The following is a 57671-nucleotide window of genomic DNA, read 5'->3' on the forward strand; positions in this document are numbered from 1 at the left end:
GGAGTTGGGTATTTTAGTAACTTCATTTTCTTTTTGAATTTAAAATAAAAACATAAATAAGCTAATCTATAGTAGATTGCAAAAAAAATAGCAGTACATTTGTTTTATTATTTAAATAAGAACATATGAATATTTTTGTTGGAAGTCTTCCATTCAGTATTGAGGAAGCAGATTTAAGAGAGTCTTTCGAGGCTTATGGAGCAGTTGATTCAGTTAAAATTATTACTGATAAATTCACTGGAAGAAGTAAAGGATTTGGTTTTGTTGAAATGCCAAATGATGAAGAAGCTCAAAAGGCTATTGATGAATTGAATGGTGCTACTGTTCAAGGACGTGCAATCGTTGTAAACAAATCGGAGCCTAAACCAGAAGGTGAAAGAAGAAGTTTTAACAATAACAGTCGTGGTGGAGAATCTCGCGGTGGTTATGGTGGTGGAAACAGCCGTGGTGGAGAAAACCGTGGTGGTGGAAACAGAGGTGGATATTAATATTTTTCTCTACAACTATAAAAAAAGGTGTCAATGTAAATTGACACCTTTTTTGTTTCCTCACCCCAGCCCTCTCCCAGAGGAAAGGGGGTTGGATTTTACAAATTAGCAACTAACCAGTCACCTACTTCGCTAGTTTTGTGTGCCTTAGTCCCTTTAGCAACTAAATCTTCAGTTACAATTCCTTGTTCGAGTGATTTGTTGACTACAGCTCTAATCGCAGCCGCTTCTTCTTTTAAGCCGAAGGCATCTTCAAACATCATTGCAGCAGATAATACGGTCGCTAATGGATTGGCAATATTTAGGCCTGTGGCCTGTGGATAGGATCCGTGAATGGGTTCGTACAATGAAGTATGTTCTCCAACGGATGCAGAAGGCATTAATCCCATTGATCCGGATATCACTGAAGCTTCATCAGTCAAAATATCTCCAAATAAATTTTCTGTAATCAAGACATCATATGAATTTGGCCATTGTACTAAACGCATCGCTACGGCATCCACAAATTCATAACTTACCGTAACTTCGGGATAGTCTTTTTCCATTGCTTGTACGGTTTCTCTCCACAAACGAGAAGTTTCCATTACGTTGGCTTTGTCTACACAACATAGTTTTTTAGTACGAGTCATTGCTAGTTCAAAACCTTTTTTAGCTAAACGTTTTACCTCTGATCTGGTATAGGTACAAGTGTCAAACGCTGTTTCACCACCGTCTTTTCTTCCTTTTTCTCCAAAATAAATTCCGCCGGTAAGTTCCCTTAAAAAGATTAAATCAGTTCCTTCAATACGCTCTCTTTTTAAAGGAGAATTGTCAATCAAAGAGGGGAATGTAAATGTTGGGCGAACATTAGCAAACAGCCCTAGTTTTTTACGCATTAATAACAAACCTTGTTCTGGACGAACTGGAGCGCTTGGATCATTATCGTATTTTGGATGGCCAATGGCTCCAAATAAAACAGCATCAGCTGCCATACAAATTTCGTGAGTCTCATCAGGATAAGGAACTCCTACGGCGTCAATGGCACAAGCTCCTGTAAGTGCAGGAGTCCAGATGATTTCATGGTTGAATTTTTTAGCGATCGCATCCGAAACTTTTACGGCTTCATGGATTACTTCTGGTCCAATTCCGTCTCCGGCTAAAAGGGCTATTTTTAATTTCATATTAATTGTGTTTTCCTCCTCCCAGCTCCCTCCAAAGGAAAGGGAGACTGGGTGTTGAAGGATTGGGTTTGTAGTTTGTGTTGTATTTCTTTAATTTTATTTCAAATTTTCAAGCTCCAATTTCGGCTTGGCTCCCTCACCTTCGTGGAGGGCTGGGGCTGGGATTACGTTCAGCATTTTTTGGGTTGCTATAATTGCGGCAACTGTTTGGTCAGAGTCCAGCCCTCTGGTTTTGAATTCTTTTTCATTATTTGTCCAGGTGATTATGGTTTCGCATAAGGCGTCAGAACTGCTTCCTGGTGGAATTCGTACGGCATAATCAATCAGTTTTGGCAATTCTAAGTTTTTGCTTTTATATATTTTTGCCAATGCATTCATGAAAGCATCAAATTGTCCGTCTCCTTGTGCATGCTCTTCAATGATTTCACCATCTATTTTTAAAGATAAAGTAGTCGATGGACGCATGCCTTTTGCATGAGATAATATATAGGACTCAACAACAATTTTTTCCTGATAGGTTTGGCTGTCCAAAACATCAGAGATAATATAGGGTAAGTCTTCTTTAGTAACGGTTTCTTTTTTATCTCCTAATTCAATGATTCTTTGGGTAACTAACTTTAAATCCTCGGGGTTTAATTGAAGGCCTAATTCTTGAAGATTTTTCTCGATATTGGCTTTTCCAGAGGTTTTACCAAGGGCATACTTTCTTTTTCTGCCAAAACGCTCCGGTAGTAAATCGTTAAAATACAGGTTGTTTTTATTGTCACCATCGGCATGAATACCAGCAGTTTGTGTAAATACATTGTCGCCCACAATAGGTTTGTTTGCAGGGATTCTGTATCCGGTAAACGTTTCTACTAATTTGCTAACAGAATATAACGAAGATTCTTTTACGCCAATTTCTATTTCGGGTAAGAAATCATTGATTACCGCAACAGTGCTTTCAAGGGGTGCATTTCCAGCCCGTTCTCCCATCCCGTTAACAGTTACATGAAGCCCTTGAATACCAGCTTTTACGGCTTCCATTACATTGGCGATACTTAAATCGTAGTCGTTGTGCGCATGAAAATCAAAATGAGTATCAGGGTATTTCGTTATAATTTTTGCAATAAATTCAAAAGTTTCAGAAGGGATTAAAACCCCTAAAGTGTCCGGTAATAAGATTCTTTTGACCGGTTGCTTAGTTAGAAAGTCTAAATATTGAAATACATATTCAGGGGAATTACGCATTCCGTTACTCCAGTCTTCCAGATATACATTGGTTTCAATATTATTTTCCTGAGCTAAGGCTATGGCTTGCGCAATTTCAGAAAAATGTTGTTCGGGTGTTTTTTTTAACTGGTGGGTTAAGTGGTTGAGCGATCCTTTGGTTAGTAAATTCTGAACTTTAGCTCCGGTATTTTTCATCCATTCAATAGAAAGGCCGCCGTCTACAAAGGTTAAAACTTCAATTCGGCTGCTGTATCCTTTTGTTTCGGCCCAAGCCATAATTCCTTTCACTCCTTGAAATTCACCCTCGCTTACACGAGCCGAAGCAACTTCGATTCGGTCAATATGAAGCTCTTCCAGTAATAATTGTGCAATGGTTAATTTTTCTGCAGCAGAAAAGGAGACTCCGGAGGTTTGTTCACCATCACGGAGCGTCGTATCCATTATTTCAATTTTTCTTTTTTTCATTATAAATGGGATTCGATTTCGATTTCATGAATCAGAAATCGGGATATCTTGTTTTTATCAAAAACTAAAAACAGTTGCTTCGGGGAGAACCCAAAGAAAATCTTTAGCCAATACCTTTTCGGATTATGTTTAGTAAGGAAGTTGATTGGCAAATTCCACCACTTCTGATTTTATATTTTGCAAATAATCAATATCGTCAAAACCATTGATCATATTGTCTTTTTTATAACCCGAAATATCAAAAAATTCTTTTTCGCCAGTTGCTTTAATGGTAATGGTTTGTTCTGGAAGATTAATTTCTAGTTCCGTTTTTGGATCTTCTTCGATAGTTTTAAATATTTTTTCTGCAAATCCAGCACTAACCTGAACTGGTAAGACACCAACATTCAGGCAGTTATTTCTAAAAATATCAGCAAAAAAACTAGAAACCACACATCTAAAACCATAATCGTAAACCGCCCAAGCAGCGTGTTCTCTTGAGGAACCCGAACCAAAATTTCTGCCTCCAACAAGAATTTTTCCGCTGTAGATTGGATTATTCAGTACAAAATCAGCTTTCGGAGTTCCGTCATTATTGTATCTCCAGTCACGGAAAAGGTTGTCGCCAAAACCAACACGTTCGGTTGCTTTTAGAAATCGAGCGGGAATAATTTGATCCGTATCTACATTTTCGATAGAAAGCGGAACTGCGCTACTGGTAAGAATATTAAATTTATCGTAAGCCATTTGATTTTTGATTTTTGATTAACGATTTTAGATTTTAGATTTCCTGTTTTGAAAATAAATGTTTAATCGCTACTGTTTTTATTTTTTACTATTTTAATCTTGATTTTAAAAATTCAAATTGGATTTTGACACTAACGAAATCTGCAATCAAAAATCGTTAATCTTCAATCTGAATTCTTTTAAAGAAGTTCTCTAGGATCTGTCAAAACTCCAGTTACAGCGGCAGCAGCAGCCATAAACGGACTTGCTAACAACGTTCTTGAGCCAGGTCCTTGACGTCCTTCAAAGTTTCTGTTGGAAGTACTTACCGCATATTTTCCGGCAGGAACTTTGTCGTCATTCATTGCTAAACAAGCGGAACATCCTGGCTGACGCAAAACAAAACCAGCTTGGGTTAATACCTCAAGAATTCCTTCTTCTTTAATTTGTGCTTCTACGACATGTGATCCTGGAACCAGCCAAGCGGTAACATTATCCGCTTTTTGGCGTCCTTTTACAATGGAGGCAAAAGCTCTGAAATCTTCAATTCGACCATTGGTACAACTTCCTAAAAAAACATAATCAATTTGTTTTCCAATCATGGCTTCTCCTTGATGAAATCCCATGTATCCTAAAGATTTTGCATATGTTTCTTCTCCTTCGGCAACGTCTTTTGAGTTTGGAATGCTTTTAGAAATTCCCAATCCCATTCCTGGGTTTGTTCCGTAGGTAATCATAGGCTCAATATCCGATGCTTCAAAGTTGATTTCTTCATCAAATTTGGCATCAGTATCTGTTTTCAATGTTTTCCAATAGGCTACTGCTTTATTCCAATCATCCCCTTTTGGAGTATACAAACGTCCTTCTAAATAATCAAAAGTAGTTTGGTCTGGAGCGATCATTCCGCCACGAGCACCCATTTCGATACTTAAATTACAAACGGTCATACGGCCTTCCATGGTCATGTGTTCAAAAACTTCACCTGCATATTCCACAAAATAGCCGGTAGCCCCTGAAGTCGATAATTTAGATATAATATAAAGTGCCACATCTTTGGGAGTAACCCCAAATTGAAGATTACCGGCAACATTAATGCGCATTTTTTTAGGTTTAGGTTGCATAATGCATTGGGTAGAAAGTACCATCTCAACCTCAGACGTCCCAATTCCGAAAGCGATGGCGCCAAAAGCTCCGTGAGTTGATGTATGTGAATCACCACAAACAATGGTTGCTCCGGGTAAGGTAATTCCGTTTTCAGGACCCACCACATGAACAATTCCATTTTTTTGATTTCCTAAACCCCAATGGCTAATGCCGTATTCAGCAGCATTTTCTTCTAATGCTTTGAGTTGATTGGCAGACAATGCGTCTTCAACCGGTAAATGTTGATTTATAGTTGGTGTGTTGTGATCTGCAGTAGCAAAAGTGCGCTCTGGGTATAATACTGAAATGCCTCTTTCTTTTAAACCTAAAAAAGCTACAGGACTAGTAACTTCATGGATGAAATGACGGTCAATAAAAAATACGTCTGGTCCGTCTTTAATTTTGCGCACCACGTGCGAATCCCATACTTTGTCAAATAATGTAGTACTCATTTTAATATGTTTTAATGTGTTTTGTTTATAGCCCAAAAGGCTACGATGATAACAATAAAGACAAAGCTAAAAAAACAATCAAGGCTTTACGTATCAATATTCCATTATATACGATACCCAAAATCCCATTCGGATATTTCTTTGTTGATTTTTGTCTTTTTACTTTTTTTTTGTACGGTACTTTTTTATTTAGATCTAATAAAAAATCAATTTGTTGAGTTTTTTGATGTTTATTGAATCGTTAAATTAGGCTTCTTAAATGCAGTTATATTTACGAATATTTAATTAAATGGTATGAAAAGTAACTTTTTTTTAATTTTAAATTCACTAATTCACTTTTGTGACAGTTGTTTTTCAAAATGGTTTTCGTAGTAAACAACATTTTTTTTAGCGGTATTTCATTGTTTTTTTTTGATGAAATACTACGACATTCAAAAAAGCAATATGTCGTCTTTTTATCTTTTAATAAGATGCAATCAAACTGATTTGTTGAAAGTGATCGTAGTTTTAATAGGAGAATAGCCTTGGAAAATAATTTTGTTTTTTGTTGATAATTTACTTCTATTCTACTCTAAAAAAACTAAATTTGAAATTCATTTTTCGCGATTTTTTAAAATCACAAACTCTTCAAATCCAGCTATGTACTTAATATTCGATACCGAAACCACAGGATTACCAAAACGTTGGGGCGCACCCATTTCAGATACGGATAACTGGCCACGATGTATTCAAATCGCGTGGCAGTTGCACGACGATATGGGTAAACTGATTGAGCATCAGGATTATTTGATCAAGCCCGAAGGGTTTAATATTCCGTTTGATGCCGAACGAATTCACGGTATTTCTACAGAATTGGCGGAAGCCGATGGGATTTCGTTGGCAGAAGTGCTAGAAAAGTTCAATGCTGTTTTAGGTAAAGCTAAATTTATAGTGGGTCAGAATTTAGGTTTTGATATCAATATTATGGGGTGCGAATTTTACAGAATGGGAGTGGAGAGCCAAATGAGCTCGATGCCAATTCTGGATACTTGTACAGAAGTTACGGCTTCGTTATTAAAATTACCAGGTGGCCGTGGCGGTAAATTTAAACTGCCTACGCTAACGGAATTGCATTCGTATCTTTTTAATAAACCTTTCGGTGAAGCGCACAACGCCACTGCCGATGTGGAGGCAACTACGCGTTGTTTCTTAGAGTTAATTCGTCGTGATGTTTTTACAAAAGAGGAACTAGACGTTCCGGGCAGTTATTTTCAAGATTTTCAAAGCAAGAATCCAAATGAGATTAAACTCATAGGTTTAAAACATATTAATCTAAAGGAAGCGTCCGATAAAATTCGTCAGCAGTTTGGCGAAAAACAAGCGCCGACAGTTTCGAAAGCAGAACTTTCAGAGAATAAAAAAGTACTTATTGATGCGCCTTTCGTGCATTTGCATAATCATACGCAGTTTTCGGTATTGCAATCGACGATCAGTATTGCAGCATTGGTAAAAGCGGCGGCACAACAAAAAATGCCGGCAGTTGCCATGACCGATCATGCGAATTTGATGGGTGCTTTTCATTTTGTCCGCGATATTTTATACCATAATAAAGTGGCTGAAGCCAAGAATAAAGAGGCGATTGAAAATGGGGATGAACCTACTGAAGTTCCGATGAAACCTATTGTAGGTTGTGAATTTTTTGTATGTGAGGACCATAAAAACAAAAAAATTAAAGACAATGGTTACCAGATAGTACTTTTGGCGAAGACCAAAAAAGGGTACCATAATTTGGCTAAAATGTCTTCCATTGCGTATACCGAAGGTTTTTATTATGTGCCAAGAATCGATAGGAAAGTCATCCAGGAATTCAAAGAAGATATTATTGTTTTATCCGGAAATCTTTATGGTGAAATTCCAAATAAGATTTTAAATATTGGTGAAAACCAAGCTGAAGAAGCTTTGCTTTGGTGGAAAAACGAATTCAAGGAAGATTTTTACATTGAGGTGATGCGTCACAATCAGGAAGATGAAAATCGGGTGAATGCGTCTTTGATTTCATTGGCCAGAAAGCATGATGTCAAGATTATAGCGACAAACAATACCTTTTATATAGATAAGGAAAATTCGAATGCGCACGATATTTTGCTTTGTGTGCGTGATGGCGAAAAGCAAACCACGCCTATTGGTCGTGGTCGAGGGTATCGGTACGGATTGCCCAATCAGGAATATTATTTCAAGTCGGGAGACGAAATGAAACAACTTTTTGCAAATTTGCCCGAAGCAATTTCAAATATTTCGGAGATTGTGGATAAAATTGAAATTTTCGATTTGGCACGGGAAGTTTTATTGCCAAAATTTGAAATTCCGGTTGAATTTAATAATCCGGAAGATGCTGTTGATGGTGGGGTGCGAGGAGAAAATGCGTATTTGAGGCACCTTACTTTTGAAGGAGCAACAAGACGATATCCCGTAATGACCGAAGAAATTCAAGAACGACTTGATTTTGAATTGTTGACGATATCTAATTCAGGATATCCAGGATATTTCCTGATTGTGCAGGATTTAATTGCTGAGGCGAGAAGCATGGGCGTTTCTGTAGGGCCGGGAAGGGGTTCTGCGGCGGGATCGGTGGTGGCGTATTGTTTGAAGATTACCAACATTGACCCCTTGATGTACAACCTGCTTTTTGAGCGTTTCCTGAATCCGGATCGGGTGTCTTTGCCCGATATTGATATCGATTTTGATGATGAAGGACGCAGTAGCGTAATGGATTATGTGATCCGTAAATACGGTTCGAAACAGGTGGCGCAAATTATCACGTATGGTAAAATGGCTACCAAATCAGCGATTCGAGATACTGCTCGTGTGTTGGATTTACCTTTGTTTGAAGCCGATAAAATAGCCAAATTGATTCCGGGAATGATGCCTTCTAAGTGGAATTTAGCTCGTTTTTTAAATGAAAAGGACGATGTAATTAAGAAGGCCGTTCGTCCCGAAGAGTATGATAAAATAAAGGAATTAATAGGACTTGCTAATGAAGATGATTTGGGCGGAGAAACCATTCAGCAAGCCAAAGTTTTAGAAGGGAATCTTAGAAATACAGGAATTCACGCCTGTGGTGTCATTATTACGCCAAGTGATATTACTGATTTTGTTCCTGTAGCAACCGCCAAAGATTCGGATTTGTATGTGACCCAGTTTGATAACTCGGTGGTGGAAAGTGCCGGTTTGTTAAAGATGGACTTTTTGGGTTTGAAAACCCTTACTCTGATAAAAGATACGGTTAAATTAGTAAAATACAGAACTGGAATTGACCTGAACCCGGATGAGTTTCCTATTGATGATTTGAAAACCTACGAGCTTTTCCAGCGAGGAGAAACTGTAGGAATTTTTCAATATGAGAGTCCGGGAATGCAAAAATACATGAAGGAATTAAAGCCTACAGTATTTCCCGATTTGATTGCCATGAATGCCTTGTATCGTCCGGGGCCAATTGCCTATATTCCAAGTTTCGTCAAGCGAAAAAACGGTGAAGAGGAAATTATTTATGACCTTGACGCCTGCGAAGAATTACTAAAAGACACCTACGGAATTACCGTTTACCAAGAACAAGTAATGCTTTTGTCCCAGAAACTAGCGGATTTCTCAAAGGGGGATGCGGATGTTTTGCGTAAAGCGATGGGAAAAAAACAAAAGGATGTTTTGGATAAAATGAAACCTAAATTTATCAGTCAGGCTGCGGCCAAAGGGCATTCTGAAGATAAACTGGAGAAAATCTGGAAAGACTGGGAAGCCTTTGCAGAATATGCGTTTAATAAATCACACTCGACTTGTTATGCCTGGATTGCCTACCAAACGGCATTTTTGAAGGCGAATTATCCGGCTGAATATATGGCTGCGGTTTTGTCCAATAACATGAGTGATATCAAGCAAGTTTCTTTCTTTATGGAAGAATGCAAACGCATGGGATTACAGGTTTTAGGACCGGATGTGAATGAATCGTTTTATAAATTTACGGTAAACGATGATTATGCGGTTCGGTTTGGGATGGGAGCTGTAAAAGGTGTAGGTTCTGGCGCTGTGGCTACGATTGTGGAAAATAGAAAAGACGGAAAATACAAATCTATTTTTGATTTGACCAAACGGATTGATTTGCGTGCGGCCAATAAAAAAGCATTGGAGAATCTGGTTTTGGCGGGTGGTTTCGATTCGTTTTTAGGAACTACTAGAGCACAATATTTTCATGATGATGGCGATGGAATTACCTTTTACGAAAAAGCAATTCGGTACGGAGCTAAATTTCAGGAAAATGAAAATTCAGCTCAAGTAAGTTTGTTTGGAGAAAGTAGTGATGTGCAAATTGAAGAACCTGTTGTTCCGCCTTGTGAGGATTGGAGCACAATGGAAAAATTAGCCAAAGAAAAGGAAGTGGTGGGGATTTATATTTCTGGGCATCCGCTGGACGATTACAAATTTGAAATGAAATATTTTTGCAATGCCAAGTTAGAAGCACTCAAGAACATGGAATTGCATGTCAGTAAAAATTTGACTTTTGGGGGGATTATCAATAATGTACAACATCGTGTTGCCAAAAACGGAAAAGGCTGGGGCATATTTACATTAGAAGGGTACGATGAAAGTTATGAGTTTCGGATTTTTGGGGAGGAGTATTTGAAGTTTCGCCATTTTCTGATTCAGAATAATTTTACGTTCATGAAAGTAATGGTCAAGGAAGGCTGGACGGATCGGGATACTGGAAAAAAAGGGGATCCAAGATTACAATTTGTGCTGGTGCAATACCTGCAGGATGTGCTGACTACATTTGCTAAAAAGCTAATTTTACTGTTGAATATTAATGATTTAGAGGCGGAATTTATCCATAAGTTAAATCATATTTTTCAAGAAAACAAAGGCGATAATACTGTAGCTTTTGAAATTATGGAGTTGGAAAAAATAAAGCGATTAGTAGAAAATGTAGTGGTACTTCCGGAAAATGAAGAAGCCGTTTTTGTAGACGAAAATGAGGAAACCGATTCTCTAGAATCAGGAAATCCCGAAATTAGTACGGCAACTGAAGTAGAAGAAATAAAAGTAGTGACTAAACTGACCATGCCAAGCAGAAAATTGAAAGTGAAAATTTCAAATGAATTGTTGGTTGAACTGGAAAAAATGCAAATTAATTTTAAGTTAAACTGATTTTTTAACAGTTAAATTTAATTTTTTTTAGTGTTGTTTTTGTTAAAATTATGCGCGCACAGTAAAAATTTAGCTTGGCGTTTGACAGAACTGTTGTTTGCGCTTTTTACGGCCTAAAAAGCCCGGAATCGTTGGGTAAATTTACATTATGTTTGTGTGAATTAAACAACAATAATCATGAAAAAGAATTTATTTTTATTTGGATTTATGTTTTGTTCTATGATTGTGATAGGGCAAACGGAAAAAAAGGAAAGTTGGTATTTTAAATTAGGAGGATCCTATTTTCTTCAGACAGCCGCAACTGAATTCCCTACTGTTGGAGGCCAGTCTGCACTAAGTACAGTTTATGTAGGAGGCGATTTAGTTTCAGAGGAGAGTGTTACGGGGTCTTTTGGAGAAGGTTTTCGCACATCTGGCAGTGTTGGATACCGTTTTACGGATCGTTTGGGTCTGGAAATGGGAATCAATTATTATAATAGTACGGATAAAACAATGGTCAAAAGAGTCGATGATGGCGCTACAACACTGCGATCCGTTGGGCAAATTAGAGCTTTTGATTTAGCTCCTGCACTTGTGTTTTTTCTGGGAGAAGTAAAAGGATTTGAAACCTACTCTAAAGTTGGGGTAATTGTGCCTGTTCACGGGGATTTGACGATTGAAACAAATGCCGTTGCTGGCGCTGGTGTAAATGTATTTAGCAAGGATGTCATCAAGCCAAATCCTACAGTAGGTTTTCAAGCGGCGTTAGGGACTTCGTATAAATTGGCCAAAAACCTTTCGGCTTTTGCAGAATTGGAATACCGTAACTTTACTGTTCATGGAAAAGATAAAGAAACAACGGAATTTACGGTTAATGGAGTAGATCGATTGAATACGCGTACAATATCTCAGATACATTCGAATTATTCAGACCGTTTAGACAGTAACTCTAATAACGCTCAGTTTAATACCGTGGATACTTCCAGACCTACGGATGAGCTGAGTTCTTATGTTGGAATCAGCGGATTGGGATTAACACTTGGAGTAAAATACAGTTTATAAACACAAAAAGTTAGATTTTTTAAAAAGACTATCTGAAATGACGGTCTTTTTTTAGGAATAAATATTTTGGTTTTCAGGAAACCCCTAGCCCTGATGGGAGCGGCATCTCCCGATTTAGAAAAACAAGGCTTTTTTAGCCGTAGTTTTTGTTAATTGGGAATACAGCGTACAGCAGGAAATAGCTCCAAATAAGTAATAAATGGAGGTACACTGAATGTGTTGAATAAGAATTGGCAATGTATTAATAGGTAAAACTAATTCAGGAATAGTGTTTGATTAGTTTTTAATTTCTAAATTTGTATTCTAGTTTTGAATTTTAAAAATTCAAACGATAAACTTTAAATAAAATAGTATGGCATTAGCAATAACAGACGCGAATTTTGAAGAATTAGTTTTGAAATCTGACAAACCGGTAATGGTGGACTTTTGGGCTGCTTGGTGTGGACCGTGTAGAATGGTAGGACCAATCATTGATGAATTGAGTACGGAATACGAAGGAAAAGTAGTGATAGGAAAAGTAGATGTGGATGCAAATCAAGAATTTGCTGCCAAATACGGAGTAAGAAATATACCAACTGTTTTGGTTTTTCACAACGGAGAAGTAGTAGGAAAGCAAGTAGGAGTTGCTCCAAAGCAAACCTACGCGGATAGTTTAGACGCATTGTTGTAATCAGTAGATTATGATTTATATAGGATCTGTACTGGATTCAGAGAAAAGGTTTGGCGAGAGTCAAGCCTTTTTTTTGTTTAAGCTGAATTTATTTCAGTTCCTAAATTGAGTTTCTGTAATAGTTTAATTTTTAAATCGTTCAATCTTTTAATATATTTGGGATATGAAGATCGAATCGCAAATAGAGAAAATTTCTAGTTTCCAGCATCTGGAATTGCTGGCGCATCAAGTGGTGGAAGGATTTATTTCTGGAATGCATAAAAGTCCGTTTCATGGATTTTCGGCTGAATTTGCGGAGCATAAAGTGTATAACGCAGGCGAAAGTACCAAACATATTGATTGGAAGTTGTTTGCCAAAACGGAACGCTTGTACGTCAAGCGATTTGAAGAAGAGACAAATATGCGGTGTCATATTATCATTGATAATTCCTCATCGATGCATTATCCGAAATTGAAAGAGAATCAGAATTTTTTTGAGAATAAGATTGGTTTTTCAGTTTTGGCTTCGGCAGTATTAATGAATCTCTTGAAGAAGCAACGTGATGCTGTGGGACTAAGTGTGTTTTCGGACAGTTACGAGTACTACGCGCCTGAAAAAGGCAGTGATCGCCACCATCGAATGATTTTGAATGCGCTTGAAGGACTTTTAGAGAAATCTGCGACTACTAAAAGTACGGATGCAATTACTTTCTTGCATCAAATAGCCGAGAAAATCCACCGCCGTTCGATGATTATTGTATTTACCGATATGTTTCAATCCGGTAATGAAAAAGCGCTGTTTGATGCCTTACAACATTTGAAACACAACAAGCATAAAGTGGTTTTGTTTCATGTTGTTGACAATAAAACAGAGCTTAATTTTGACTTTGATAACGCCCCGCGAAAGTTTATTGATATAGAAACAGGAGAGGAAGTAGCAGTTTTTGCCGATAATGTGAAGGAGGAATATGAAAAACAAGTAGAAATGTACTTCAAGAAGTTGGCTTTAACGTGCTCTCAAAACCGAATAAAGTACATTCCGGTGAGTGTGAATGAAAGTTTTGAAAAAATAGTACTGACGTACTTGGTTGAAAAACAAAACTTTGGGTGATAGTACGGTTTTTTATCAATTATTTTTTCAAAAAACACTTGCGTAAACGGAAATCTATTGTATCTTTGCCACCGCAATAACGCAGAGGTTTGGTAGTTCAGTTGGTTAGAATACATGCCTGTCACGCATGGGGTCGCGGGTTCGAGTCCCGTCCAGACCGCAATATTGGGGAAAGCCTTTCGTAACAGAAAGGCTTTTTTGCCCCTAAAAGGTTTTTAACGTTAGTTGTGTTGTTTGCTGCGAATTTGTAACTCGTAGCGGGTTTAGTAGTTAGACCAATGAAAAGCTTTCCACTTTGTGGATAGCTTTTTTGATTTAAATGTAGCAGGTTTGGGAGTTCAGTGGGTTAGCATACATGCCTTTCATTTCGTATTTCCCTTAAAATAACTCGGATTTATAATTCCATACAATCCACACAAACAATCCTAAATACATCACGCAAACCACAAATTTCATAAAGCTGGAGGCCAGAAACCCTATAAAGGAACCTGTAGCCGCTCTCAAAGCTCGATTATGGCCTTTAAAATCGTAAATAAGTTCACCTATCAAAGCACCAACAAAAGGGCCGATAATGAATCCAAAAGGGACAGGAGCAAGAATCCCCACGATCAATCCGATGTTAGTGCCCCAAATACCATAGGAGCTTCCGCCAAATCGCTTAGTTCCCTTTGCCGGAATCACGTAATCTAAAACCGACAAGATCACGGTGATCAATAAAGTAATTCCTAAAATCCAATAATTTACCGGAACAGCATTTGTGAAATACAGTAATGCCAATCCAACCCAACTGATGCCAGGTCCGGGCAGAACCGGTAAAAAACTACCAAAAACGCCTAAAATCATACACATAAAACCAAGAACCAAAAGCAGTACATCCATAAATTTATTTTTACTAATTTTGAACACTCAAAAGTAACACGTAACCAGCTTGGAAAGGGATTAAATTAATTGCTTCATTTTCGATTATGTTCTTTTTTACTTTTTCTTTTTGGACCGTAAATGCCCAAGAAAAAATTGTAAACAACAATGACATATTTTTAAAGTAGGCTATTAACAACAAAAGTAAAAGTATTGAATTTTTATTTGAAAGAGTTTGATGTGCTTTTTTTGATTTTTTCGATAAAAAATCAGACCCAAACTCGGTATTGAATTAGGAGGAATTTTATAAATATACAATCCAAACTGCTGTTCTTCCAGATCGATTGGTGGCTTCGTATTCCGATCAAAAAGAAATTGCCGCTGCGATCAAAAAGAAATGGTTTGCTGAAAACTACGAAGATTATTTGCTTTCGAAAGCATCTCAAAAAAAATAATTGTATTTTTATAGAATATTAGTCCAATTCAAACACAAAACCTTGAAGCAGAATTACCTTTTTTTAGTATTTATATTTTTTAATTCCTGTCAATACTTAGACAAGCAAATTCCCTCGGAAAAAGAATTGTTGCAAAAGGAACTGAAATCCATCAACTGGAAAGAAGTCGATGAATACCCATCAGTAGTAGATTGTGAAAAAATAGAAGATAAAAAGCAACGCCAACAGTGTTTTTTTGATGTTTTAACCCAGCTGATTCAGGAGAAATTGAGTGTGGATACCCTTGCAATTCTTTATCCGGAACTGGATACGATTGAAGTTAAGGTCACGGTTTTTCCAAATGCAACGATGCAATTTGAGCCGCAGTTTCCCAAAGATTCCGTGGCTTATGACAAAATCAAAATTGACAGTATTCTTAAAGTTCGTTTAGTTGATTTTCCAAAAATTAACCCAGCTATAAAGCGCGGTATTCCCGTAAAAATACAATTTATTCTTCCGGTGATTCTCAAAGTAGAGTAGTTCTTAAAAGGATTTTCGAATGAAGAGTAGCTATTTTTGATTTCAGATTCCGTTAGTATTTACTTTTTGGCTCGGATCAGGATTCTAAAATCTTCTGCCTTTCCATTCGTATTTTCCAAACACAGAATACAAAGCCACGCTTGTACTAAAAAAAGGATAGAACAAACTGCTCAAAATCAAATAACGTATTTTGGTTTTGGTTAAAAAAGAGTTGGTTTCGTATATCAAAACAGCATCAACAAGAAATTTTAAAAGGAATAGTAAAACTATATTTAGAAACGGAATAATGACCAACACCCAACACCCAGCGCCTATCACCAAACACAAATTCCCCGCAAATACTAACAGTCCCAATCCTTTCCCGAAAGTACTTTGATACGAACTTGTTTTAGAGGCCCAGCGAACGCGCTGATGGAATAATGATTTCCAATTGTTCAATGGCCTTGTGGTGACAATAGTATTTCGAGATTTTAGATAATGCACCTTTTCAGGGGATTTTGCAATCGCTTTTTGCAACAGGAACACATCGTCGCCACTGGCAATGCTGTCATTTCCTTCGAAGCCATTCAGTTTTTGGAAAAAGGATTTCGTGTACGCAAAGTTGGCGCCATTGCACATAAATCCTTTGTTAATACCAAAACTCCCAATGGTTGCGCCTTGTAAACTCGCCAAATCCAATTGCTGAAAATGATGCAAAAATGAATTGCCACAATCATACGTTACTGCCCCGGCAATCATCGCCACATCATGGAGCTGAATGTAATTGTCCAAGGTCAATAACCAGTTTTTATCAACTACACAATCGGCATCGGTGGTGATAATCCAGTCTGCATTTACAATTTGCATCGCATTTACAATTGCATCTTTCTTGGGTGAGTTTGAAATCCGAATGTTCTTTATTATCCGAACACGAAACACTGAGCACTCAACACGGAACAATTCTTCAGAATCATCGTCGACCAAAATCACTTCGAACAATTCCATCGGATAATTCAGCTTCGACAAACTGTCTAATAGAATGGGTAAATTTTCAGCTTCATTCCGAAAAGGAACGATAATTGAGAATTTTGTTTTTGGCTGTAAGCCAATATAATCAATTGTACTCACTTTAATGAGACCATAAATCAAAAGTCCAATAAAAACGGCATAAATCAAAAGTACCAAAAATAAAATATTTGTAATCATAATTATTTTAATAAGTTTTATCTCTCTCACCTTTAGGGAGTCCCGAAGCTCCGGGAGGAGAGAGGATTTTAAAGTTCAACACATAATAAGTGCCAATTATTACGGGTAAAACCACATTCAAAAACCACATTAAAGTCGAAATGAAAATAACAATCCATTCATTTACACCTAAAATCCCAAAGAAATAAACCGCAACACTTCCTTTTACGGCAAAGTCTAAAAATTGAAAAGTAGGCAAGGAAGAAGCTAAGAAATAAACAGAGGAAATGGTGGCAATTAGGGTAAAATAAGGCAAATCAACATCAAAAGCCAGAAACAAAAAGTAGTATTGGTGCGAGAAAACAAGATAGCGACAAATACCCAAAAAGATATTTTTTTGATGAATGGGTTTTGGAATTTCATTAATCTTATGGATCAGTTTTTCGATCGAATACCCTTTGATAGTAATTTTTTTGGCCGAAAATAAAACAATGAAGAGAAGTATCAGAAATCCAAAAAGTAACGCTACTGTTTTTGTGGTAATCACATGGTACTGCGCATTAAAAAATAGCAATCCGAAAACTCCAAAAATAACGGTCAATATCATTTGGATTCCGTTGCAGATCAGATTTAAGAATATGACTTTTTTAGTGTTTAATTTATCAAAAAAAAACGCTTTCCCGGCATATTCTCCAACTCCATTGGGTGTAAAAAGTCCAGCGGTTAATGCGCCAAGAACTTGTTTGGTTGCTGTTCCTACTGAGATTTCATGAATGAATTCAACTAAGTTTTGCCATTTCAAAATTTCAAAAAACCGATTTAAAACACTCAGTAGTAAAATAAAGGCGATTCCGCCAATAGACTGATTTTTCTGGAATAAAACGATGAATTTCTGCCAATCCAGTTTGTCATTATTAGCCAATTGATTGTAAATAAAATAAAACGCACCGCCCACAATCAAAACTTTGATTAGAAGTACGAGGAATTGCTTAGTTTTGTGTGGAATTGTAATCATACCGCAAAGAAAAGAAAAAGTATTTTGAAAAAGCTATTTCACAAAGATTCACAAAGAAATTACTAAGCAGTGCAAAGTTTTTTGTTTGGTCGATTGTAAAATTAATCTTTGTGTACCTCTGTGTTCCCTTTGAGTATCTTTGTGTAATAAAAAACTAAAACTTTTGGCAAACGAGCGCATCATATTAGGAATTGACCCCGGAACGACGATTATGGGTTTTGGATTGATAAAAATTGTCAATAAAAAAATGGAGTTTTTGCAACTGAACGAATTGCAATTGTCCAAATACGACAATCATTATCAAAAACTCAAAATCATTTTTGAACGCACCATTGAGTTAATCGATACCCACAATCCAGACGAAATTGCGATTGAAGCGCCTTTCTTTGGTAAAAACGTACAATCGATGCTAAAGTTAGGACGCGCGCAAGGCGTGGCTATGGCAGCGGGACTTTCGAGAGACATTCCCATTACGGAGTACGAACCTAAGAAAATAAAAATGGCGATTACCGGAAATGGAAACGCCAGCAAAGAACAAGTTGCCAAAATGCTACAGCAACTTTTAGGATTAAAAGAATTGCCTAAAAATCTTGACAGTACAGATGGATTAGCAGCTGCGGTTTGTCATTTTTTCAATTCTGGGAAAGTGGTGGGAGAGAAAAGTTATACCGGTTGGGATGCTTTTGTGAAACAAAACGAAGAACGAATAAAAAAGTGATCAGTGTTCAGTACTTTAGTGTTCAGTTGTGTTGGACTGGGATGAGTAGTCAGTTTTCAGCAGTTTTAATTAAGTAAGAGTATTCCGTTTTTTAAATTGTATCATATGAGATTCCAAGATTTATTAGCCTATAAAAAATCATTTCCAAAGGAAGAAACCTATTCATTAACGGATCAAATTCGGCGTTCTTCAAGGAGTGTTCCTGCAACTATTGCCGAAGCCTATAGAAAGAGGATTTACCCTAAACATTTTTATAGTAAGTTGACCGATTCTGATGGAGAAAATTCAGAAACACAAGTGTGGTTAGAGTTTTCTGTGTCTTGTAAATATATTTCTGAAGCTATTTATCAGGAATTTATCTCTGAAAGTTTAGAAATTGGAAAACTTGTTAATTATATGATATTGAACCCTGAAAAGTTTGGAGTTAAAAAGGAGTGATTAGTGTTCAGTTTTTTAGTATTCAGTACATATATGATTACTAAATAACTGCTCACTGAACACTTTCTTAAGACTGAATACTAAAAATCTGACCACTGACCACTTTCTTAAAACTGACCACTACTAAATGAGCGGAATCTACATCCATATCCCTTTTTGCAAGCAGGCGTGTCATTACTGCGATTTTCATTTTTCAACATCGATGAAGAAGAAAGAAGAAATGGTTTTGGCTATTGCCAAAGAAATTCAAATGCGCAAAAGCGAATTTAAAAACGAAATTGTCGAAACCATTTATTTTGGCGGAGGAACGCCAAGTGTTTTAACTTCAGCAGAAATTAATTTCCTGATTGCGGAAGTGTACAAATACTATTCTGTTTCAGATAATCCTGAAATTACACTGGAAGCCAATCCAGATGATTTGTCAAGTGAACGAATAATCGAATTATCTAAAAGCAAAATTAATCGGCTAAGTATTGGGATTCAGTCGTTCTTTGAAGACGATTTACAATTGATGAACCGAGCTCATAATTCGGCGGAAGCCAGAAAATGTTTAGAAGTTGCTACTCAGTATTTTGACAACATTTCTCTCGATCTAATATACGGAATTCCGGACTCGAGCCAAAATGGCGAACAGGCGCAGCAAATGAGCAATGAGAAATGGAAACAAAATATTGAAACAGCATTGAGTTTTGGTATTCCGCATATCTCGAGTTATGCTTTGACGGTAGAGCCTAAAACAGCGTTGAATAAACTGATACAAACAGGAAAAATTGCCGCTCCTAAAGATGATGTCGCGCAAGAGCACTTTGCTATTTTAATCGAAATGCTCGAAGCCAATGATTTTATTCACTACGAATTGTCAAATTTTGGGAAGGAAAACTATTTTTCGAAGAATAATTCAGCGTATTGGTTGGGGAAAAAATACATTGGTATCGGTCCTTCGGCGCACAGTTATGATGGAGTTTCGAGAAGTTGGAATATTTCTAATAATGCGCTGTATTTAAAATCCATACAAGAGGACAAGTTGCCCAACGAAATAGAAATTCTTTCAATTACGGACCGATATAATGAATATGTTATGACGGGCTTGCGAACGATTTGGGGTGTTTCTTTGGATAAAATTGAAAGCGAATTCGGAAGTGGATATTTGGAATATTTGAACAATCAATCTCGAAAATTTCTTGATGATGATTTGCTTTTTATTGAAAATGGGATTTTAAAGCCAACCAAAAAAGGAAAGTTTTTGACGGATGGAATTGCTTCAGATTTATTTATCGTGAACTAGTTTCAGGATCTATTTAATTTTAATTGATTTTGTATGGAAAAAGGATTTACATATATTTTGACGAATAAAAACAGTACTGTTTCGTAGGTGGGTGCCACAAAAAATTTAAAAAACAGAATTGATTATCATAGAAATGGTACAGGGGGCAGTTTTTACAAAAAATATAATTCTACAATTTTAATCTATTTGGAAGATTTTGAGGATTTAAATGATGACTAAAATTTAATGTCGTATTTTAATAATTGCGACAATATATCTTTCTTGCTACTTAAGTGCTATCTTTAAAAGAGAAAAACAACTTAAAAATTGGCATAAAGACTGGAAATAGAATGTTGCAAAATTTTTAAATCCTGAATTAAAAGATTTATATTTGAACTTATAAAGCATCTCCAGATGAGATGCTGAAATAAATTCAGCGTAAATGTTAGCAACAATCCAACATAACAACCAAGCCATTGAAGTCGATTTATCAAAACCTATTGATATTTCGATTCCATTAACAAATACAGACGAGAATCCAATTGCTTGGTATATCGAGAAACCAGTCATTGAACCCGTTATTTTTGGGGATTGGATAGGGAAAGTTTCGGAAGGAAAGTCGTCTACTAATTTCAATAATATTTTCTTCAATCCACACGGACACGGAACGCATACGGAATGTTTGGGACATATTACACGTGAATTTTACAGTGTTAATCAATCTTTAAAACAGTTTATTTTTTTAGCTGAGTTGATTTCGGTTGTCCCGGAAATGCAAGGAGGAGATTTAGTGATTACACTGGATAACATCTCGACTGCGCTCGATGTGATACTGAAATTAGGTATTCCAAAAGAAGCCTTAATTATCAGAACACTTCCTAATTTTAAAATAAAAAAATCTTTAAAATATTCGAATACGAATCCGCCTTATCTAAATGAAGATGCTGCGTTATTCATTCGCGAAAGCGGAATTCAGCATTTATTAATTGATTTGCCAAGTGTCGATAAAGAAAAAGATGAAGGGAAATTATTGGCACACAAAGCTTTTTGGAATGTGACCGATGTCAACAATCTGAATGCAGAAGCCAGATTGAATTGTACGATTACGGAGATGATTTTTGTGGCTGATGAAGTGAAAGATGGCGGTTATTTGTTGAATTTACAAATTGCCTCTTTTGAAAATGATGCGAGTCCGAGTAAGCCGGTTTTGTACGCTATTTTAAATGATTGAATGAAAAATAATTTCAAGAGATGAACCTGGAAACGTACTACGAATATTGCTTGTCTAAAAAAGGAGTAACGGAACACTTTCCTTTTGACGAAGATACATTGGTGTTTAAAGTGGGTGGAAAAATGTTTGCATTGTCTTCTTTAAGTCAGTGGGAGAAAGGACAGCCATCAGTTAATTTAAAATGTGATCCAGAGCGTGCTCAGGAATTGCGGGCTGAATACGTTGACATTCAACCGGGTTTTCACATGAGTAAAACCCATTGGAATACAGTTGCTGTAAATGAATCAGTTGCGGATGCATTACTCAAAGCGTTAATTGATCATTCCTATGATTTGGTTTTCAAAAGTTTAACAAAGAAATTGCAGAGTGAAATTCAAGAATTAGAAGATTAGGTGTTACTTTTGCCAAGAAAAGTCGAATAAAATTATAAATGCGTAAGGAATAAATTCAGCATATCACATGAAAGAACAATTTAAAAAGTTTTTAAACGAAGAACAAGACCCAAAAGCCATTGAAAAAATCGCTTCAAAACTGAGTGACTTATTGATGAAAAATGAAGAAATCGGATATATTGCTGTTCAAAAAAAACCAGCGATTACTGTTTTGCCGGATAGTATTGTGATGACGAATAAAAGAATTATCATTTGTCAGCCTAAAAATCTGGGACTTTCAATGAATTTTATTGATTACACTTGGGATGAGGTTGAAGGAACTTTTGTAAAAGAAAATATTTTGGGTTCTGAGTTTTCATTTATAACCAAAACAAATATGGAGGTTTCCATTGATTATATTCCTAAAATCCAAGCGCGCAAGATTTTTACGTATGCTAAAGAACAATTGGATATATTGAAAACAGGAGCAGTATTAAATGCAACACTTGTAGATGCAATTCCGTTTTCACCAATGGCAGAAGATGAAATTATTGAAGAAATGGAAACAGAAGAAGTGACTAATTTTGCTGAACTAATGCCTGTTTCACCAACTAATTTCACTGCTGAAAATCAAGATTTTGAAGAGTCTACAGTAATATCAAAAGACAAATCTTTAAGCGATTTATCACAAGACGAACTTTTTGAGAAATTACAGAATTATAAAAAATTACTAGACAACGGATTGATTTTGCAAGGCGAATACGATGCTTTCAAAAAAGAAATTTTAAGTTTTATGTAATTAGCCTTAATGCGGAAATTCATAAAGTCAAAAGATATTTACTTCCTTTTGACTTTAGGACTTTCGACTTTATACTTAAAGTGTTCTTTTCTGCTTTTCTACAAAATTATTTGATTGTAATTCGAGCAAATCGGCAGCGTTTTTTCGTTGTAAATCATACAACTGTTTGTCTTGAGCAATGTCTCCGTACACTTTGTCGTGCATAGTGGCGCTAGTTTTTACCAACAAAGTGCGTTGGTATTTGTCTTGCTCGATTGTTGCTTTCAACGCTATTTCTATATCTTCTAATTTATAGTCGTATTCCCCTTTTGGAGATAAAAGTTTAGCAATAATAGGAGAAGTTTCAATGGCTAAAAACAAGAGTGTGATAAAGAACGAAGGCAGCCACGGTAATTTATCCAAGGCATTGATTCGTGCCATTAGACCGTCAAATCCATCAATAATAGGTTGGGTTTCGGTAACTTTTTTGTCTAAATCGGTTTGCAGCGTTTTGGTATTTTTCTCCATTTCGGCAATTTTAGCCAAGTTGGTTTTTTGTAGGTTGTCCAGTTCTTGTTTTGCCATATCATGTTTGGCAATTTTTTCTTTAAAAACAGGGCCTTTGCCTAATTTTTTGGTTCCTGCGGTTCCTTCGGCTTCGGTGATGTACGTTTCATAAAGCGAGTTAACTTCTTTTTCTTTCTTTGTAATTTCCGATTTCAAACCTGCTATTTCGGTTTTGTTCTTGTCTAAATCCGATTTGAAATAATTGGCCACTTCCTTTTTGTTATTCAAAGCCATCGCATTTTTCTCTTTCAATAAAACGGTGTTGATTTCTTTCTCGAAGATTTTAATTTCTAATGGTTTCGAAATGACGATCGCAATGATTACCGCCAAAATAATTCGGGGAGTTGCCTGCAGAAATTCACTACCTACTTTATCTCTTTTTCGAATAGTGGAAACAATAAAACGATCGAGATTAAAAATAAGCAGACTCCAAACGATACCAAATGCGATTGCGGGATACATACTGTCAAAGACGGTAAACAATGCATACGAACTGGCAAGAAAAGCCATGACCGCAGTAAAGAAAACAGTGGCGCCAATACCTACATATTTGGTTTGTTCGCCCTCGGAACAGCCTACGAGTAGGTCTTTGTCTGAGCCGGAACACAGAATGAAAAATTGTTTTAACATAATTGATTTTTGATTGCTTCACCAGATTGCTATTCCGGCTCGGATGATTGATGAATATAAATTTAACGACAAAAAACGGATTGTGGTATAAATACTTGATAGGTATTTATTTATGGCTTTTTGTTACAGTTTGTCCTAAATAAAATAGAGCCGCTCTTTACGAACGGCTCTATTGGTTTTTGAATTAATAGTACCTTATGTCAATGGTGCTCCTGCCATAATTTCGGCATTGGCAAATTCTTCAAATTTGGTAAAGTTGGCTTTAAATTTTTGAGCTAATTCCACCGCCTTTTTATCGTATAGTTCTGGGTCTTCCCATGTATTTCTGGGATTTAGAATTTCGCTGGGAACATTTGGACAGGTTTGCGGTTTTGCAATTCCAAAAACGTGGTGGTTCTCATACGGCACATCGTCCAATTCTCCGTTTAATGCAGCGGTAATCATGGCACGGGTGTATTTTAATTTCATTCGGCTTCCTACTCCGTAAGGGCCACCAGTCCATCCTGTATTGATAAGCCAGACTTTTACATTGGCATCTTTCATTTTTTTAGTTAACATTTCAGCATATCTTGTTGGGTGTAATGGCATAAATGGCGCTCCAAAACACGTCGAGAAATTGGGTTGAGGTTCTGTGATTCCTGCTTCAGTTCCGGCAACTTTTGCTGTGTATCCTGAGATGAAATAATACGCTGCTTGTCCCGGAGTTAGTAGTGCAATGGGAGGCAGGATACCATACGCATCCGCGGTCAAAAAGAATATATTTTTAGGATTTTCTCCAATGGAACCTTGCTGAATATTATCAATATGAAAAATAGGATAACTTACTCTCGTGTTTTGTGTAATGGAAATATCCTCAAAATCAACGTCATTCGTATCTTTATTGATAATTACATTTTCCAGAATTGCTCCTTTTTTTATAGCGCGAAAAATGTCAGGTTCATTTTCTTCAGAAAGGTTGATGACTTTTGCATAACACCCTCCTTCAAAATTGAAAACGGTATTTTCATTCGTCCAACCATGTTCATCGTCGCCAATTAATTTTCTGTTAGGATCAGCTGATAAAGTTGTTTTTCCGGTTCCTGATAATCCAAAGAAGATAGCTGTATCACCATCTTTACCAACGTTGGCACTGCAATGCATTGGTAAGGTGTTTTTGAAAACTGGCAAAATGAAATTCAAGGCAGAGAAAATCCCTTTTTTTATTTCACCTGTATATCCGGTTCCGCCTATTAAAACTACTTTTCGTGTAAAATCAAGAATTGCGAAATTGCTTTGACGTGTTCCGTCTATAATTGGATCTGCCATAAAGCTAGGCACGCAAAGTAAAGTCCATTCGGGGTCGAAGTCTGCTAATTCCTCCGTTTCAGGTCTTAAAAACATGTTGTAGCAAAATAAGTTGGCCCAAGCGGTTTCTGTCACTACTCTGACATTTAATCTGTAATTTTGGTCTGAACACACATAAGAATCTCTCACAAAAATTTCTTTGCCGGATAAATAAGCGGTAACCTTGTTGTATAATTTTTCAAAAGCTTCTGGCGAGAAAGGGATGTTTACTTTTCCCCACCACACTTCGTTTTCAGTGACGCTGTCTTTCACGATAAAACGATCCAGCGGAGATCTGCCTGTGTATTCTCCTGTGTTGACCGCTAATGATCCACTTGAAACTTCGATTCCTTGACCAGATTTGATGGTGATGTCGTGTAATTCATCAGGAGATAACTGGTAATGAATTTTTGCATTTTCAATTCCTAATTCTTTTAACGAAATCGATTGCGTGAAAAGTGTGTTATTGTCCATAAATATTTTGTTGTGTAGTTTGTTTTTATAGACTGCAAAAGTAGATATTAAATTTCAGATAGAATTTGTTTCGTCTAAATTTGTGACTTTTTATTTAAAATATTTATCAATAAAACGCCCCAGGCCAGTATTAATAGGAGTCCGCCAATAGGAGTTATAAATCCAATGATGCTAAAATCAAACGAAGTAAGGGTGTTTGTTGCCAATAGATAAATGGAGCCAGAAAATAGAATTACACCGAAAAGCACTAAATTATAGAGCGTTTTTTTTGTTTTTTGAGAGAGGTCTTTCAGGAGTCCAAGAAACAATAAAAACAGTGCATGGTACATTTGGTAGCGTACGCCTGTTTCAAAAGTATTTAATTGCTCAATAGACAGTACTTTTTTTAGGGCATGTGCGCCAAAAGCACCAAAAATTATTGCAATCATTCCCAGAATAGTTCCCGTTGTAAGTATCTTTTTGTCCATGATAATGATGTTTGATGCAAAAGTATTTCATATCTCCTAACTTTAAAAGTATTTGGCACGATACTTTCAAATGAACTTAATTTAACGGTACACTAAGCAGACTAATTTTTTTATTTTTAAAACGTAAAAGAAAGAACGAAAAGAATAAAAGCTTTCTCAGTAAATTATTTTGAGTTATTTGTTATAAATACAACATTTTTGTATGTTTGTGTTGTAAATAAATAAAAATGAGAACAATTTTAATCATCGGGGCGGGAAGATCAGCTTCCTCTTTGATACATTATCTTTTAGACAAATCCGAAAAAGAAAACTTGCATCTAATTATTGGTGATTTGTCTTTGGCTTTAGCTCAGCGTAAAACCAATGATCATAAAAACGCAACTGCAATTGCTTTAGATATTTACGATAATGAGCAACGAAAAAAAGCAATTGAAAATGCTGACATTGTCATCTCGATGTTGCCGGCTCATTTGCATATCGAAGTGGCTAAAGATTGTGTAATATATAAAAAGCATTTGGTTACCGCCTCTTATGTGAGCGATGCCATGCAGGAATTAGATGCTGCCGCCAAAGAAAACAATCTCATTTTCATGAATGAAATTGGACTTGATCCAGGTATTGACCACATGAGTGCGATGAAAGTGATTGATGAAATTAAAGAAAAAGGCGGAGAAATGCTTCTTTTTGAATCTTTTTGTGGTGGACTCGTAGCGCCGGAATCCGACACGAATCTTTGGAATTATAAATTTACCTGGGCGCCACGCAATGTGGTTTTGGCAGGACAAGGAGGCGCTGCCAAATTTATTCAGGAAGGAACGTATAAATACATTCCGTATTGTAATTTGTTTCGCAGAACGGAATTTCTAGAAGTGGAAGAGTTTGGCCGATTTGAAGCCTATTCTAATCGGGATTCCTTGAAATACCGCAGTGTGTATGGCTTGGATAATGTACTGACTTTATACCGAGGAACAATCCGTAGAGTTGGTTTTTCTAAAGCTTGGAATATGTTTGTACAATTAGGAATGACAGACGATAGTTACGTAATGGAGGATTCGGAGAACATGAGTTACAGGGAATACGTGAATTCTTTCTTGCCGTATCATCCCACGGATTCAGTGGAAATAAAGACTCGTTTGATTCTTAAGATTGATCAGGACGATATCATGTGGGACAAATTGTTGGAATTGGACTTGTTCAATCGCAATAAAATTGTAGGCTTGAAGAATGCCACTCCGGCACAAATTCTGGAAAAGATCTTGACTGATAGTTGGACGCTTCAGCAAGATGATAAAGATATGATTGTCATGTATCACAAATTTGGATACGAATTAAATGGCAAAAAAGAACAAATAGATTCCAAAATGGTTTGTATTGGGGATGATCAAACCTACACTGCGATGGCAAAAACTGTAGGCTTGCCTGTTGCAATGGCAACCTTATTAATACTGAATGGTAAAATTACGACTCCCGGAGTTCAATTACCGATTCGTAAGGAAGTGTATGTGCCTATTTTGAAAGAATTAGAGGAATACGGTGTTGTTTTCAAAGAACAATCCATGCCATATTTAGGATACAATCCTGATAAAGAGTTTAGTTAGTAGTTTGTTTTTAGATTTTTAGTTTGATAAATCCGCTCCTTTTGAAGCGGATTTGTTTTTTTATACTATTATGATTTTGAGTGTAAAGTTATTGGGAGGCTATACATTACTCTCACAGGGACGCCGTTCATTTTCCCGGGAATCCATTTCGGGCATATTTTCAAAACACGTATGGCTTCTTCACCGGTTCCAAAACCAATATCTCGTATGTTTTTTATGTCGCTTAAACTGCCGTCTTTTTCTACTATAAAGGTGATGTATATTTTTCCTTTTAAGTTAGGTTGTGTTGGAGTTTTAAAATTATTGCCGACAAATTTGTAAAATTCTGATATTCCTCCCGGAAAATCTGGTTTTTCGGTTATTCCAGCAGTATTGTAGACTTCATTTTCCCCTTTTTGGACAAACTGATTTTCAGAATTGAATGTGTCTATTTCAATTACTTCAGGAGCTCCTTTGCTTAAAGTCGCCAGAAGTTCCTCGTTTGTAGGTAATTTTTTTTGTTTTGATAGGATAGAAGGTATAGCTCTCTTTTCGATAGGAGTTAGTTCATTGTATTTTTTTTCGCTGGTAATCTTCCCTTTTTCATCTTTAATTTTAAAGGTGGTTTTGTCGTAATACGTTTTAAATAAATTTCCAGGTTTTACAGGAGTAGTTTCTTTTTTCACATTGGTTTCTTGCGCAACGACTTTCGTACACAATAAAAATAATAAGGCAGTTACTACCGGAATTAACGTTGCTTTTTTTAATAAAGCTTTCGTTTTTGATGTGGTTTTTGTCATCATAAGTAATCGTTTTTTAGTTATTAAATAATTCAAATTACTGGCCAAGTAAAAAGTTTGGTTCTCGTTTGCTTTCGATAGTAATAAAGATTGGTAGAACGGAACGTTATTATAAGAGGTCACTACTTTCTCGTCAGCAAGAAATTCGTGATTGAGTTGTATTGCTTTTTTGTAAAAAATAAAAATTGGGTTGAACCAAAAAACGATTTTCAATAGTTCGATGAATAAAATATCCAAAGTGTGTTTTTGGGTTACATGTGTGAGTTCGTGTGTGTACAATTCAGCTTCAATTTGACGGTTGTTGTATTCCGTTTCGTTAACGAAAATTGCATTCAGGAAGGTATGCGGTAGCGTTTTTTCGGGGACCAAAATTAATTTGGCATTTTTATAATTAATTGGCGAATTCAACTTCATTTTAGATGAAATCTTGATGATATTGCTGATAAAACGTATCGCCAAAACAAGCGTTACTATGGCATATAAACTCCATAATCCTATTGCTAGATAGTTTGTTTCTTCTAGTACTACTGCGCTACCTTGCAGTATCTGGATATTTCCTGGATTGACTGCAGGTTGTGCTATTTCCTGAATAACTTCAATAGTAATAAAGGGAATCACCATTGAGAAAACAAGGCTGAACAACAGGTAAAACCTATTGAAAACGTGTATTTTTTCTTTTTCCAAAAACAAATAATACACTGCCAATAATATGAATAAAGTGATAGTTGATTTGATTAGAAAGTCGCTCATTTTTTCTTTTTTTGAATTTCACTGTCGATTATTTTCTTGAGTTCTTCCAGTTCCGTTTGAGACAAATTCGTTTCGGTGGTAAAGAAAGAAGCAAATTGCGACGCCGAATTATTGAAAAAACTACTTATCAATCCGTTGACGTGTTTGGAGAAATAATCCGTTTTTTTGACCAATGGATAATATTCCCGGGAGTTCCCAAATTCAGTATACGCTACAAATTGCTTGTCAATCATTCTTTTCAATAAAGTAGCCACGGTTGTGGTTGCCGGTTTTGGTTTTGGATAGGCTTCCAGCAAGTCTTTCATAAAGGCTTTCTCGAGTTTCCAAAGGTGTTCCATTAGTTGTTCTTCGGCGTTTGTTAGTTGTTGCATGTTATTTAATTTCTATTTCGGAAACTGATTCTCCGTTTTTGTATTTCTTTATCGTTATTAGTTTTCCATGTTCATTAAAGAACTTCCAGTCACCAAAATAAAACCAATGTGCGTACTTATCGCTCGTTTCCATTTTTGTTTTTCCTTTGGACTGTATTTTTCCATTTTCATGATAAAAAGTAGTGCTGCAGATGTTGTCTTTGTATTTTTCTCTTTTAATGATTTTGCCATTTAAGTAATAACTCCATTTTTTTACGGGATCACCTTTTCTGTATTTTCCAATTGATTTATAATGGGAACTATCCTGTGAGTATTGTTCAATCCAAAGTCCTTCTCTAAGTTTATTTTTCATTTGATTGGTTTTGCAACCAAGAACCAAAAATACCAAGCCGATTACAATAACAGTTTGTCGCATAAAATAATTTTGTTCTACGAAAATAGAGTTAGCTCTACAAATGTAGAATATAAATTGAAATAAACAAATTTTTATGAAAAATATTTTGGTAGTCAGCGGTTTGCGTTAAGGATGGGAGTGGAAATCCTTTTTATTTTTTTGTTTCAAAAAATAAAAAGATTGAGAACGGACAGCCTGACCACGCTGGAACGATAGTGGAAGCGTGGGAACGCCCAAAAAAAATCCGCCCTGTTTAGAGCGGATGTAGGTTCTCGATACTTTTTTGTTCCGTTTCTCTTTACAAAAAAACTCGAACGGACGGTATCGCTAACTATTATTTAGAAAGTTCTACAAAATATTTGTAAAACAACGGAATGGTTTCAATCCCTTTCAGGTAATTGAAGATTCCGAAATGTTCGTTTGGCGAGTGAATGGCATCACTGTCCAGACCAAATCCCATCAAAATAGTTTTGCTTTTCAGCTCTTTTTCGAATAACGCCACGATAGGAATACTTCCTCCGGAGCGCACGGGAATTGCGGGAACGCCAAAGGTTTCTGTATACGCCATATTCGCGGCTTTGTAGCCAATGCTGTCCGTGGGGGTTACATAACCTTGTCCGCCATGATGTGGTTTTACTTTTACGGTAACGCCGGCAGGAGCAATGCTTATGAAATGTTTTGTGAATAATTCCGTGATTTGTTCCCAATCCTGATTAGGAACCAAACGCATCGAGATTTTAGCGAAAGCTTTGCTTGCAATAACGGTTTTGGCACCTTCTCCGGTGTAACCACCCCAGATTCCGTTGACGTCCAGTGTAGGGCGAATGGAGTTTCTTTCGTTTGTGTCATAGCCTTTTTCGCCGTAAATGTCATTTAAGTCTAATGCTTTTTTGTAATTGTCTAAGTTGAAAGGCGCTTTGGCCATTTCGGCTCTTTCTTCCAAGGATAATTCTGCTACATTATCATAAAAACCAGGAATGGTAATGTGGTTGTCTTCATCATGAAGCGAAGCAATCATTTTGGCTAAAATATTGATTGGGTTGGCAACCGCTCCTCCATATAATCCGGAATGTAAATCACGGTTTGGTCCCGTAACTTCGACTTCTACGTAACTCAATCCACGTAATCCTGTTGTAATTGACGGTTGTTGATTAGAAATCATTCCGGTGTCCGAAATTAAAATCACGTCATTTTTTAGTTTTTCCTGATTGCGTTCTACGAACCAACTCAAGCTTTTGGAGCCAATTTCCTCTTCGCCTTCAATCATAAACTTCACATTACACGGCAAAGTATTCGATTGAACCATATATTCCAATGCTTTTACGTGCATGTACATTTGGCCTTTGTCATCGCAAGCGCCACGGGCAAAAATAGCGCCGTCGGGATGAGTTTCGGTTTTCTTAATTACGGGTTCAAATGGCGGCGAAGTCCATAATTCAATAGGATCTGCGGGTTGTACGTCATAATGGCCATACACTAAAATGGTTGGTAAATTTGGGTCGATTATTTTTTCGCCATACACGATTGGGTTGCCTGGGGTATCACAGATTTCAACGAAATCGCAGCCTGCTTTTTCCAAACTTGCTTTTACGGCAGCAGCAGTATTGATGATATCTAGTGAGAAAGCAGGATTTGCGCTCACGGAGGGCATTTTTAATAATTCGATTAACTCGTTGATAAAGCGGTCTTTGTGTTCTTGAATGTATGCTTTAATATTTTCCATTATTTAATTATTTTATAATCTCAAAAGTACAAAAAACTGAGTAAATAATTTTTTAAGAAATTCCTTTGAACTTAAGAAGTAATGCTTATATTTGCACTCAGAATTTCGCGGATATGGTGAAATTGGTAGACATGCCAGACTTAGGATCTGGTGCCGCAAGGCGTGTAGGTTCGAGTCCTATTATCCGCACTTTAAAAACCCAAAGTACTAATCATTAGTGTTTTGGGTTTTTTGTTTTTAAGAGTTGACCTAATAACAACTCCGTTTCGTGTTGTGGGACTAAAATGAATCTATTTTATGTAATATAATTAGATTGATACAATAAGTTAAAAACTGTTAAACAGTATCTTTATAACATTATTTTGTCTGTTTCTATAGTCTTAACTTGAAATAATAAAAGTTTAGCAGTTTGGTTTTTGTCCTTAAATAAATGTCTTTGTTTCGTTTTCTGTGTAAATCACTTTATTATGGTGGTTTCCGTTCTTAAATAAAAGATGGGGAGTACCTAAAAAAAATATTTTACCTCCGTAACTTTTCTTTTTGGTGGTTCTTGTGGGGGGTATGAATTTAATTTTTTTCAAGAAATTGTATTTTTTGAAATCACTACAATATCAAAATAAGTTTTCTAACTTTGTGAATCAATCACATACAATGACAGAAAATTTTACTTTGCAATCCTTACCGCCTAAAGACTTTACAGAATCGATTGCTATATTGAAGCAATTGGCAAAATCACATCGGTATTTAGCTGAACTCAAAGGAACGGCAAAGACTATTCCAAACGAAAGTATTTTGATTAATACGCTTACACTCCAGGAAGCAAAAGACAGTAGTGAGATTGAAAACATCATCACTACTCACGACGATTTATACAAAGAAAATGTATTGATTGACACCAAGAAACACGCCAGTAAAGAAGTGTTTAATTACGCACAAGGTTTGAAACTTGGTTTTGAAATTGTGCGAAAAGAGAAATTACTTTTAAACAAACATATCTTAACCATTCAAAAGGAGCTGTTACAAAACAATGCTGGATTTAGAACGCAAGCGGGAACAAAATTAGTAAACTCGCTAGGACAAACGGTTTATACTCCACCACAAAGGGCCAATGAAGTTTTGGACTTAATGGGCAACCTAGAAAAGTTTATAAACGACAATGATTTTTCGGATATTGACCCACTTATAAAAATGGCAATTATACATTATCAGTTTGAAAGTATCCACCCATTTTATGATGGTAACGGACGGACGGGGCGTATTATCAACATTCTCTATTTGGTTTTATCGGGATTGTTAGATATTCCTATTTTGTATTTAAGCCGTTATATTACCCAAAACAAAGCCAATTACTACAAAGTTTTGCAGGGCGTTAGAGAAACTAACGACTGGGAAGCGATGGTGTTGTATATGTTAAAAGGCGTTGAGGTAACCGCAGAGCAAACTATTGTTCTGATTACTAAAATTCGGGATTTAATGGCAGATTATAAAGGTAAAATGCGAACTGAATTACCTAAAATATACAGTCAAGATTTGATAAATATTTTGTTTATAAATCCTTACACTAAAATTGAGTTTTTGGAAAAAGAATTGAATATTACGCGCCAAACGGCTTCAATTTATTTAGATAAAATTTCAGAAATAGGATTTTTAGAAAAAACCAAAGTCGGAAAATCTAACTATTATATGAATACCGAATTGATAAACGTTTTAATGAATAGTTAAATATGGTAAAAAACCATTGAAAATTTACCGCATAAAAACAACGTGTTAGAAAAATGCTAAAAACTTACCACGTTATGTAAACGTGTTAGAAAAATTGAAAAAATTTAACACGTTAGAAAGTCGTGTTGGGAAAACGACTAAAATGTAACATTACTTTTGAATTTTACACAAATAATTTTATGAAAGACTTTTGGAAAAATCCCAATATAAAAAATTATTTAGTTTAAGATATTTTTGATATGGATGATCATATTAACCGATTTGATTATATCTGCTCTCTACAATAGGGTAAACACCATGCTAACATTTGAAATAATTTCTGCTTGAGTCAGATGGTATTTAAAATTTAGCTACTTGAATCCACCGTAATACTTATTAACTAAAAAACCTGTAAGCATAAAAAAAATAATCGAGCCAAAAACAAAAACAAATATATTTCCTAATACTCTCTGCTTTTCACTTTCATTTATAAACCTTTTTTCAATCTTAAGATATAAACCATCTTTTCTAAAATACCAATAATTGAAATAATAAATTAAAAACGCATAAGACAAACCAATGGCCATAAATAAGTTCCCTGACGAGCATCAAAATGCCGGTGTTCTACAGCAAGTCCATTTTGGCTTGACCAAGTTCTTTTTTTATTACACTTTTTATAGCTAGGCGCGTTGCAAACGCTTCGACTTGTTTTTACAAGGTAATTAGGCACTCGTTTCAAACGAGAGCCTGTTAGAGCGGGGATCTAGTATTGCTTGCTCAACTTTGTGGGCACAGAAAGCAATTCTACGCTATCCGTTGATTAGAAAATTTAGTTCACATCCGCGCGATCGGGTTTTTAATAAATTTAATTGTTAATATCAATCTTTTTCCCACTATCATCTACAAAATTAATAAACCTCTTACGGTCTGAATATTTCACAGACACTTTACAAGTTTTGTCGAATAACTTACTATAAAAACCACTACTGTAATTTATTGATTCATTTGGCATTAAAACAATACAGTCTCCGACTATATTTTCAATAATAAAATCTTTAGAATCAATATATTTAGTGTTTGAACCAAAATTTTTAGTGTAAAGTTTGTTAGCAAATTTGAGTTTTAAATTCTCTAAAAGTCTTTCATATTTGTCTTTTTCTTCAGATTTAAATTGCTTTCTAATCATTGGTTTTATAAATGGTGTTCCGATTGATGGCAATACTTTATCTTGTTTTAAAGCAGACTTTCCCTTAAAAACCGTTATCAAAATATTATTTTCAGATATGTATAAAGTGTCTTTACTTTTATTTGATATCTCAAATTCAAGTGAAGGAAAATTAGGACGGTAAACACTGTAAGAACTACCTAAATAAATTATATTTAGCCCATCATTCATTTGGTTTTTGCTATTTGTATTGCTTAAGAAAGTAATACATAGTAATAATATTAGAAATGCTTTTTTCATAATTTATTAGTATTTAAAATCCCGGTATATTTTGATAATTATAACTTTTTAGTCCTTTTGTGTAACTAAATTGATAACTTTTATATTGTTGAGTCATACTGCTATCAAAATTGTTTTTTATTGAAAAATCAATTGAATGTTGATATGCAGAAAATTCAGAATAAGAAGAATTATAACTACTTCCGAATTTCATATGTTGATAAGAATGTACAAGTTCGTGTCCAATTGTTCCTTCTAAAAAACTAGTGTTGGAATAGCTCCCAAAAGTGTCAGATATATAAATTCTTCCATCTGGAGTCGTTATTCCTCCAACAGCGCCATCTTTGCCATATATCAATTGTTCTTTGGCATTATATTTATAACCTGCTACTTCACCTTTCTTCATTTGGCTGCCCCATTTAAGAGATTTTACACCATACTTAGATTTGTAGTCTGCTCCAAATTTCTCTTTTGCAAAAGCGTCTAAAGTTTGTTTTTCTTGTATTTGATGCGCAAAATGATTCAGTCCACTAACCACTAACCCAGTTACCGCACCTTGCCAAAAATTACCGCCAGTTAATGATGCGCCTGCACCACCAGAAACCATTCCAAAAGCAATCATGCCCGCACCACTTTCTCTTACACTACTTGACCAACCTAAACCTTGTGCACTACCATTTCCATCAATACTAAATGCACTGCTAGCAACACTACTCAGTGCCCCAGCTGCAAAACCAGACCAAAATTTACCTCCTGAAATAGCTGTCACTGTTCCTTGAAAAGTGCCATGAGCAACAGCTTGAAAAGCTGCTTTTGAAAAGAAATTAGTAAACAATGCTGTAGAAGCACTACCTATACCAAAAGTTACTGCTGCACTAGCTGCTCCTATAAAAGTGGCTTTTAGCAAGCCACCAACACTAAAAGGTACATCGCTCATTAGAGCAGTTAAAGTATAAACGGTAGCAGAAACAGCTGCGCCAATAGCAACTGCAACCAAAAAAGGAATTATTTCCCCACTAGGATCGGTATACATTAATGGGTTGTTCAACACATAGGCATAGCGGTTGTAATTTTGGGTATTCTCCGGTTGCTGGATAAAATTATCTGGCATTAAAAAAGAACGTAAAACAGGATCGTACAAACGACCGTTCATGTGTATCAATCCAACTTCTGCTAAATGTTCGTGGTTTTAGTATTGGGATCAGCAATAAATCCCAAAATTAAAATTTATTTTGTCAATTTCTGGCTCAGTATTCTTTGTTTACCCGAAATATTGATTATTTTAGAATCGCTCAACTGACGGTTGAGGTTGGACTGAATTAGAAGTTGACTTAACAGAACCGTAACCACAATAGTCAATAAGGCAAATAGATAGAATCGTCTTAGATTTTTGAAGGTGTCTTTGTCAACAGATGCTGTGGCTCTGTTTTTCATAAGCATGTCGATTTACAAACCAAGCGCTTCTTTTATCAAATCGAAATTTTCAGCGCTAAATTTTATTTTTAGGGCTTCCTGTTGTCCTTTTTTAGACATTTTATTCCAGGTTTTCAAGATAATATTTTTCATTTTCTCTCGGTCGTGTTTTTGAACAAAAGGATCCAAATAAAATTCCATAAACACCAAACAAATTACATCTTCAAGGAGTTGTGTTTCGATATCTTTTTTGAGTAATTTTTTTTCGATAAGGAAAGAAACCCGTGCAATAAATGCTGTGGAATATCCTGCTTTTTCTAAAATTTCAGCAGTGGTTTTAGCGTGAAATTTTTTCAAATCTTCGCGCCATTTTAAATAGCCCACTCGATCCATTGGATAGGATTCTCGGGGCATTTTCCATCGGCAAATGTGTTGTGCTTTGGCCGAAATTTGAACAGCTTCGGATGCATTTGGATAAAAATCCATCAGCCTTTCGTACATTCGATTAGAGTACAATAGTTCCTTTGGCTGCGAAACAGAGTGGTCTATTTCATGATTTGGATCTTGTGCATTTTCTGCATCAATCCATGCGCTGGCATTTTGGAATTGTAAGATTGTCATTTGAAAGGTTTAAAATCAAAGATACATAATTAATCCAAAAAGCCAACGAATACCTCGTTACCTATAATTTTTTCAGGATAAGTCGCAATTTTTAGATCGTCTCCATTTAAATTGGTACCGTCCACAAGTGAAAAAGTTTTTTTGTGCAAAGGGCAGGCTATTTTGGGAATATCTCCCATAGAACTCAACATTCCTCTGGAAAGAGCCATTTTCATTTTATTAGGGCAGGCGTTTTGACAAGCATACCATTCTTTTTTGCATTCAAAGTTGATGATGGCAATTTGCTTGTCTTTGTATTTGAGGCAACCGCCTCTATTGCTTGGAAAACTGCTTGTTTTTCTGGCCTTGAACCAAGTTTTTACATAAGTCAACGCTATCATACGCGCGTCTGGGCTCTTCTCCAAATACGGTAATTTGATGTTTTTCCTGTCCGGGTTTTGCAATAAATTTTTCGCAAAACTTGTATCCTAGCATGCCGTTTCCGACTACTGTTACTTTAATCATAATCCAATTAATTAAGTATTGTTACGCAAATACAAGTATTAATACTTATATAAACGTACTTAATTTAATTTTTTTATTCTACGTAATTTTAAAATTGAGTTTTTTATTTTTTAGCAATCCATCTTTCAAAGAATTCATAGGTTCGCAACATTTGATCCATTCGCTGTCTGTTGTCGCCATTGCGAGTGATTTCGTGTGTTGCTCCCGGATGGACTACATATTCAACAGGACGCCCCAGAACCTTGAGACTGCGATACATCATTTCTCCCTGAACGAATCCCGTACGACGGTCATTGCCCCCGTGAAAAATAATAAAAGGGGTCTTGATGTTTTCAACGTATGTCAAAGGGGATTCTCTCGCCAGAATTTCTTTCACTTTGGGTTCCCACGGATAGCCACCAAAATAATTAGGAACCAGTCTCCAGGCATTCCCTTCGCCAAAAAAGGTGTTCAGGTCGTACACGCCACGTTGTGCGCAGGCGGCTTTGAATCGATTGTCATGGCTGATAATCCAAGCCGTCAGGTAACCAGCATAAGAACCTCCGGTTATCAATAGTTTATCGGGATCAGCCCAGCCTTGATCGATAGTTTTATCTAAAGCGGTCAGCACATCGCTTGCAGGACCTTTGCCCCAGTCATTGATGTTACCCCGTAAAAAATCTAAACCATAACCGCCGGACCCCCTAGGATTGCTATATACGACACCATATCCTTTGCTACAAAAATATTGGTATTCGTGCCACATGCTTTCTTCACCTGGTCCCCACATAGCAGATGGCCCTCCATGAATTTCCAGCAACAAAGGGTATTTTTCTCCTGCTTGGTAGTTGGCAGGCTTCATTACCCAATACTCAATGGTCATCCCTAAATCGTTGACAAACGTTTTCTTTTCAGGGAAGGATAATTTTTTAGTTTGCACCCAATCATTAAAAGTACTGGCTTTTCTTTCTTTTTTGAAATCCGTAGTGGAAAAATACAGTTCGGATGGATTTGAAATCGCTGTTTTAGAATAAACAAGAGTTTTGTTTGCAATGTCAAAACTGCTAATGCCAATCTCACTGCTCGATAAAGAATCTACTTTTCTTGTGGCAATAGTGACTTTGTTCAGGACATTTCCACCATTGCTTTGTCCAGTGAAGTAGAGGTGTTTGTCATCAGTACTCCAAATGAGATTTGTTTTATTGCGATCAAATGGGATCGTTATAATGTCTTTTTCGGTTCCGTTTATTGGCATTATTGCTAAGGTAGGGACTGAGACGAAAGAAGTAGAACTAAAAAGAAAGGCAAGCCATTTTCCGGAATGCGATACGGAGGCATTGCTGTATCTTTTGTCCTTTTCGCCTAAGATCATTTTTAAATTAGTCCCATCACTATCCGCTAAATAAATTTCGCTTTCTAAAGAGCGATCCGGATTTTCTGCGGTGTCCATATCGCCCGAGAAAATGAGTTGTTTGCCGTCTGGAGTATAGTCAGCATTGGTAAAACTATAAAATCCTTTTGTGAGCAGTCGTGGCGCAGCATCTTTAGTCACATTGATATCAAAGAAATGGTTATAAGTCATTTCGGATGAGATAGCCGACTCACTTTGAAAGTTTAATTTGTTTAGGACGATTGCTTTTTTATCCACGGCATTTTTTTCAAGATAGGCTCTTATCTGGGATAAGCTCCCATTTGGGTTTGGTTTGTCGCTATTGGGTAACAAATGTTCATTATTGGTAAAACCAGGTTTTTCCATGGCCCAAGTTGGTATGTCATGTGATTTGTTTAGGGTAGAGTCTGCAATTAATTCTTGTAGAGAAAGACTTGATGAAAAAAGTATTTTTTTGCCATCTGGAGACCATTTTGGGTTGTTTGCGCCGTACTTATGGCTGGTCAATTGCATGGATTCTCCTCCATCTAGGGATAAAATAAAAACTTGAGATTTGTCTTCTACGGAGCGCGTAAAAGCAAGCTGCTTTCCGTCTGGACTCCATGCGGGTTTTGCAGCACCTTCTTTGCTAGTGGTCAACTGCAACGGAGTGGCTGTGTTTGCCGTGGATGCGCTATATATCTGGGTTCGATACTTATAATCCAGCGTACTAGTCTGGTCAGGCTCGATAGTGGTCAGGGTAAAGGCCACTTTTGTTCCGTCTTTAGTTAGTGTGACGTTGTTGATGGTTTTAATTTTTAGCAGATCTGTAAGGTGTACGGGTTCTGTTCCGTTTTGAGCAATAGTGGCTTGCAGCGTGGCAATAAAAAGCAGTAACAGGGAAATTTTTTTCATAGTGTAATGGTATCGCTAATTTTTATTTAATTCAAGAGAAAAGGCATACAGGCAACTAATTCTTGGTGTTACAATTGGTCATAATTTGCTTGTTTCGGCAAAAAAGGAAGTTTGGTTTTTAGTAAATATAGGAAAAAAGAACAGTGTAGTCCGATAAAAACATCAAAATAAGAGTATTCTTCTCCTTGTTGTCATTACTCTTTGATAATTCTGAGAACCTTTTTTGTAAGGAAAGCAAGAAATAAATCTTTACAAGACGCCAAGACCAGTTGTAGTTGTATCATGGCCACTGGGCGATGCTCGGTATGATTTTTGAAATCCGTATTGGAATACCTGTTTTTTCTTTCAATACAAATGTGGGCGAGAAAGCGACTGTGGGAGATGTTGCTGCCGGAAAAAAAATGCAAAGCTAAATTGTAAAAGGACCTCTTTTTACTCGGTCTTTATTTTTCAGGGGTATGTGTTATTCCTTTTATAAGCCTGGTTTTCCTACTTATTTAAAAAGTGTTTTTTGCAAACATAGAAGCGGAATGTTTTTGTAGGAAAATTATTAAAAAGACAAGAAAGGGTTCGTGTGCGATTGTTTTTTTTGCAATTAGGCCTATTTGTTTTTAATTATAAAGAATATGAAGGCAATGCATTAAACGAGAGTGCGGGCTGTTTTTATGGAGTTTGTACACGGAATAAAATATTTTTTGGGAACAAGAGGGAACTACTGATTCCAGAAACGAAGGCGCTTTTTGAGGTCTTTTGAAGGGAATTTTATTGCTGTACGAGTATTTTGTTTCTTGCAATACTGCTTTGAGCAAGGACGAAAGGAATGTGTTTTAGATCAAGTCTTGAACAAAGTTGTTTTTGATTTTGTATAAAAACAAAAAACCCACTCGTTTGAGTGGGTTTTGTGGTACCTCCAGGGATCGAACCAGGGACACATGGATTTTCAGTCCATTGCTCTACCATCTGAGCTAAGGTACCTCGCTATTATCTCACTTTGCTCTTATTTTAGTAGGAGTTCGATGAACTTGTTTGCGGGTGCAAATATAGTATGATTTTTAGTTTATCCAAAACAATTTTAAAAAAAAATCAATTCGTACCTTTGTCCCATCAAAAAAGAAATTATGATTTTAGTAGTTGATGTGGGAAATACCAGAATTAAAGCCGCTGTTTTTGAGGGTGCTATGCTTTTGGAGGTTTTTGTTTTTAGCCAAATTGAATTGGAAAAAAATATTAAAAATATTTTAAAAAACTTTAAAAAAACAACTGATTTGGTGGTTTCTTCAGTTGGAGATCTCGGAAAACAGCCGTTTTTAGCTTTCGATAAAGAGATAAAAGTGCATTTTATCTCGAATAAGGATTCTTTTCCGTTCCAAAATAAATACGCAACGCCACAAACTTTGGGAATTGACCGTATGGTTCTTGCTGCAGGGGCTACGCTCCGGTATCCGGATCAAAACCGGCTGGTCATTGATGCCGGAACTTGCATTACCTATGATTTTATAGATCAGGAAAATAATTATTTAGGGGGAGCGATCTCGCCGGGACTGCGATTGCGCTATGAAGAATTGCATCACTACACCGCAAAATTACCTTTATTGTCTCTGGGGATTCCGGAAGATTTGATTGGGAAATCAACTTCAGAATCGATTCATTCCGGAGTGGTAAACGGTTTAGTTTATGAGATTGACGGGTTTATAAATCAATATAAAGCACGGTATTTAAATTTTATAATAATTTTAACGGGTGGAGACACAGATTTTTTGGCTAAACGATTAAAAAATACCATATTTGCCAATTCAAATTTTCTTCTGGAAAGTTTAAACCAAACATTTCAACATAAAACCAAAAATGATTAAAAAAATTATAATAAGCGCCTGTTTGCTTTTATCATTAGTATCTTTTGCTCAAGAAGGAACAGCGTCCCCGTATTCTTTTTATGGAATAGGAGATGTTAGGTTCAAAGGAACGTTGGAAAACCGTTCGATGGCAGGAATAGCCATTGAACAAGACAGTATACACATGAACTTGCAAAATCCAGCCAGTTATGCAAGTCTTAAACTAACTACTTTTACCCTGGGTGGTACGCATGCGACCACAAAAATGAAAACAGATACTGAAGCTGCAAATACAAGAAGAACGACTCTGGATTACCTGGCCGTGGGTTTGCCTATTGGTAAGTTTGGGTTGGGTTTTGGATTGATTCCGTATTCATCGGTAGGGTATAAAATAGAATCTATTGCTACTGATCCCTCGCAAAACAGCAAGCGTTTCAAAGGTACTGGTGGTTTGAACAAGGCCTTTTTAGGAGTAGGGTATAAAGTGACGCCGAATTTTAGTGTAGGTGCCGATGTGCAGTATAATTTTGGAAAAATTGAATCTAGTAACCTTGAATTCGTTACTGGAGTTCCCGTTGGAACCAGAGAATTGAATACGATTGATTTGTCTGGCGTGAATTTTAATGTAGGGATGATGTATCAGACTAAAATCTATAAAAAAATCTCTTTTTTTAGTAGTGCAAATTATACGCTGGAAAATACATTGGTGTCTAAAAACAACAGGAATATTTCGACAGTGGTTTTTAGTTCAAATTTTGATGTGGTGGTTGTAGATGCGCTGGATGATGTAAAGGGCCAAGTGAATTTGAAAATGCCGAGTAAATTAGCATTAGCAGCAGGTTTTGGCCAGGCCAGAAAATGGCTCGTAGGAGTTGGTGTGACGCTACAGGATGCAGGATCCTTGGCAAATAATTTTAATTCAATGCCAAATGTTACCTACGAAAAGCATTCGAAATACAGCATTGGAGGGTATTTTATTCCTAATTACAACTCGTTCACAAGCTACACAAAAAGGATTACGTACCGAGGGGGTTTGAAATTTGAAAAAACCGGAATGGTGATCAATTCAGAATCCATCGATGATATGGGATTAACTCTAGGCATTGGATTGCCACTAACAGGTCAGTTCTCTAATGTGAATATTGGATTTGAATTAGGCAAAAAAGGAACTACAGCATCTAATTTAGTTCAAGAAAACTACGCCAATGTAAGTGTGAGTTTCTCTCTTAATGACCAATGGTTTATCAGAAGGAAATTCAACTAGAATAAAAAGAAGTACTTTCTCCAATTTTTTCGTCCAGGCCAACTTATGACAGTAGTCAAAAAATATTATATCAAATTAGGGGTCGCGGTTTTTGCCGGAGCGCTTTTTTTGGGGTGCGAAAGTAATTTTAAGGAAATACAAAAAATAAATTTCTCCGAGTTTGTTCCCAGTAGTGATGCTGATATGGTAAATCTCAAATATACAGATTCAGGAAGGATTACATCCATTTTGATCAGCTCTAAAATGTTAGATTATTCTAACGTTAGCTTTCCTTTTACGGAATTCCCAAAAGGGATTGATGTTACTTTATTTGACAAAAAAGGGAAGAAAACATTTATCAAATCAAATTATGCCATTTCTTACAAAGGAACAGCAGTAATTGATCTGCAGGGAAAAGTAAGGATCTCTAATGAAAATGGACAGCTGTTAGAAACAGAGCAACTTTATTTTGATCAAAGAAATGAGTGGTTTTTTACCGAAAGAAGGTTTAAATTAACAGACCCAAAAGGTGTTTCAAATGGACAAGGAATCGATTTTAGCAAGGATTTCAAAGTGATTAATTCTCAAAAAATAACCGGCGAACTCGAAACCGCTGAATAACACAACACCCTATGAACTACTTAAAATACACACAATACGTTTATCTTGTTTTTGGAGCCTATTTTATTTATGATGGCTTCATAAAGTTAAATGCCGAGGAAGAAAATCCGTGGTTGAGTTTCATGTTTGCCGGATTAGCCATTTTTATGTTTTTCTTTAGAAGAAAATTTGCTAAAAAGTTTGAAGACCGAAACAAAAAATCCTAATTCATGGAGATTAGTGTTATTTTTCTGTGTCTAATACTAAGTGCTTTTTTTTCAGGAATGGAGATAGCGTTTGTCTCTTCAAATAAAATATATCTTGAAATTGAAAAAAAACAAGGCGGTTTTGTTTCCAGAATACTGACAAAGCTTACTGAAAAGCCCTCCAAGTTTATCGTAGCCATGCTCATTGGGAATAATGTCACCATGGTGGTCTACGGTTTTTTTATGGGCGAATTATTGATGCGCTGGTTTGTTACTCTGGGGTTTCAGTTTTCGGATTTCTTGGATTTATTAATTCAAACCATAATTTCTACTATCATTGTGCTGATTACCGCAGAGTTCTTGCCAAAAGTTTTTTTTCAAATTTATGCCAATTTTCTATTTAAGTTTTTTGCAATTCCCGCCTATTTCTTTTTTAGTATTTTCTATTTTATAGCTGCATTTTTTATTTGGGTTTCTGATTTTGTTTTGATAAAATTCTTCAAAACCGAAGGCGATAATGTACAGCTTTATTTCAGTAAAATTGAGCTGGGGAATTACATTACGGAACAAATGAGCAGTGTTGAAGATGATGATGCCATGGATTCTGAAATTCTGATGTTTCAAAACGCATTAGAATTTTCAGGAGTCAAAGCCAGAGATGTGATGAATCCCCGTACTGAAATTATAGCCATTGACTTGTCGGATACCATCATAGATCTCCGAGAATTGTTTATAGAAACAGGCTATTCTAAAATAGTGGTGTTTCAAAATTCACTCGATGACATTGTAGGCTACGTGCATTCCTTTGATATGTTCAAAAAACCAGACAGTATCAAGGATATTGTGATTCCGGTAGAATTTGTTCCGGAAACAATCTTTATCAAAGATGCGATGAGTTTGCTGATCAAAAAACGTAAAAGTGTAGCTATTGTATTAGATGAATACGGCGGCACCTCCGGAATTATTACCGTAGAGGATATTGTGGAAGAGCTTTTTGGTGAAATTGAAGATGAACACGATTCAGATGAAGAATTGATTGAAAAAGAACTCGGTGATGGCGAATACGTTTTCTCAGCCCGGTTAGACGTCGAGTACCTTAATGATACCTATAAACTGGCTATTCCGGAAAGTGATTCGTATGGAACACTTGGGGGGTTTATTGTGAATTTTACTACCGAAATTCCTCAAAATGGAGCGGTTATCACCATTGGAGCGTATCGTTTTGTAATTGAAGAAGCAATAAATAAGAAAATAGAATTAGTAAATATGACCGTGCTAGAGTAGTTTTTTTTGTAAAATTGAAATTTCTTATAAAATAAAACGCTACTACTATAATTATTAATTAGATAATTGTATTTTCGCAACCTGAATATAAAAATTAACAACAATAAAATGGCATTATTACAAAAAATTAGACAACGTTCGCTTCTTCTGATCTTAGTTATTGGGTTTTGTTTATTAGCATTTATCATAGGTGATATATTTAGCAGTGGAGGTTTCAGCAGCACATCAAAAGATGTAGGAAGCATTGACGGGAAAGATATTTCATTTGAAGATTTTAGAGTTAAAGTGAGTAATGTTGAAAAAAGTGGTCAAGGAATTACTTCAACTGAAGCGGCTAACAGAGTATGGGAACAAGAAGTTTCGGTTGCTTTGCTAACGTCTGAATTTGAAAAATTAGGATTACGAGTAGGTGAAAAACACCTATTAGAAGTGCTGAAAGGCGATCAAAATATTGGTGGGAATCCATTGTTTTTGAATGCAGCCGGTGTTTTTGATATTGCAAAATTTAAAGAATATTTCAAAGCAAATCCTGCCCAAGCTCAGTTTTTGAAAGACAGAGAAAAAGATGCAGATCTTAATGCTAAATATCAAATCTATACTACATTGATTAAAGCGGCCGTTTTTACAACGGAGAGCGAAGGCAAGTTGCAGTATGAGATGGAAGCAAATAAAGTAAACTTTGCCTATGTTGCAGGATTATATTCAACAATCAAAGACAGTCAAGTAAAAGTGACTGATGCTGAAATTGTTGATTACATGAAGAAAAATGAAAAAAAATTCAAAGCAGACGAATCTCGTGAAGTAGAATATGTCTTGATCGAAGACAAAGCCTCACCAGCTGATGAAGCCGAAGTAAAATCAAAAATAAATGCATTGTTAGCCGGAACAGTAGTATACAATCAAGCTACCGGAAAAAATGATACCTTACCAGGATTCAGAGCAGCAACTAATACAATTGAGTTTGTGAATTCAAATTCAGATGTTCCTTATGATTCTTCTTATGTGGCCAAAAAAGATTTGCCTGCAATTGATGCAGATAAATTATTTAATCTTGCTCCTGGAGCCGTTTATGGGCCTTACATATACGGGAAATATTTCTGTATTTCAAAATCAATGGGAATGAAATCAGGGGTAAATGCTAAAGCAAGTCATATATTGATCAGTTATGAAGGGACTCAAGTTCCAAATCAAAAGGAAAAAAGAACAAAAGAAGAAGCAAAAGCAAAAGCAGAAAGTATTTTAGCACAAGTTACTGCCAGTCCGGATAGTTTCTTGATGTTAGCTTTCACAGCTTCTGATGATTCATCTTCGCAACAAGGGGGAGATTTGGGTTATTTTGGTCCAAACCAAATGGTAAAACCATTTAATGATTTTGTCTTCAATAGCAGTATTGGAAAAGTAGGGTTAGTAGAAACGCCTTTTGGATTTCATATTATCAAAGTTACTGATAAGCAAGACGGAATTCGTTTGGCTACTGTAGCTCAGAAAATAGAAGCATCTGAGGCCACTTCAGATAAAATGTTTACTCAGGCAACTAAATTAGAAATGGATGCTGTGGATAAAGATTTTAACAAAGTTGCTAAAGATATGGGACTTGTAGTAGCTCCGGCTGTTTCTGTAAAAGGGATGGACGAAAATTTTGGAACTTTAGGAAATCAAAGATCAATCGTTCGTTGGGCTTTTGAAAAAGGAGTAAAAGTAGGTACTGTAAAAAGATTTGAAGTGGCTAATGTAGGTCACGTAATTGCAAAATTAAAGAGTATTGACAATTCTGGTTTAGTAGCTGTTTCTGTGGCGAGACCTTATGTGGAACAAATACTAAAAAACAAGAAAAAAGCAGCATTGATAAAGGCAAAAATGACAGGTTCTTCGCTGGAAGCAATCGCGAAAGCAGTAGGAGCTACCGTACAACAAGCTACTGACTTGACAATGCTAAACACGATGTTGCCAGGTGTTGGTCAAGAGCCAAGTGTAGTAGGAAATGCATTTGCTTTAGCAGCAAATAAAATGTCAGCTCCAATTGAAGGAAACACGGGTGTTTATGTAGTGAAAAACAATAGCACTGTAAAAGCGCCAGCATTGAAAAGCCATGCTTCTTATGTTTCTAAATTAAAAGAACAAAGCGCTTCAGATGCTAATAGAGTAGTTCCTGCCTTGAAAGGAAATGCTAAAATTGAAGACAACAGACAGGAATTCAATTACTAGTCAAAGCGTAAGTAATCAAATAAAAAATCCCGATACATGCTGAATGTATCGGGATTTTTTATTTGTATGCGAAGGGACTTTTTTTCATAATTTTAGGCCTTCACAAAAAGTTGAATTTTTACTTTTCAAATGTTAATAAGTTTTAATTGAGTAAAGAAAAAAAGTAAGATTTTGTTGTAGTTTTAAATAAACTTTTAAGAAGATTCTTAAAAAAATAAATTAATAAAAAAAACCAAAAATTATGACAAACAAACAAACAAACAAACAAACAAAGTGTCGTTGCTATACTGATACTTATGTTAGTTTGTTTGTCCTTTAGTTCTTGCGAAACTGAAAAATTCGATTCAAATTTAGTAAGCTCTACTTTTAAAGATGATGTAGTTATTAAAAATGGTAGATTATTTTTTCAGAGCAAAGATGCTTTTGTTAGGGTTTATCAACAATATGCTGATGAATCGGATGAAAAAATAAGTGTTTTTTTACAGCCTTTCTATGAAGAGGGGTTTTATTCATTAAGGCCTATTGTTACTGAAAAAAATGAAGATTTTTTGTACATGCAGTATAGAAAAAAAATAAATGATCAAATTCGTTACAAAAGTACTATTTCTAGTAGTAAAATATCATCTTCTGCTAATATGGAAGTTGGTTTTGATTATTTGGATGAAATAGAAGATATTATTGGAGACGATACTTTCGCTTCATTACTTAATTCTGATGGTGAAATTCAAGTAGGTTTTGAAATTTATAAATATACGGACGTTGGTTTGTTTATTGCGGATGAGGAAAAATATACCGTCTTAGAAGATTATTTGAATTTAAATGATATTTCTAGCGATTTAATGGTTGAAACTCCACAGACTGCTAAAGAGAGAATTTTAGATGCATACCCTAATGGAGGTGTTACGTATATTGATTCTGATTTAGTTTATTTCAAAATGCAACCAATTGAAAGTAATGAGGGTAGTGTTTTTGGTGGAGTTAGTAGTTATACTCCGACTTCAAGTTCAATTGTTTCTACAGATCCTAGTTACAGCGGTTTTTTATCAAATTTAAGTGATTGCGATCCACATAGTGGAATTTTTGGAAGTCTTTTTGGAGATAATAATGTTTGCATAGATGCATATGAAACTAGACGAAGAGTTAAAACGAAAGCATTTAATTATAATTATTTGCTTGTTTATCATTTGGGAGTAAAATGTGTTAATCAATATAGAGGTTGGACTGGATTTTGGAGAGTTGAAGCGACAGATGAAATCCGATTAGTAGTTGAAGCTGCACAATTTGAATATGATGTAGATAAATTACTTAACAGTGCAATGACATATAATCAACTTCAAGAAAAAGCATATTATTTAAATGACAAAAAAATATTATATCAACCCAACTCTTTAACTATTGGAGGATATACCTATACCGATTTAAATCATTCTTCTTTAAACCAAATTTTTCAAAACGATGGTTTAGGATTGACTTTTGAGTTTTTTGGGACTGGCTGGCCTTTATTAGACGATGCAGTTCAAGGAGGAATTGACAGTAGTTTAAAAGCAAGTAAACTAAACGAATATTTTTATAATGGTTTGTATTCAAGCATAACTGCTCAACTACGTAGTGCATTGGGAAATAATAGCTATACTCCTCCGGCAAATCGCACATTTGTTGCTAAATTTCCTCATACAGGAAAAGTGATAATTCAAAAGTCAGTTCTTAATCAAGGTTTAAATATAGGTGTTAGGGAAAAATCATTTGATTTTGGCGCAGAAATTAAATTAAGTGCTGGGGATTCTGGCGGAACTTGGGAAATTTCTAACATAGGTGCTGGCGACCAATTAATTAGACCAAAAAATTTCAAAGTAAAAATGATTGGGGCAGTAAGGCATGGTAGTGAATGGCATGGTAGTAAATTTCATGATGGTATAGATTAATCAATATGAAAAATATTTGTGTACTATTTTTTTTAATTCAATATAATTTTCTCTTGTCACAAGACAAAATGGAATCCACTGTTAGCTATTTAAATATGACATCCCTTTCTATTACAAAAAATACAGAAAGTTATTTTTCAAAATTCGGAAAAGATGATGAAAAGAAATCAGACGGTTCTAGTTTTGATTTGAACACGATTCATGGATTAGTTTTTTGGGATTTTATAGCACTTTCTACAGGAATTAGTATTGATTATAACATAAAAGAAACGTTTTTGTCAACTCCAATCCTTTTAGATATAAGAGTTTTTTCTAATCAAGACAGAGATAATTGCTTATTTGCTTATTTGCAAACCGGTAAAAATATAAAATGGTCAGATTCATTTGATGGGAATGGAACTTCATCTAAATTAGGTGTCGGATTAATTTTTGCCGATAATGAGAAGATTTCATACTATGTTGACTTGTTTAAAAAGTCTAAAGACATAGAATTAATAAAGCACCAAAACGAAGGGAATTATAAGATTACAGCCTTTGGCTTATCGTTTGGAATAATTTTTTAACTAAAAACAAAAAAATGAAAAAAATAATTTATTTATGTTTGTTGCTACTCTTTTGTGACGTAGCTAGTGCGCAAAACGAGGGTTTAGAAAAATCTATTTATAATGTTCAAGCTGGTTTTTTTGGCCTTTGGATAAATAATGAATCAAAATTGTCGAACCAATTAGTGCTTAGGTCAGAAATAGGTTTTGATGGTGGTGTACGTGGTGGAGATTTTGTCGGAAAAACAATTTATGCATTAACACCCAAATTAGGTTTAGAGCCAAGATGGTATTACAATATTGTAAAAAGAGAGGCTACAGGAAAAATTATCAAAAATAACAGTGCCAATTTTTTGACACTTGGGATTAATTATTATCCCGATTGGTTTGTTATTTCTAATAGAGATAACGTAAATGTATCTAATCAAATGACCTTAATTCCAAAATGGGGAATCCGAAGATCGATTTCTGAAAGTAATTTTAATTATGAATTAGGAATTGGTTTAGGTAAAAGATACTATTTTGAAATACGAGAATGGGAAACCGCTGCTGATTTACATTTAAGGATTGGCTATACTTTTTAGTCTATCAGGATAAATTAAAAATCCCTTTTGGTATAAAACTAAACGGGATTTTTTTTGTTTATAGAATTATCTCTTTGTACGAGATGATAGTTTCATATCCTTTTGAAATAAAATAGTCAGTTGGATTTTCAATTGCAATTGCCATTACAAAATCGCCTCCCCAAGCTCCCAGGCTTTTTATCACGCCATTGAAATCTGGAAACAAAGACTCTTTTATCGTTTGTGTTTCCAGAACAATACTCATTTGTACTTCGTGTTTTTGTAGTGCTGCAGCAAAAGATTGAATTGTAGTCGCATTCAAAACTTCAGAGGTTATCACGTCATTTAAAGCAATCGTTCTCGGGAGATTATTCTTTTTATTCATATCGTAGGCTGTTATTGCGCTTTTGCTGCTTTGCTTTTTATTCAGATAGACAAAGTAAAGATTGTTAGTAAAATCCGGATTAAAAGATACTTTTTCAACAATAGGAGTACCTTTTTCCAAATGATAGACAATAGGGGTGTCGTTTTGTGCACAGGCAATATCATAACCACTACCTCCAAAACTGTTTTTAAGTAATGTAAAAGCATCGATGTCTAACCACTGAGCAATGTTGTTTATCAAAGTCGATGACGTGCCCAAACCCCAGCTTTTGGGAAAGCTAAGTTCAGTCGTGATTGTGTATCCCTCTGAATTTAAAATGAAACCTGGATTTAATTTGAATGCCTCGTGCAAAATAATCTTAAGTGTAGCCTTGACCGATTCATTTTTAGTTTGAACTTCCTTTGAAATATCAGAAAATAAAAGGGTGTCTTCAAACCAAATACTTCCATCTGCATCATAACTTTTCCAGATGATTTCCTTATTATTTCCCTTTTCTATAATGAGGTTTTGCCCCATTTTTGTTGGTAATGCAAACGCTTTGGCACCATCAAGAACCAGATATTCACCTGTGATTAAAAGTTTTCCGTTACTGTAAAATGTTTTCTTCATTGTCTTTGCGAGGAACGAAGCAACCTTATTCTTTGTTGCTTCAAGATAAAATTATTTTATTAAACTTTCAATATAGGTGACCACAGCGCTATGCGAAACGGGATTTTTTTTAAAATATTTCAGGATTAAAATGCGCTCTTCATCAGTGGCTTTAAGCTGATTGATGATGTTGTTCAAATGCATTTTCATGTGTCCTTCCTGAATTCCTGTGGTAGTCAAAGAACGCAATGCGGCAAAGTTTTGGGCTAAACCGGCTACAGCTACAAACTGCATTAATTCCTTGGCAGAAGGTTTCTCTAACATTTCTAAGGATAATTTTACCAATGGATGTAAGGAAGTCAAACCACCAACCGTTCCTACTGCTAAAGGGATTTCTAGCCAAAAAGTAAAAATACCATTTTCTATTTTGGCATGGGAAAGACTGGAGTATTTTCCGTTTCGCGATGCATAGGCATGAATTCCGGCTTCGACAGCGCGGAAATCATTCCCAGTTGCCAAAACTACCGCATCTACTCCGTTCATGATTCCTTTGTTATGCGTAACGGCTCTGTACGGCTCGACTTCGGCGATTTGTACGGCTTGCACAAATTTCTCTGCAAATTCTTGAGGATTTAAAATGTGTTTTTCTTCCAAGTCAGCAATCGGACAAGAAACTTCGGCTCTTACGATACAATTAGGAACGTAATTCGAAAGGATACTCATTACTACTTCAATCTCTTTTTCTGATTCGGTGAATAGACTATAGTTTTGGACTTCTTCTTTTAAGGTTTTAGCAAACTGTTCCAGACACGAATTGATAAAATTAGCGCCCATGCTGTCTTTGGTTTCAAAAGTGGCATGCAGCTGAAAATAATGGGGCAATAAATCGGTTTTGTCTTTTAAAATAATATCTAAAATTCCGCCACCACGTTTTTGCATATTTGTGGTAATCGACTCGGTTTCTGAAAAGAATTTATTTTTGTGTTGGACAAAAAACAAATTCAATTTTGAAACATCACCTTTATAAATAAAATGAACCTGACCAATTTTTTCAGTATTGATTACGGTTGCTTTAAATCCGCCACGCGTGGACCAAAATTTAGCAGCTTTTGCGGCAGCGGCAACCACAGAACTTTCTTCAATAGCCATGGGAATCGTGCTGTATTTTCCATTAATCAGGAAATTAGGAGCAACTCCAAGCGGTATGTAGAAATTGGTTATCGTGTTTTCGATGAATTCATCGTGTAATTTCTGTATTTTTTCATCAGAATTCCAGTAGTTTTTCAGCAAGGCGATGGCTTCTGTGGGTGTTGAAAAATATTGATCGGCAATCCATTTAATTTTTTCTTCTTTGGATAGTTTAGAAAATCCGCTAATGGCCTTATTCATTTTCAATTGATTATAGTATAATTAAATGCAAATATACGGTTTTAGCCGTTTTAGTAGCAATCCTATTATCCTCAATAAAAGTGGGTTTAAAATATTGTTTTTAAGATTTAACACATATAATGTGAAATTATTGTAAATTTTTCACTAAAATTGACGGTTTTTATATTTAAATAAATATCATGTATTCAAGAAAAATTATTGCATTATTTTTATTCGTTTGTTTTGCAGTTGCAGGGCAGCAAAAAATCACCATTGATGCCATTTATAACGGCACTTTTCGGGCGCAAGGCATGGATGAATTGCAGTCGTTGAAAAACACAAATCAATATACGGTTTTGAATACCGACAGACAGTCCAGAAGCATGCAGATTGATTTGTATGATTTTGCAACTTTAAAAAAAGTGTCTACATTAATAGATACAAAATCGTACGCCGAATTATCAGGAGGGATTGACAGTTATACGTTTGACGCTTCAGAAAAAATGATTCTATTGGCTTGCAATACCAATCAAATCTTCCGCCACTCCTTTACAGCGGATTACTATTTATATGACATTGCCAATAAGAAATTAAGAAAACTATTCGATTCTCCCGTTCAGGAGCCTACTTTTTCACCTGATGGGAAAAAGATTGCATACGCCAAAGAAAATAATCTGTATGTACATGATTTAGCTGCTGATAAATCAACTCCAATAACTACAGACGGACAAAAAAACAGTATTATTAATGGTATTACGGATTGGGTTTACGAAGAAGAATTTGCTTTTGTAAAGGCTTTTGACTGGAGTGCTGACAGCAAAAAAGTAGCCTACATACGTTTTGACGAAAGTCAGGTTCCGGAATTTTCGATGTCAATGTTTGGAAAAGACTTGTACCCAACGATGCAAACGTTCAAATATCCAAAAGCCGGGGAGAAGAATGCTCTAGTTTCTTTACATATTTATGATGTAAATTTGAATGCAGTAAAAAACATAAATCTTGGGAATTATAACGATTTTTATATTGCCAGAATGAAATGGACAAATGATGAGAATACACTATCAGCACAGGTATTGAATCGCCACCAAAACAATTTGGATTTGTTGTTTATCGATGGAAATTCAGGAGCTGTAAAAGTAGTTTTGAACGAAAAAGACAAAGCCTACGTTGATGTGACAGATAACTTGACTTTCTTGAAAGACAACAGTTTTATTTGGACCAGCGAAAAAGACGGTTTCAATCATATTTATTTATATGATAAAAATGGAAAATTGAAAAACCAACTGACCAAAGGAAAATGGGAAGTGACGAATTATTACGGTTTAGACGAAAAAACAAATACAGTTTTCTATCAGTCGGTAGAAAACGGATCTATTAACAGAGATGTTTATAGAATAGGTCTTGACGGAAAAAACAAAGTCCGTTTGTCACAAAATACAGGAACTAATGCGGCAACATTCAGTCCGAATTTCCAATACTACATTAACACGTTTTCTAGTGCGTCTCTACCTCCGACGTATACATTGAACGAGGCCAAGGCTGGAAAACAAGTTCAAGTTATTGAAAACAATGAAAATTTGGCAACAAAGCTAAAAAACTATGATTTACCGGCCAAAGAATTTTTTGTTTTAAAAACAGCAAAAGGGAATGAGCTCAATGCTTGGATGATTAAACCAAAAGATTTTGACCCAACTAAAAAATATCCTGTTTTCATGTACCAATATTCGGGTCCGGGTTCCCAGCAAGTAAACAATGAGTGGAACAGCACTGATGATTATTGGTTTATGATGCTGTCACAACAAGGATACATTGTAGCTTGTGTTGACGGGCGCGGAACTGGTTTTAAAGGAGCTGATTTCAAGAAAGTAACCCAACTGCAATTAGGGAAATACGAAGTAGAAGATCAAATTGATGCTGCGAAAGTAATAGGAAATTACGCATTTGTTGATAAGGCTAGAATTGGTATATTTGGCTGGTCGTATGGTGGTTTTATGGCGTCTAATTGCATCATGAAAGGAAATGACACGTTCAAAATGGCAATTGCTGTAGCTCCTGTGACGAACTGGCGTTTTTATGACAGTGTGTACACGGAACGCTACATGCAGACCCCACAAGAAAATGCTAGCGGATACGATGATAATTCCCCAATAAATCATGTAGATAAATTGAAAGGGAAATTCCTTTTGATACACGGTTCAGGAGATGATAATGTTCACGTTCAAAACTCCATGCAGATGATGGAAGCTTTGATTCAGGCTAATAAACAATTTGATTCCCAAATTTACCCGGACAATAATCACGGAATTTATGGTGGGAAAACCAGAATTCAATTGTACACAAAAATGACTAATTTCATCAAAGAAAATTTATAACAGCGCTTTATGACGAACGACGCATTGATTAAAAAAGATTTTTTTGGACATCCAAAAGCGCTTTTTATATTGTTTTTTACCGAAATGTGGGAGCGCTTCTCCTTTTATGGAATGAAAGCCTTGTTGATTTTTTATCTGACAAAGTACCATTTGTTTTCGGATACTTCGGGGAATTTATTAATTGGTAGTTACGCTGCTTTAGTGTATGCCGTTCCAGTGTTAGGAGGTTTTATTGCTGATAAATATCTGGGATTTAGAAAAGCCATTGTTTTTGGTGGGATTATGTTGGTGTTGGGTCATATAGGAATGGCTTATGAAGGAAATGCTGCCACACAATCCATTACCGGCGCAATTACACGGGACGAAACCGCCTTGCAAATATTTTACTTTTCATTATCGTTAATCATTGTCGGGGTTGGTTTTCTTAAAGCCAATATCTCTTCATTAGTGGGAGAATTATATGAAAAAGGCGATAAACGAAGAGATTCTGGATTCACGTTGTTTTATATGGGAATCAACTTAGGATCTTTTATGGCTACGCTAATATGTGTTTGGTTGGGCGAAACGTACGGTTGGAGTTATGGTTTTGGTGCAGCTGGTGTCGGAATGTTTTTTGGACTATTGACTTTTATTTCCGGCAGAAAATTATTGATGGGAAAAGGAGAATCAAACAACCCTTCTTTCCTAGAAAACAAATTGTTTGGATTTAAAAATGAGTGGTTGATTTATATTGGAAGTGTTTTGTCAACGGTATTGTTTTGGCAAATGGTCCAAAATCACGATGCAGTTTCATGGGCTTTAAAAATTGCGGGTGGAATTTCTTTTATTTATATTGTTTATTACGCAGCTACACAACTCGATGGTAAAGCACGTGATCAGTTGATTGCGTTAACTATTCTGATCGTATTTACTATTGTCTTCTGGGCATTGTTTGAACAAGCGTATACTTCCATGAATTTATTTGCTGACCGGATTTTAGACCGAACTATATTTGGTTATGAAGTTTCTGCCGGGCAGTTCTTAAGTTTTAATGCCTTGTTTATAATATTGCTAGCGCCTGTCTTTGCTTGGATTTGGCCGAAATTAGGGAAATACAATCCGAATACAGCTGTAAAATTTGCATTAGCATTAGCATTAGTAGGACTAGGCTTTGGAGCATTAGTGATGGGAATAAACCTTTCTGGTGCTGGAAAAGTAGCAGCGATTTGGCTAATATTGGCTTATTTTTTACATACTTGTGGAGAATTGAGTTTGTCACCAGTAGGACTTTCTGCGGTAACCAAATTATCTCCGGTAAAAATCGTTGGGTTTATGATGGGCGTTTGGTTTTTGGCAACAGCCAGTTCTGAATTTATTGCGTCTATTTTAGCAAATATTGCTTCGGTAGACACCTCAAATGGTACAGCACCTGATTTAAATTTAGCAAAGCAGAGTTATTTAGTGCTTTTTGAATATTTATTTTATACGGGTCTTGGTTTTGGGGTTGTTTTACTGCTGCTTTCACCAGTAATCAAAAAATTAATGCACGGAGTTGATAAGGAATTAAACAATTAATAGGATGAGTGAAAATACAACAGATCAATTTTTTAAGAATACCGTTTTAGGACATCCTGCGGGATTGTTCGTTTTGTTTTTCACAGAAATGTGGGAACGATTTTCATTCTACGGAATGCGTTCTTTGTTGATATTATTTTTAACCGCTTCCTTTACAGATGGTGGTTGGGAATGGACTCGCGAAAATGCTTCTGCCTTATTTGGATCCTATGTAGGATTGGTTTATTTGTCCACAATGTTAGGGGGGTATTTTGCGGATAAAGTAATTGGTTTTAGATGGGCTGTTGTTGTTGGGGCAAGCTTAATGACTTTAGGGCATGCTTCTATGGCTGTTGAAACAGAATTTTCTATTTATTTAGGATTAGTATTGTTGGTTTTTGGGAATGGTTTTTTCAAACCCAACATGACCTCTATCGTGTCCGAAATGTACAAAGACCGTCCTGAAAAGAAAGATGGTGCGTATACTTTGTTTTATATGGGAGTTAATGCCGGAGCGTTCTTTGGGATTTTACTTTGCGGTTATTTAGGAGAAAAAGTGGGTTGGACTTACGGTTTTGGTTTAGCCGGAATTTTTATGTTCTTTGGAATGTTGCAGTTTTGGCTGTCTCAGGATATCTTTGGAGATATTGGTTTAAAACCAAATAAAGAAAGCAAAGCGAAAGCAGAAGCATTAGATACTGACAAAAGAAATCCTTTTTCGCCAATACAATTGGCAGCAATAGCCTTCTCTTCTATATTAGCATTATTATGGCTTATAAATGATCCTGCTTCAAAAATATCCGGGGGCAAAATAAATATTTTTTCTTTCTTAGGTCCTAATGGAAATGCGATTGCAATTGCTTCAGCTCTACTTGTATTTATTGTATTGTTAATTTATAGATTTACTCAATATTCTAAAATTACTAAAGAAAAATTAATAGCGGTTACCTTTTTTGCCTTTCTTACCATTTTCTTTTGGGCAATTTTTGAGCAGTCACCAAACAGTTTGACCATTTTTGCTAGTGATTATACGGATCGTGTTTTAACAGGCAATTGGAGTGTGGTGTTTTTAGTGATTAATTCGTTAATTACTATTTTACCGTTGGTTATTATTACCGGGGTTTTAATTTTATTATTTAAGCAAACATTTAAACTTTATGCTGTTGCAAATATGATCCTTAGTGTCAGTTTTATAATTATTTGGGGAATAGCACTATGGATGTTGACTAAAGATTATTACACTGCTGGTTATCTTACTTTATCAGATTCAACATTGCAAGCATTGAAAATTGATAAAGTAACTACTGCATTGACAGAAGTTCCTGCCACTTGGTTTTCTACTTTAAACTCGTTATTCATTATCTCTTTGGCTCCATTGTTTTCAAAATGGTGGGAAAGTAAATACAATCCTTCTGCAAATTTAAAATACGGAATCGGAATGGCATTGCTAGCGCTTGGTATGGCTTGTGTCGCTTTTGGGGCAAGCGGAATCGAAGCGGGTGCAAAAACAGCTTCAGTAAGTATGATATGGTTGATTTTAGTCTATCTTTTCCATACAATGGCTGAGCTGTGTATCTCACCGGTAGGATTGTCG

At 35.8% G+C, this 57671-nt stretch carries 48 protein-coding genes, 3 tRNA genes and 1 pseudogene (1 of these 52 cut by a window edge); 29 read left to right on the top strand and 23 right to left on the bottom strand.

Translation table 11 applies throughout. From position 1 onward, the window contains the following. The first annotated feature begins 125 nt into the window (after positions 1-125). A complete protein-coding gene (locus EKL99_RS08490) occupies positions 126-488 on the top strand; it encodes an RNA-binding protein (RefSeq protein ID WP_126454296.1) in 363 nt (120 codons plus the stop codon). A gap of 98 nt (positions 489-586) precedes the next feature. On the opposite strand, the gene leuB is transcribed toward EKL99_RS08490, so the two are convergent. From leuB to leuC, 4 genes are all read right to left on the bottom strand, one after another. Further along, entirely contained in the window at positions 587-1648 is a 1062-nt protein-coding gene (gene leuB, locus EKL99_RS08495) for a 3-isopropylmalate dehydrogenase (RefSeq protein ID WP_126562147.1), read from the bottom strand. A 96-nt stretch (positions 1649-1744) separates the two neighbouring features. Then, positions 1745-3325 (bottom strand): alpha-isopropylmalate synthase regulatory domain-containing protein, encoded by a 1581-nt coding sequence (locus tag EKL99_RS08500; RefSeq protein WP_231507411.1) that lies wholly within the window; start codon positions 3323-3325, stop codon positions 1745-1747. A 129-nt stretch (positions 3326-3454) separates the two neighbouring features. Continuing rightward, positions 3455-4051 (bottom strand): 3-isopropylmalate dehydratase small subunit, encoded by a 597-nt coding sequence (gene leuD / locus EKL99_RS08505; protein ID WP_126457513.1) that lies wholly within the window; start codon positions 4049-4051, stop codon positions 3455-3457. Positions 4052-4230: 179 nt separating this feature from the next. Continuing rightward, the gene (gene leuC, locus EKL99_RS08510; RefSeq protein WP_126562146.1) at positions 4231-5625 is read right to left on the bottom strand and encodes a 3-isopropylmalate dehydratase large subunit; all 1395 of its coding nucleotides are present in this window, start codon (positions 5623-5625) and stop codon (positions 4231-4233) included. A gap of 639 nt (positions 5626-6264) precedes the next feature. Between leuC and dnaE the strand changes: the two genes are divergently transcribed. The 5 genes from dnaE (at position 6265) to EKL99_RS08535 (ending at position 13761) form a co-directional block, all read left to right on the top strand. Then, complete coding sequence (gene dnaE, locus EKL99_RS08515; protein WP_126576762.1) at positions 6265-10800, top strand: DNA polymerase III subunit alpha; 4536 nt, start codon at positions 6265-6267, stop codon at positions 10798-10800. Between the two features lie 177 nt (positions 10801-10977). After that, complete coding sequence (locus EKL99_RS08520) at positions 10978-11841, top strand: outer membrane beta-barrel protein (RefSeq protein ID WP_126457510.1); 864 nt, start codon at positions 10978-10980, stop codon at positions 11839-11841. Between the two features lie 352 nt (positions 11842-12193). After that, entirely contained in the window at positions 12194-12511 is a 318-nt protein-coding gene (gene trxA, locus EKL99_RS08525; protein ID WP_126454285.1) for a thioredoxin, read from the top strand. Between the two features lie 163 nt (positions 12512-12674). Further along, a complete protein-coding gene (locus EKL99_RS08530; protein WP_126576763.1) occupies positions 12675-13601 on the top strand; it encodes a DUF58 domain-containing protein in 927 nt (308 codons plus the stop codon). Between the two features lie 86 nt (positions 13602-13687). Then, positions 13688-13761, top strand: a tRNA-Asp gene (locus EKL99_RS08535). Between the two features lie 218 nt (positions 13762-13979). On the opposite strand, the gene EKL99_RS08540 is transcribed toward EKL99_RS08535, so the two are convergent. Then, complete coding sequence (locus EKL99_RS08540) at positions 13980-14480, bottom strand: DUF456 domain-containing protein (protein ID WP_126562142.1); 501 nt, start codon at positions 14478-14480, stop codon at positions 13980-13982. Between the two features lie 476 nt (positions 14481-14956). Between EKL99_RS08540 and EKL99_RS08545 the strand changes: the two genes are divergently transcribed. Further along, the gene (locus EKL99_RS08545) at positions 14957-15433 is read left to right on the top strand and encodes a hypothetical protein (RefSeq protein WP_126457504.1); all 477 of its coding nucleotides are present in this window, start codon (positions 14957-14959) and stop codon (positions 15431-15433) included. An 84-nt stretch (positions 15434-15517) separates the two neighbouring features. On the opposite strand, the gene EKL99_RS08550 is transcribed toward EKL99_RS08545, so the two are convergent. Both EKL99_RS08550 and EKL99_RS08555 read right to left on the bottom strand, forming a co-directional pair. Beyond that, entirely contained in the window at positions 15518-16618 is a 1101-nt protein-coding gene (locus EKL99_RS08550; RefSeq protein WP_126576764.1) for a glycosyltransferase, read from the bottom strand. Between the two features lie 7 nt (positions 16619-16625). After that, the gene (locus EKL99_RS08555; protein ID WP_126457502.1) at positions 16626-17612 is read right to left on the bottom strand and encodes a lysylphosphatidylglycerol synthase domain-containing protein; all 987 of its coding nucleotides are present in this window, start codon (positions 17610-17612) and stop codon (positions 16626-16628) included. Positions 17613-17775: 163 nt separating this feature from the next. On the opposite strand from EKL99_RS08555, the gene ruvC reads away from it, so the two are divergent. The 7 genes from ruvC to EKL99_RS08590 all read left to right on the top strand — a co-directional run bounded on the left by ruvC (position 17776) and on the right by EKL99_RS08590 (position 22433). Further along, the gene (ruvC, locus tag EKL99_RS08560; protein ID WP_091203117.1) at positions 17776-18330 is read left to right on the top strand and encodes a crossover junction endodeoxyribonuclease RuvC; all 555 of its coding nucleotides are present in this window, start codon (positions 17776-17778) and stop codon (positions 18328-18330) included. Between the two features lie 105 nt (positions 18331-18435). Beyond that, positions 18436-18768, top strand: coding sequence for a four helix bundle protein (locus EKL99_RS08565; RefSeq protein ID WP_126553859.1), 333 nt, complete (start codon positions 18436-18438; stop codon positions 18766-18768). A gap of 127 nt (positions 18769-18895) precedes the next feature. Next, entirely contained in the window at positions 18896-20053 is a 1158-nt protein-coding gene (gene hemW / locus EKL99_RS08570) for a radical SAM family heme chaperone HemW (RefSeq protein WP_126576765.1), read from the top strand. Positions 20054-20140: 87 nt separating this feature from the next. Next, positions 20141-20272 carry a GIY-YIG nuclease family protein gene (locus EKL99_RS14895; RefSeq protein ID WP_126576766.1) on the top strand — a complete coding sequence of 44 codons (132 nt, stop codon included), beginning with the start codon at positions 20141-20143 and terminating at the stop codon, positions 20270-20272. A 202-nt stretch (positions 20273-20474) separates the two neighbouring features. Beyond that, positions 20475-21263, top strand: coding sequence for a cyclase family protein (locus tag EKL99_RS08580; RefSeq protein ID WP_126576767.1), 789 nt, complete (start codon positions 20475-20477; stop codon positions 21261-21263). A 20-nt stretch (positions 21264-21283) separates the two neighbouring features. After that, positions 21284-21655 carry an MmcQ/YjbR family DNA-binding protein gene (locus EKL99_RS08585; protein WP_126569240.1) on the top strand — a complete coding sequence of 124 codons (372 nt, stop codon included), beginning with the start codon at positions 21284-21286 and terminating at the stop codon, positions 21653-21655. 67 nt (positions 21656-21722) lie between these two features. Further along, a complete protein-coding gene (locus tag EKL99_RS08590) occupies positions 21723-22433 on the top strand; it encodes a PH domain-containing protein (RefSeq protein ID WP_126576768.1) in 711 nt (236 codons plus the stop codon). 75 nt (positions 22434-22508) lie between these two features. Here the strand turns inward: EKL99_RS08590 and EKL99_RS08595 are convergent, their stop codons facing one another. The 3 genes from EKL99_RS08595 to EKL99_RS08605 all read right to left on the bottom strand — a co-directional run bounded on the left by EKL99_RS08595 (position 22509) and on the right by EKL99_RS08605 (position 25873). Next, positions 22509-23609 (bottom strand): DUF4407 domain-containing protein, encoded by a 1101-nt coding sequence (locus EKL99_RS08595; RefSeq protein WP_126576769.1) that lies wholly within the window; start codon positions 23607-23609, stop codon positions 22509-22511. Positions 23610-23804: 195 nt separating this feature from the next. Then, positions 23805-25406 (bottom strand): phosphoenolpyruvate carboxykinase (ATP), encoded by a 1602-nt coding sequence (pckA, locus tag EKL99_RS08600; protein ID WP_126569238.1) that lies wholly within the window; start codon positions 25404-25406, stop codon positions 23805-23807. 74 nt (positions 25407-25480) lie between these two features. Beyond that, on the bottom strand, positions 25481-25873 hold the full coding sequence (locus EKL99_RS08605) for a DUF423 domain-containing protein (RefSeq protein ID WP_126457494.1): 393 nt from the start codon (positions 25871-25873) through the stop codon (positions 25481-25483). Positions 25874-26100: 227 nt separating this feature from the next. Between EKL99_RS08605 and EKL99_RS08610 the strand changes: the two genes are divergently transcribed. Continuing rightward, positions 26101-27471 carry a saccharopine dehydrogenase family protein gene (locus tag EKL99_RS08610; protein ID WP_126553846.1) on the top strand — a complete coding sequence of 457 codons (1371 nt, stop codon included), beginning with the start codon at positions 26101-26103 and terminating at the stop codon, positions 27469-27471. A 68-nt stretch (positions 27472-27539) separates the two neighbouring features. Here EKL99_RS08610 and EKL99_RS08615 read toward each other — a convergent pair whose 3' ends face one another. From EKL99_RS08615 to EKL99_RS08630, 4 genes are all read right to left on the bottom strand, one after another. After that, on the bottom strand, positions 27540-29000 hold the full coding sequence (locus EKL99_RS08615; RefSeq protein ID WP_126576770.1) for a M56 family metallopeptidase: 1461 nt from the start codon (positions 28998-29000) through the stop codon (positions 27540-27542). Continuing rightward, complete coding sequence (locus EKL99_RS08620; protein WP_126454249.1) at positions 28997-29371, bottom strand: BlaI/MecI/CopY family transcriptional regulator; 375 nt, start codon at positions 29369-29371, stop codon at positions 28997-28999. The genes EKL99_RS08615 and EKL99_RS08620 overlap by 4 nt, the downstream gene beginning before the upstream one ends. Before the next feature lies 1 nt (position 29372). Continuing rightward, the gene (locus EKL99_RS08625) at positions 29373-29723 is read right to left on the bottom strand and encodes a hypothetical protein (protein WP_231507412.1); all 351 of its coding nucleotides are present in this window, start codon (positions 29721-29723) and stop codon (positions 29373-29375) included. 376 nt (positions 29724-30099) lie between these two features. Continuing rightward, the gene (locus EKL99_RS08630; RefSeq protein WP_126576772.1) at positions 30100-31488 is read right to left on the bottom strand and encodes a dipeptidase; all 1389 of its coding nucleotides are present in this window, start codon (positions 31486-31488) and stop codon (positions 30100-30102) included. A gap of 107 nt (positions 31489-31595) precedes the next feature. Between EKL99_RS08630 and EKL99_RS08635 the strand changes: the two genes are divergently transcribed. Both EKL99_RS08635 and EKL99_RS08640 read left to right on the top strand, forming a co-directional pair. Then, a tRNA-Leu gene (locus EKL99_RS08635) sits at positions 31596-31677 on the top strand. A 462-nt stretch (positions 31678-32139) separates the two neighbouring features. Beyond that, entirely contained in the window at positions 32140-33210 is a 1071-nt protein-coding gene (locus EKL99_RS08640; protein WP_126576773.1) for a Fic family protein, read from the top strand. Positions 33211-34054: 844 nt separating this feature from the next. Here EKL99_RS08640 and EKL99_RS08645 read toward each other — a convergent pair. The 7 genes and pseudogenes from EKL99_RS08645 to EKL99_RS08680 form a co-directional block, all read right to left on the bottom strand. Then, positions 34055-34654: a hypothetical protein gene (locus tag EKL99_RS08645; protein WP_126576774.1), complete on the bottom strand. Its 600-nt coding sequence runs from the start codon at positions 34652-34654 to the stop codon at positions 34055-34057. Positions 34655-34667: 13 nt separating this feature from the next. Next, positions 34668-35807, bottom strand: a pseudogene (locus EKL99_RS08650) (RHS repeat-associated core domain-containing protein); the annotation flags it as partial. Positions 35808-35860: 53 nt separating this feature from the next. After that, positions 35861-36067, bottom strand: a complete 207-nt coding sequence (locus tag EKL99_RS08655; RefSeq protein ID WP_126576775.1) for a hypothetical protein — start codon at positions 36065-36067, stop codon at positions 35861-35863. Positions 36068-36079: 12 nt separating this feature from the next. Then, the gene (locus tag EKL99_RS08660) at positions 36080-36667 is read right to left on the bottom strand and encodes a DUF4202 domain-containing protein (protein WP_126568728.1); all 588 of its coding nucleotides are present in this window, start codon (positions 36665-36667) and stop codon (positions 36080-36082) included. Between the two features lie 29 nt (positions 36668-36696). Then, positions 36697-37047, bottom strand: coding sequence for a nitrite reductase small subunit NirD (nirD, locus tag EKL99_RS08665; protein WP_126576776.1), 351 nt, complete (start codon positions 37045-37047; stop codon positions 36697-36699). Positions 37048-37274: 227 nt separating this feature from the next. Then, positions 37275-39434 carry a S9 family peptidase gene (locus EKL99_RS08675; protein WP_126576778.1) on the bottom strand — a complete coding sequence of 720 codons (2160 nt, stop codon included), beginning with the start codon at positions 39432-39434 and terminating at the stop codon, positions 37275-37277. Positions 39435-40336: 902 nt separating this feature from the next. Then, positions 40337-40409 (bottom strand) — tRNA-Phe (locus EKL99_RS08680). 143 nt (positions 40410-40552) lie between these two features. On the opposite strand from EKL99_RS08680, the gene EKL99_RS08685 reads away from it, so the two are divergent. From EKL99_RS08685 to EKL99_RS08725, 9 genes are all read left to right on the top strand, one after another. Then, on the top strand, positions 40553-41287 hold the full coding sequence (locus EKL99_RS08685) for a type III pantothenate kinase (protein ID WP_126576779.1): 735 nt from the start codon (positions 40553-40555) through the stop codon (positions 41285-41287). Next, positions 41280-42530, top strand: a complete 1251-nt coding sequence (locus EKL99_RS08690) for a hypothetical protein (protein ID WP_126576780.1) — start codon at positions 41280-41282, stop codon at positions 42528-42530. The genes EKL99_RS08685 and EKL99_RS08690 overlap by 8 nt, the downstream gene beginning before the upstream one ends. 45 nt (positions 42531-42575) lie before the next feature. After that, a complete protein-coding gene (gene lptC / locus EKL99_RS08695; protein ID WP_126576781.1) occupies positions 42576-43130 on the top strand; it encodes an LPS export ABC transporter periplasmic protein LptC in 555 nt (184 codons plus the stop codon). Between the two features lie 11 nt (positions 43131-43141). Further along, entirely contained in the window at positions 43142-43336 is a 195-nt protein-coding gene (locus EKL99_RS08700) for a hypothetical protein (protein ID WP_126576782.1), read from the top strand. A 3-nt stretch (positions 43337-43339) separates the two neighbouring features. Next, positions 43340-44599 (top strand): hemolysin family protein, encoded by a 1260-nt coding sequence (locus EKL99_RS08705; protein WP_126576783.1) that lies wholly within the window; start codon positions 43340-43342, stop codon positions 44597-44599. A gap of 108 nt (positions 44600-44707) precedes the next feature. Next, a complete protein-coding gene (locus EKL99_RS08710) occupies positions 44708-46804 on the top strand; it encodes a peptidylprolyl isomerase (protein ID WP_126576784.1) in 2097 nt (698 codons plus the stop codon). A 296-nt stretch (positions 46805-47100) separates the two neighbouring features. After that, the gene (locus EKL99_RS08715; protein ID WP_126576785.1) at positions 47101-48726 is read left to right on the top strand and encodes a hypothetical protein; all 1626 of its coding nucleotides are present in this window, start codon (positions 47101-47103) and stop codon (positions 48724-48726) included. Positions 48727-48779: 53 nt separating this feature from the next. Next, positions 48780-49289: a hypothetical protein gene (locus EKL99_RS08720; RefSeq protein WP_126562114.1), complete on the top strand. Its 510-nt coding sequence runs from the start codon at positions 48780-48782 to the stop codon at positions 49287-49289. A gap of 14 nt (positions 49290-49303) precedes the next feature. After that, positions 49304-49852, top strand: coding sequence for a hypothetical protein (locus tag EKL99_RS08725; RefSeq protein WP_126576786.1), 549 nt, complete (start codon positions 49304-49306; stop codon positions 49850-49852). Between the two features lie 58 nt (positions 49853-49910). Here the strand turns inward: EKL99_RS08725 and EKL99_RS08730 are convergent, their stop codons facing one another. Both EKL99_RS08730 and EKL99_RS08735 read right to left on the bottom strand, forming a co-directional pair. Continuing rightward, positions 49911-50825 (bottom strand): GYDIA family GHMP kinase, encoded by a 915-nt coding sequence (locus EKL99_RS08730; protein WP_126568721.1) that lies wholly within the window; start codon positions 50823-50825, stop codon positions 49911-49913. A gap of 51 nt (positions 50826-50876) precedes the next feature. After that, complete coding sequence (locus tag EKL99_RS08735) at positions 50877-52193, bottom strand: hydroxymethylglutaryl-CoA reductase, degradative (RefSeq protein ID WP_126576787.1); 1317 nt, start codon at positions 52191-52193, stop codon at positions 50877-50879. A 179-nt stretch (positions 52194-52372) separates the two neighbouring features. Here EKL99_RS08735 and EKL99_RS08740 point away from each other — a divergent pair, with 179 nt between their 5' ends. The 3 genes in view from EKL99_RS08740 to EKL99_RS08750 are tightly spaced (at most 9 nt apart) and all read left to right on the top strand, a layout consistent with a single transcriptional unit that may run on beyond the window. Next, positions 52373-54544, top strand: a complete 2172-nt coding sequence (locus tag EKL99_RS08740; RefSeq protein WP_126576788.1) for a S9 family peptidase — start codon at positions 52373-52375, stop codon at positions 54542-54544. A gap of 9 nt (positions 54545-54553) precedes the next feature. After that, a complete protein-coding gene (locus EKL99_RS08745; protein WP_126576789.1) occupies positions 54554-56098 on the top strand; it encodes a peptide MFS transporter in 1545 nt (514 codons plus the stop codon). Positions 56099-56102: 4 nt separating this feature from the next. After that, on the top strand, positions 56103-57671 hold the 5' portion of the coding sequence (locus tag EKL99_RS08750) for a peptide MFS transporter (RefSeq protein WP_126452919.1). Its footprint extends 237 nt past the window's final position; the window shows 1569 of its 1806 coding nt (coding positions 1-1569); the start codon lies at positions 56103-56105; its stop codon lies beyond the right edge, outside the window.

The sequence above is a fragment of the Flavobacterium sp. ZB4P23 genome (assembly GCF_003970375.1).
Lineage (GTDB): Bacteria > Bacteroidota > Bacteroidia > Flavobacteriales > Flavobacteriaceae > Flavobacterium.

What these genes read in the sequence shown, in the direction of transcription:
- EKL99_RS08490 (WP_126454296.1), top strand. Translation starts at nt 126, where the DNA reads ATGAATATTTTTGTTGGAAGTCTTCCATTCAGTATTGAGGAAGCAGAT.
- leuB (WP_126562147.1), bottom strand. Translation starts at nt 1,648, where the DNA reads ATGAAATTAAAAATAGCCCTTTTAGCCGGAGACGGAATTGGACCAGAA.
- EKL99_RS08500 (WP_231507411.1), bottom strand. Translation starts at nt 3,325, where the DNA reads ATGAAAAAAAGAAAAATTGAAATAATGGATACGACGCTCCGTGATGGT.
- leuD (WP_126457513.1), bottom strand. Translation starts at nt 4,051, where the DNA reads ATGGCTTACGATAAATTTAATATTCTTACCAGTAGCGCAGTTCCGCTT.
- leuC (WP_126562146.1), bottom strand. Translation starts at nt 5,625, where the DNA reads ATGAGTACTACATTATTTGACAAAGTATGGGATTCGCACGTGGTGCGC.
- dnaE (WP_126576762.1), top strand. Translation starts at nt 6,265, where the DNA reads ATGTACTTAATATTCGATACCGAAACCACAGGATTACCAAAACGTTGG.
- EKL99_RS08520 (WP_126457510.1), top strand. Translation starts at nt 10,978, where the DNA reads ATGAAAAAGAATTTATTTTTATTTGGATTTATGTTTTGTTCTATGATT.
- trxA (WP_126454285.1), top strand. Translation starts at nt 12,194, where the DNA reads ATGGCATTAGCAATAACAGACGCGAATTTTGAAGAATTAGTTTTGAAA.
- EKL99_RS08530 (WP_126576763.1), top strand. Translation starts at nt 12,675, where the DNA reads ATGAAGATCGAATCGCAAATAGAGAAAATTTCTAGTTTCCAGCATCTG.
- EKL99_RS08540 (WP_126562142.1), bottom strand. Translation starts at nt 14,480, where the DNA reads ATGGATGTACTGCTTTTGGTTCTTGGTTTTATGTGTATGATTTTAGGC.
- EKL99_RS08550 (WP_126576764.1), bottom strand. Translation starts at nt 16,618, where the DNA reads ATGATTACAAATATTTTATTTTTGGTACTTTTGATTTATGCCGTTTTT.
- EKL99_RS08555 (WP_126457502.1), bottom strand. Translation starts at nt 17,612, where the DNA reads ATGATTACAATTCCACACAAAACTAAGCAATTCCTCGTACTTCTAATC.
- EKL99_RS08565 (WP_126553859.1), top strand. Translation starts at nt 18,436, where the DNA reads ATGAGATTCCAAGATTTATTAGCCTATAAAAAATCATTTCCAAAGGAA.
- hemW (WP_126576765.1), top strand. Translation starts at nt 18,896, where the DNA reads ATGAGCGGAATCTACATCCATATCCCTTTTTGCAAGCAGGCGTGTCAT.
- EKL99_RS08580 (WP_126576767.1), top strand. Translation starts at nt 20,475, where the DNA reads ATGTTAGCAACAATCCAACATAACAACCAAGCCATTGAAGTCGATTTA.
- EKL99_RS08585 (WP_126569240.1), top strand. Translation starts at nt 21,284, where the DNA reads ATGAACCTGGAAACGTACTACGAATATTGCTTGTCTAAAAAAGGAGTA.
- EKL99_RS08590 (WP_126576768.1), top strand. Translation starts at nt 21,723, where the DNA reads ATGAAAGAACAATTTAAAAAGTTTTTAAACGAAGAACAAGACCCAAAA.
- EKL99_RS08595 (WP_126576769.1), bottom strand. Translation starts at nt 23,609, where the DNA reads ATGTTAAAACAATTTTTCATTCTGTGTTCCGGCTCAGACAAAGACCTA.
- pckA (WP_126569238.1), bottom strand. Translation starts at nt 25,406, where the DNA reads ATGGACAATAACACACTTTTCACGCAATCGATTTCGTTAAAAGAATTA.
- EKL99_RS08605 (WP_126457494.1), bottom strand. Translation starts at nt 25,873, where the DNA reads ATGGACAAAAAGATACTTACAACGGGAACTATTCTGGGAATGATTGCA.
- EKL99_RS08610 (WP_126553846.1), top strand. Translation starts at nt 26,101, where the DNA reads ATGAGAACAATTTTAATCATCGGGGCGGGAAGATCAGCTTCCTCTTTG.
- EKL99_RS08615 (WP_126576770.1), bottom strand. Translation starts at nt 29,000, where the DNA reads ATGAGCGACTTTCTAATCAAATCAACTATCACTTTATTCATATTATTG.
- EKL99_RS08620 (WP_126454249.1), bottom strand. Translation starts at nt 29,371, where the DNA reads ATGCAACAACTAACAAACGCCGAAGAACAACTAATGGAACACCTTTGG.
- EKL99_RS08625 (WP_231507412.1), bottom strand. Translation starts at nt 29,723, where the DNA reads ATGAAAAATAAACTTAGAGAAGGACTTTGGATTGAACAATACTCACAG.
- EKL99_RS08630 (WP_126576772.1), bottom strand. Translation starts at nt 31,488, where the DNA reads ATGGAAAATATTAAAGCATACATTCAAGAACACAAAGACCGCTTTATC.
- EKL99_RS08640 (WP_126576773.1), top strand. Translation starts at nt 32,140, where the DNA reads ATGACAGAAAATTTTACTTTGCAATCCTTACCGCCTAAAGACTTTACA.
- EKL99_RS08645 (WP_126576774.1), bottom strand. Translation starts at nt 34,654, where the DNA reads ATGAAAAAAGCATTTCTAATATTATTACTATGTATTACTTTCTTAAGC.
- EKL99_RS08655 (WP_126576775.1), bottom strand. Translation starts at nt 36,067, where the DNA reads ATGAAAAACAGAGCCACAGCATCTGTTGACAAAGACACCTTCAAAAAT.
- EKL99_RS08660 (WP_126568728.1), bottom strand. Translation starts at nt 36,667, where the DNA reads ATGACAATCTTACAATTCCAAAATGCCAGCGCATGGATTGATGCAGAA.
- nirD (WP_126576776.1), bottom strand. Translation starts at nt 37,047, where the DNA reads ATGATAGCGTTGACTTATGTAAAAACTTGGTTCAAGGCCAGAAAAACA.
- EKL99_RS08675 (WP_126576778.1), bottom strand. Translation starts at nt 39,434, where the DNA reads ATGAAAAAAATTTCCCTGTTACTGCTTTTTATTGCCACGCTGCAAGCC.
- EKL99_RS08685 (WP_126576779.1), top strand. Translation starts at nt 40,553, where the DNA reads ATGATTTTAGTAGTTGATGTGGGAAATACCAGAATTAAAGCCGCTGTT.
- EKL99_RS08690 (WP_126576780.1), top strand. Translation starts at nt 41,280, where the DNA reads ATGATTAAAAAAATTATAATAAGCGCCTGTTTGCTTTTATCATTAGTA.
- lptC (WP_126576781.1), top strand. Translation starts at nt 42,576, where the DNA reads ATGACAGTAGTCAAAAAATATTATATCAAATTAGGGGTCGCGGTTTTT.
- EKL99_RS08700 (WP_126576782.1), top strand. Translation starts at nt 43,142, where the DNA reads ATGAACTACTTAAAATACACACAATACGTTTATCTTGTTTTTGGAGCC.
- EKL99_RS08705 (WP_126576783.1), top strand. Translation starts at nt 43,340, where the DNA reads ATGGAGATTAGTGTTATTTTTCTGTGTCTAATACTAAGTGCTTTTTTT.
- EKL99_RS08710 (WP_126576784.1), top strand. Translation starts at nt 44,708, where the DNA reads ATGGCATTATTACAAAAAATTAGACAACGTTCGCTTCTTCTGATCTTA.
- EKL99_RS08715 (WP_126576785.1), top strand. Translation starts at nt 47,101, where the DNA reads ATGTTAGTTTGTTTGTCCTTTAGTTCTTGCGAAACTGAAAAATTCGAT.
- EKL99_RS08725 (WP_126576786.1), top strand. Translation starts at nt 49,304, where the DNA reads ATGAAAAAAATAATTTATTTATGTTTGTTGCTACTCTTTTGTGACGTA.
- EKL99_RS08730 (WP_126568721.1), bottom strand. Translation starts at nt 50,825, where the DNA reads ATGAAGAAAACATTTTACAGTAACGGAAAACTTTTAATCACAGGTGAA.
- EKL99_RS08735 (WP_126576787.1), bottom strand. Translation starts at nt 52,193, where the DNA reads ATGAATAAGGCCATTAGCGGATTTTCTAAACTATCCAAAGAAGAAAAA.
- EKL99_RS08740 (WP_126576788.1), top strand. Translation starts at nt 52,373, where the DNA reads ATGTATTCAAGAAAAATTATTGCATTATTTTTATTCGTTTGTTTTGCA.
- EKL99_RS08745 (WP_126576789.1), top strand. Translation starts at nt 54,554, where the DNA reads ATGACGAACGACGCATTGATTAAAAAAGATTTTTTTGGACATCCAAAA.